General features: G+C 34.4%; 55 protein-coding genes and 1 pseudogene (1 of these 56 running past the window's edge). 30 read left to right on the forward strand and 26 right to left on the reverse strand.

What is annotated here, in order from left to right; translation table 11 throughout:
• The 11 genes from rpsC to H0V01_04850 form a co-directional block, all read right to left on the reverse strand.
• Nucleotides 1–535 (reverse strand): 30S ribosomal protein S3 (gene rpsC / locus H0V01_04800; protein MBA2582691.1); only part of this gene is annotated, 535 nt, incomplete at its 3' end.
• Nucleotides 535–954 (reverse strand): 50S ribosomal protein L22, encoded by a 420-nt coding sequence (gene rplV / locus H0V01_04805; protein ID MBA2582692.1) that lies wholly within the window; start codon nucleotides 952–954, stop codon nucleotides 535–537. The genes rplV and rpsC, both read right to left, overlap by 1 nt.
• 9 nt (nucleotides 955–963) lie before the next feature.
• A complete protein-coding gene (gene rpsS, locus H0V01_04810; protein ID MBA2582693.1) occupies nucleotides 964–1,242 on the reverse strand; it encodes a 30S ribosomal protein S19 in 279 nt (92 codons plus the stop codon).
• A 6-nt stretch (nucleotides 1,243–1,248) separates the two neighbouring features.
• Entirely contained in the window at nucleotides 1,249–2,073 is an 825-nt protein-coding gene (gene rplB / locus H0V01_04815; GenBank protein ID MBA2582694.1) for a 50S ribosomal protein L2, read from the reverse strand.
• A gap of 9 nt (nucleotides 2,074–2,082) precedes the next feature.
• Nucleotides 2,083–2,373 (reverse strand): 50S ribosomal protein L23, encoded by a 291-nt coding sequence (gene rplW / locus H0V01_04820; GenBank protein ID MBA2582695.1) that lies wholly within the window; start codon nucleotides 2,371–2,373, stop codon nucleotides 2,083–2,085.
• A 4-nt stretch (nucleotides 2,374–2,377) separates the two neighbouring features.
• The gene (rplD, locus tag H0V01_04825) at nucleotides 2,378–3,007 is read right to left on the reverse strand and encodes a 50S ribosomal protein L4 (GenBank protein MBA2582696.1); all 630 of its coding nucleotides are present in this window, start codon (nucleotides 3,005–3,007) and stop codon (nucleotides 2,378–2,380) included.
• Nucleotide 3,008: 1 nt separating this feature from the next.
• Entirely contained in the window at nucleotides 3,009–3,626 is a 618-nt protein-coding gene (gene rplC, locus H0V01_04830; GenBank protein MBA2582697.1) for a 50S ribosomal protein L3, read from the reverse strand.
• A gap of 75 nt (nucleotides 3,627–3,701) precedes the next feature.
• A complete protein-coding gene (gene rpsJ, locus H0V01_04835; GenBank protein ID MBA2582698.1) occupies nucleotides 3,702–4,007 on the reverse strand; it encodes a 30S ribosomal protein S10 in 306 nt (101 codons plus the stop codon).
• Between the two features lie 29 nt (nucleotides 4,008–4,036).
• Nucleotides 4,037–6,142, reverse strand: a complete 2,106-nt coding sequence (gene fusA / locus H0V01_04840; GenBank protein ID MBA2582699.1) for an elongation factor G — start codon at nucleotides 6,140–6,142, stop codon at nucleotides 4,037–4,039.
• 31 nt (nucleotides 6,143–6,173) lie between these two features.
• Nucleotides 6,174–6,641 (reverse strand): 30S ribosomal protein S7, encoded by a 468-nt coding sequence (gene rpsG / locus H0V01_04845; GenBank protein MBA2582700.1) that lies wholly within the window; start codon nucleotides 6,639–6,641, stop codon nucleotides 6,174–6,176.
• 42 nt (nucleotides 6,642–6,683) lie between these two features.
• Nucleotides 6,684–7,091: a 30S ribosomal protein S12 gene (locus H0V01_04850; GenBank protein MBA2582701.1), complete on the reverse strand. Its 408-nt coding sequence runs from the start codon at nucleotides 7,089–7,091 to the stop codon at nucleotides 6,684–6,686.
• A gap of 526 nt (nucleotides 7,092–7,617) precedes the next feature.
• On the opposite strand from H0V01_04850, the gene H0V01_04855 reads away from it, so the two are divergent.
• From H0V01_04855 to H0V01_04895, 9 genes are all read left to right on the forward strand, one after another.
• A complete protein-coding gene (locus tag H0V01_04855; GenBank protein ID MBA2582702.1) occupies nucleotides 7,618–9,909 on the forward strand; it encodes a UvrD-helicase domain-containing protein in 2,292 nt (763 codons plus the stop codon).
• A gap of 94 nt (nucleotides 9,910–10,003) precedes the next feature.
• The gene (locus H0V01_04860) at nucleotides 10,004–10,657 is read left to right on the forward strand and encodes a DUF4290 domain-containing protein (protein MBA2582703.1); all 654 of its coding nucleotides are present in this window, start codon (nucleotides 10,004–10,006) and stop codon (nucleotides 10,655–10,657) included.
• Between the two features lie 20 nt (nucleotides 10,658–10,677).
• On the forward strand, nucleotides 10,678–11,985 hold the full coding sequence (murA, locus tag H0V01_04865; GenBank protein ID MBA2582704.1) for a UDP-N-acetylglucosamine 1-carboxyvinyltransferase: 1,308 nt from the start codon (nucleotides 10,678–10,680) through the stop codon (nucleotides 11,983–11,985).
• 72 nt (nucleotides 11,986–12,057) lie between these two features.
• The gene (locus tag H0V01_04870; protein ID MBA2582705.1) at nucleotides 12,058–12,588 is read left to right on the forward strand and encodes a TlpA family protein disulfide reductase; all 531 of its coding nucleotides are present in this window, start codon (nucleotides 12,058–12,060) and stop codon (nucleotides 12,586–12,588) included.
• A 166-nt stretch (nucleotides 12,589–12,754) separates the two neighbouring features.
• The gene (grpE, locus tag H0V01_04875; protein ID MBA2582706.1) at nucleotides 12,755–13,327 is read left to right on the forward strand and encodes a nucleotide exchange factor GrpE; all 573 of its coding nucleotides are present in this window, start codon (nucleotides 12,755–12,757) and stop codon (nucleotides 13,325–13,327) included.
• A gap of 21 nt (nucleotides 13,328–13,348) precedes the next feature.
• Nucleotides 13,349–14,500: a molecular chaperone DnaJ gene (gene dnaJ / locus H0V01_04880; protein ID MBA2582707.1), complete on the forward strand. Its 1,152-nt coding sequence runs from the start codon at nucleotides 13,349–13,351 to the stop codon at nucleotides 14,498–14,500.
• Nucleotides 14,501–14,598: 98 nt separating this feature from the next.
• Entirely contained in the window at nucleotides 14,599–15,561 is a 963-nt protein-coding gene (locus H0V01_04885; protein ID MBA2582708.1) for an ABC transporter ATP-binding protein, read from the forward strand.
• A 13-nt stretch (nucleotides 15,562–15,574) separates the two neighbouring features.
• The gene (locus H0V01_04890) at nucleotides 15,575–16,900 is read left to right on the forward strand and encodes an ABC transporter permease (protein ID MBA2582709.1); all 1,326 of its coding nucleotides are present in this window, start codon (nucleotides 15,575–15,577) and stop codon (nucleotides 16,898–16,900) included.
• A gap of 190 nt (nucleotides 16,901–17,090) precedes the next feature.
• Nucleotides 17,091–18,032, forward strand: coding sequence for a Ppx/GppA family phosphatase (locus H0V01_04895; protein MBA2582710.1), 942 nt, complete (start codon nucleotides 17,091–17,093; stop codon nucleotides 18,030–18,032).
• A 30-nt stretch (nucleotides 18,033–18,062) separates the two neighbouring features.
• On the opposite strand, the gene H0V01_04900 is transcribed toward H0V01_04895, so the two are convergent.
• From H0V01_04900 to H0V01_04915, 4 genes are all read right to left on the reverse strand, one after another.
• Entirely contained in the window at nucleotides 18,063–18,389 is a 327-nt protein-coding gene (locus H0V01_04900; GenBank protein MBA2582711.1) for a DUF4258 domain-containing protein, read from the reverse strand.
• Between the two features lie 139 nt (nucleotides 18,390–18,528).
• Complete coding sequence (locus H0V01_04905; protein MBA2582712.1) at nucleotides 18,529–19,746, reverse strand: alanine dehydrogenase; 1,218 nt, start codon at nucleotides 19,744–19,746, stop codon at nucleotides 18,529–18,531.
• A gap of 3 nt (nucleotides 19,747–19,749) precedes the next feature.
• On the reverse strand, nucleotides 19,750–20,184 hold the full coding sequence (gene tsaE / locus H0V01_04910) for a tRNA (adenosine(37)-N6)-threonylcarbamoyltransferase complex ATPase subunit type 1 TsaE (protein ID MBA2582713.1): 435 nt from the start codon (nucleotides 20,182–20,184) through the stop codon (nucleotides 19,750–19,752).
• 164 nt (nucleotides 20,185–20,348) lie between these two features.
• Nucleotides 20,349–21,899 (reverse strand): bifunctional response regulator/alkaline phosphatase family protein, encoded by a 1,551-nt coding sequence (locus tag H0V01_04915; GenBank protein MBA2582714.1) that lies wholly within the window; start codon nucleotides 21,897–21,899, stop codon nucleotides 20,349–20,351.
• 71 nt (nucleotides 21,900–21,970) lie between these two features.
• Here H0V01_04915 and H0V01_04920 point away from each other — a divergent pair, with 71 nt between their 5' ends.
• From H0V01_04920 to H0V01_04960, 9 genes and pseudogenes are all read left to right on the forward strand, one after another.
• The gene (locus tag H0V01_04920) at nucleotides 21,971–23,200 is read left to right on the forward strand and encodes an HD domain-containing protein (GenBank protein MBA2582715.1); all 1,230 of its coding nucleotides are present in this window, start codon (nucleotides 21,971–21,973) and stop codon (nucleotides 23,198–23,200) included.
• Nucleotides 23,201–23,253: 53 nt separating this feature from the next.
• Nucleotides 23,254–24,309, forward strand: a complete 1,056-nt coding sequence (gene lpxD, locus H0V01_04925) for a UDP-3-O-(3-hydroxymyristoyl)glucosamine N-acyltransferase (protein MBA2582716.1) — start codon at nucleotides 23,254–23,256, stop codon at nucleotides 24,307–24,309.
• Nucleotides 24,306–25,697 carry a bifunctional UDP-3-O-[3-hydroxymyristoyl] N-acetylglucosamine deacetylase/3-hydroxyacyl-ACP dehydratase gene (locus H0V01_04930; GenBank protein MBA2582717.1) on the forward strand — a complete coding sequence of 464 codons (1,392 nt, stop codon included), beginning with the start codon at nucleotides 24,306–24,308 and terminating at the stop codon, nucleotides 25,695–25,697. The genes lpxD and H0V01_04930 overlap by 4 nt, the downstream gene beginning before the upstream one ends.
• Before the next feature lie 9 nt (nucleotides 25,698–25,706).
• Nucleotides 25,707–26,489 (forward strand): acyl-ACP--UDP-N-acetylglucosamine O-acyltransferase, encoded by a 783-nt coding sequence (gene lpxA / locus H0V01_04935; GenBank protein ID MBA2582718.1) that lies wholly within the window; start codon nucleotides 25,707–25,709, stop codon nucleotides 26,487–26,489.
• Between the two features lie 125 nt (nucleotides 26,490–26,614).
• On the forward strand, nucleotides 26,615–27,106 hold the full coding sequence (locus H0V01_04940; protein ID MBA2582719.1) for a MarR family transcriptional regulator: 492 nt from the start codon (nucleotides 26,615–26,617) through the stop codon (nucleotides 27,104–27,106).
• A complete protein-coding gene (locus tag H0V01_04945; protein MBA2582720.1) occupies nucleotides 27,106–28,182 on the forward strand; it encodes an efflux RND transporter periplasmic adaptor subunit in 1,077 nt (358 codons plus the stop codon). The genes H0V01_04940 and H0V01_04945 overlap by 1 nt, the downstream gene beginning before the upstream one ends.
• Nucleotides 28,183–28,210: 28 nt before the next feature.
• Nucleotides 28,211–31,062: pseudogene (locus H0V01_04950) on the forward strand (efflux RND transporter permease subunit).
• Complete coding sequence (locus H0V01_04955) at nucleotides 31,055–32,365, forward strand: TolC family protein (GenBank protein MBA2582721.1); 1,311 nt, start codon at nucleotides 31,055–31,057, stop codon at nucleotides 32,363–32,365. Before H0V01_04950 ends, H0V01_04955 begins: the two are co-directional and overlap by 8 nt.
• A gap of 21 nt (nucleotides 32,366–32,386) precedes the next feature.
• A complete protein-coding gene (locus tag H0V01_04960) occupies nucleotides 32,387–32,626 on the forward strand; it encodes a hypothetical protein (GenBank protein MBA2582722.1) in 240 nt (79 codons plus the stop codon).
• 140 nt (nucleotides 32,627–32,766) lie between these two features.
• On the opposite strand, the gene H0V01_04965 is transcribed toward H0V01_04960, so the two are convergent.
• Nucleotides 32,767–32,997 carry a DUF1456 family protein gene (locus H0V01_04965; protein ID MBA2582723.1) on the reverse strand — a complete coding sequence of 77 codons (231 nt, stop codon included), beginning with the start codon at nucleotides 32,995–32,997 and terminating at the stop codon, nucleotides 32,767–32,769.
• Nucleotides 32,998–33,039: 42 nt separating this feature from the next.
• Nucleotides 33,040–34,344 (reverse strand): DEAD/DEAH box helicase, encoded by a 1,305-nt coding sequence (locus H0V01_04970; GenBank protein ID MBA2582724.1) that lies wholly within the window; start codon nucleotides 34,342–34,344, stop codon nucleotides 33,040–33,042.
• A gap of 181 nt (nucleotides 34,345–34,525) precedes the next feature.
• Between H0V01_04970 and H0V01_04975 the strand changes: the two genes are divergently transcribed.
• From H0V01_04975 to H0V01_04990, 4 genes are all read left to right on the forward strand, one after another.
• Nucleotides 34,526–35,158: an ATP-binding cassette domain-containing protein gene (locus tag H0V01_04975; GenBank protein MBA2582725.1), complete on the forward strand. Its 633-nt coding sequence runs from the start codon at nucleotides 34,526–34,528 to the stop codon at nucleotides 35,156–35,158.
• Nucleotides 35,159–35,253: 95 nt separating this feature from the next.
• The gene (gene efp / locus H0V01_04980; protein MBA2582726.1) at nucleotides 35,254–35,817 is read left to right on the forward strand and encodes an elongation factor P; all 564 of its coding nucleotides are present in this window, start codon (nucleotides 35,254–35,256) and stop codon (nucleotides 35,815–35,817) included.
• A 74-nt stretch (nucleotides 35,818–35,891) separates the two neighbouring features.
• Entirely contained in the window at nucleotides 35,892–36,827 is a 936-nt protein-coding gene (locus H0V01_04985) for a UDP-3-O-(3-hydroxymyristoyl)glucosamine N-acyltransferase (protein MBA2582727.1), read from the forward strand.
• A gap of 8 nt (nucleotides 36,828–36,835) precedes the next feature.
• The gene (locus tag H0V01_04990; GenBank protein MBA2582728.1) at nucleotides 36,836–38,059 is read left to right on the forward strand and encodes a PP2C family protein-serine/threonine phosphatase; all 1,224 of its coding nucleotides are present in this window, start codon (nucleotides 36,836–36,838) and stop codon (nucleotides 38,057–38,059) included.
• Here the strand turns inward: H0V01_04990 and H0V01_04995 are convergent, their stop codons facing one another.
• The 4 genes from H0V01_04995 to H0V01_05010 all read right to left on the reverse strand — a co-directional run bounded on the left by H0V01_04995 (nucleotide 38,060) and on the right by H0V01_05010 (nucleotide 43,009).
• Nucleotides 38,060–39,502 carry an O-antigen ligase family protein gene (locus tag H0V01_04995; GenBank protein MBA2582729.1) on the reverse strand — a complete coding sequence of 481 codons (1,443 nt, stop codon included), beginning with the start codon at nucleotides 39,500–39,502 and terminating at the stop codon, nucleotides 38,060–38,062.
• The gene (locus H0V01_05000) at nucleotides 39,468–40,469 is read right to left on the reverse strand and encodes a hypothetical protein (GenBank protein ID MBA2582730.1); all 1,002 of its coding nucleotides are present in this window, start codon (nucleotides 40,467–40,469) and stop codon (nucleotides 39,468–39,470) included. Before H0V01_05000 ends, H0V01_04995 begins: the two co-directional genes overlap by 35 nt.
• Nucleotides 40,466–41,491 (reverse strand): hypothetical protein, encoded by a 1,026-nt coding sequence (locus tag H0V01_05005; GenBank protein MBA2582731.1) that lies wholly within the window; start codon nucleotides 41,489–41,491, stop codon nucleotides 40,466–40,468. Before H0V01_05005 ends, H0V01_05000 begins: the two co-directional genes overlap by 4 nt.
• Nucleotides 41,492–41,569: 78 nt before the next feature.
• Complete coding sequence (locus H0V01_05010; GenBank protein MBA2582732.1) at nucleotides 41,570–43,009, reverse strand: oligosaccharide flippase family protein; 1,440 nt, start codon at nucleotides 43,007–43,009, stop codon at nucleotides 41,570–41,572.
• Between the two features lie 89 nt (nucleotides 43,010–43,098).
• Between H0V01_05010 and H0V01_05015 the strand changes: the two genes are divergently transcribed.
• The 5 genes from H0V01_05015 (at nucleotide 43,099) to H0V01_05035 (ending at nucleotide 50,799) form a co-directional block, all read left to right on the forward strand.
• On the forward strand, nucleotides 43,099–44,223 hold the full coding sequence (locus H0V01_05015) for a glycosyltransferase family 4 protein (GenBank protein ID MBA2582733.1): 1,125 nt from the start codon (nucleotides 43,099–43,101) through the stop codon (nucleotides 44,221–44,223).
• 87 nt (nucleotides 44,224–44,310) lie between these two features.
• Entirely contained in the window at nucleotides 44,311–44,919 is a 609-nt protein-coding gene (locus H0V01_05020; protein MBA2582734.1) for a ribonuclease HII, read from the forward strand.
• A gap of 82 nt (nucleotides 44,920–45,001) precedes the next feature.
• Nucleotides 45,002–47,719, forward strand: a complete 2,718-nt coding sequence (locus tag H0V01_05025) for a DUF3352 domain-containing protein (protein MBA2582735.1) — start codon at nucleotides 45,002–45,004, stop codon at nucleotides 47,717–47,719.
• A gap of 83 nt (nucleotides 47,720–47,802) precedes the next feature.
• Nucleotides 47,803–49,443, forward strand: a complete 1,641-nt coding sequence (locus tag H0V01_05030; protein MBA2582736.1) for a hypothetical protein — start codon at nucleotides 47,803–47,805, stop codon at nucleotides 49,441–49,443.
• A 99-nt stretch (nucleotides 49,444–49,542) separates the two neighbouring features.
• Entirely contained in the window at nucleotides 49,543–50,799 is a 1,257-nt protein-coding gene (locus H0V01_05035; GenBank protein ID MBA2582737.1) for a hypothetical protein, read from the forward strand.
• Here H0V01_05035 and H0V01_05040 read toward each other — a convergent pair.
• Nucleotides 50,796–51,059, reverse strand: coding sequence for a hypothetical protein (locus tag H0V01_05040; protein ID MBA2582738.1), 264 nt, complete (start codon nucleotides 51,057–51,059; stop codon nucleotides 50,796–50,798). The genes H0V01_05035 and H0V01_05040 overlap by 4 nt on opposite strands.
• A 57-nt stretch (nucleotides 51,060–51,116) precedes the next feature.
• On the opposite strand from H0V01_05040, the gene H0V01_05045 reads away from it, so the two are divergent.
• Nucleotides 51,117–51,791 carry a tetratricopeptide repeat protein gene (locus tag H0V01_05045; GenBank protein MBA2582739.1) on the forward strand — a complete coding sequence of 225 codons (675 nt, stop codon included), beginning with the start codon at nucleotides 51,117–51,119 and terminating at the stop codon, nucleotides 51,789–51,791.
• A gap of 33 nt (nucleotides 51,792–51,824) precedes the next feature.
• On the opposite strand, the gene H0V01_05050 is transcribed toward H0V01_05045, so the two are convergent.
• From H0V01_05050 to H0V01_05065, 4 genes are all read right to left on the reverse strand, one after another.
• A complete protein-coding gene (locus H0V01_05050; GenBank protein ID MBA2582740.1) occupies nucleotides 51,825–53,942 on the reverse strand; it encodes a helix-hairpin-helix domain-containing protein in 2,118 nt (705 codons plus the stop codon).
• A 1-nt stretch (nucleotide 53,943) separates the two neighbouring features.
• Nucleotides 53,944–54,753 (reverse strand): hypothetical protein, encoded by an 810-nt coding sequence (locus tag H0V01_05055; GenBank protein MBA2582741.1) that lies wholly within the window; start codon nucleotides 54,751–54,753, stop codon nucleotides 53,944–53,946.
• 170 nt (nucleotides 54,754–54,923) lie between these two features.
• Nucleotides 54,924–55,412 (reverse strand): 5-(carboxyamino)imidazole ribonucleotide mutase, encoded by a 489-nt coding sequence (gene purE, locus H0V01_05060; GenBank protein MBA2582742.1) that lies wholly within the window; start codon nucleotides 55,410–55,412, stop codon nucleotides 54,924–54,926.
• Between the two features lie 39 nt (nucleotides 55,413–55,451).
• Nucleotides 55,452–56,597: a 5-(carboxyamino)imidazole ribonucleotide synthase gene (locus tag H0V01_05065; GenBank protein MBA2582743.1), complete on the reverse strand. Its 1,146-nt coding sequence runs from the start codon at nucleotides 56,595–56,597 to the stop codon at nucleotides 55,452–55,454.
• A 111-nt stretch (nucleotides 56,598–56,708) separates the two neighbouring features.
• Here H0V01_05065 and H0V01_05070 point away from each other — a divergent pair, with 111 nt between their 5' ends.
• The gene (locus tag H0V01_05070) at nucleotides 56,709–57,248 is read left to right on the forward strand and encodes a hypoxanthine phosphoribosyltransferase (GenBank protein MBA2582744.1); all 540 of its coding nucleotides are present in this window, start codon (nucleotides 56,709–56,711) and stop codon (nucleotides 57,246–57,248) included.
• An 80-nt stretch (nucleotides 57,249–57,328) separates the two neighbouring features.
• Nucleotides 57,329–57,671, forward strand: partial view of an adenylate kinase gene (locus H0V01_05075; GenBank protein MBA2582745.1) — the 5' portion only. The gene runs 272 nt beyond the window's last position; 343 of the gene's 615 nt are visible here — the first part of the coding sequence; the start codon lies at nucleotides 57,329–57,331; the stop codon falls past the right edge of the window.

Genomic DNA, 57,671 nt, shown 5'->3' on the forward strand with positions numbered 1-57,671 from the left:
CTCTTAATGTATGAAGAGGAGTTCTTCCTTCTTTATAACCTTCTGATCTTGCCATCTCTGCTCCACCTAATCTACCAGAAACAAGAACCTTAATTCCTTCTGCTCCCATTCTCATTGAAGAAGCTACAGACATTTTCGCAGCTCTTCTAAATGAAATCCTTCCTTCTATCTGACGTGCGATACCATCTGCTACTAATTTAGCATCAAGCTCTGGTCTTTTAATTTCAAAGATATTTATTTGAACTTCTTTTTTAGTGATTTTCTTAAGCTCTTCTTTCAACTTATCAACTTCTTGTCCGCCTTTTCCAATAATAATTCCCGGACGAGCCGTATTAATGGTAACAGTAATAAGTTTTAAAGTTCTTTCAATGATAATTTTGGAGATACTTGCCTTTGGAAGACGAGCATACAAATAAGTTCTTATTTTTTCATCCTCAACTAGCTTGTCAGCATAATTTTTACCACCGTACCAATTAGAATCCCATCCTTTGATGACACCTAATCTGAATCCTATTGGATGTACCTTTTGTCCCATTAATTCGAATTATTTACTTCGTTAACAACTTCTTTATTATCTAAAATCACTGTAACATGATTTGAACGTTTTCTGATTCTGTGCCCACGACCTTGAGGAGCTGGACGCAATCTTTTCAGTTGGCGACCACTGTCTACAAAAATCTCTTTAACAAATAAGTTACTATCACCAGCTCTTTGACCAGATTTAGTTTCAAAGTTTGCAATTGCAGAGGTTATCAATTTTTCAATTCTGACAGCAGCTTGCTTTGAGGTAAACTGTAATAAGCTTAATGCCTTATAAACATCTAATCCTCTAACCATATCAGCAACCAAACGCATCTTTCTTGGAGATGTAGGGCAGTCGTTCAACTTAGCGATGTAAGTTGATTTTCTAGCTTCCTTCCTGGCGTCTGCCGTTATTTTTTTTCTAGTTCCCATGATTACTTATTACTTTTTGCCTTTATCTTTTTTTCCAGCGTGACCTCTGAAAGTTCTTGTTGGAGAAAATTCTCCGAATTTATGGCCAACCATATTCTCTGTTACATATACAGGAATAAATTTATTCCCATTGTGTACAGCTATTGTCTGCCCAACAAAGTCGGGAGAAATCATTGATCTACGAGACCATGTTTTGATAACTGTTTTCTTTCCTGCAGTGACCATATCCATGATTTTTTTCTCAAGTTTATAGTCAATAAAAGGTCCTTTTTTTAATGAACGCGCCATAGTTTATTATTTCTTTCTTTTTTCAAGAATATATTTATTTGACATTTTTTTAGGATACCTGGTTTTAAATCCTTTAGCTTTAATACCATTCCTAGATCTTGGATGACCACCTGATGATCTTCCTTCACCACCACCCATTGGGTGATCGACAGGATTCATCGCTACTGGCCTTGTTCTTGGACGTCTTCCTAACCATCTGCTTCTACCCGCTTTTCCTGAAACCTCAAGACTGTGATCAGAATTAGAAACCGTTCCAATAGTAGCCATACAAGTAACCAAAATCATTCTAGTTTCGCCAGAAGGCATTTTAATTACAGCATATTTACCATCTCTTGCAGATAACTGGGCATATGTACCAGCACTTCTTGCAATGTTTGCTCCTTGGCCAGGGCGCAATTCAATATTATGAATTACAGTACCCAATGGAACTTCACTTAAAAACAATGCGTTTCCGATTTCAGGTGAAGCGCCTTTTCCTGATACAATAGTTTGGCCTGCTTTTAAACCAGTAGGTGCAATAATATATCTTTTTTCACCATCTGCATAATTAACAAGGGCTATTCTAGCAGTCCTGTTAGGATCATATTCAATTGATTTTACAACACCAGGGATTCCCTGTTTATCTCTTTTAAAATCAATAATCCTGTACATTTTTTTATGACCACCACCAATGTAGCGCATAGTCATTTTTCCTCTATCGTTCCTTCCGCCCGATCTTTTAATAGGAACAAGTAATGATTTCTCAGGCGAATCAGTAGTTAACTCGCTAAAAGTACTTGCAACTTTAAATCTTGTACCGGGGGTTACCGGATTGAATTTTTTAACAGCCATTTTGTATTATTATATATTGCTATAAAAATCTATTGTATCACCATCTTTCAATGAAACAACCGCTTTTTTGAAAGCTTTTGTTCTTCCTGTTACCAGGCCTGCTTTAGTATTTCTGCTTTTTGCTTTACCTGCATAGCGCATTGTATTAACATCAGTAACAGTAACACTATATAGCTTTTCAATAGCGTCTTTAATTTGTAATTTATTTGCATCATATTTAACAACAAAACCATAACGGTTTAATTTGTCTGTGATACCTGTCATTTTTTCGGTAACTACCGGCTTTAAAATAATTTCCATCTCCTTAATTACTTAAAATGTTGTCAATTTTCTCAATTGAACCCTCTGTCAAAACTAAAATACTAGCGTTTAATATATCGTAAGTATTTAAATCCGAAGCAGTTACAACTTTCGCCCTCTGTAAATTTCGGGAGGACAAATATATACTTTTATTTGAATCGGAAAGCACTAAGAGTGTTTTTTTATCCGAAAGTTTTAAATTATTTAAAATTTCGATAAAATTCTTAGTCTTAGGAGCATCAAAAGAAAGATCTTCAAGAACAAAAAGGCTATCAGATTTCATTTTATGTGCAAGTGCAGACATACGAGCCAATCTTTTAAGCTTCTTGTTTAACTTAAAGTCATAATCTCTTGGCTGTGGTCCAAAAACTCTACCACCTCCACGGAACAAAGGATTCTTAATACTTCCTTTTCTTGCTCCACCGGTACCCTTTTGCTTATGCAGCTTTCTGGTAGAACCGGAAATTTCATTTCTTTGTTTTGCCTTATGCGTACCTTGTCTTTGATTGGCAAGATATTGTTTTACATCCAGGTATATTGCATGGTCATTCGGTTCGATACCATATATGGCATCATTTAAAACAACTTTTTTTGTTGTTGCTTTACCGCTTTTATTTAATACTGCTACTTCCATCTTATTTCTCAACTATTACGTATGAACCTTTAGCTCCTGGTATGGAACCTTTAACAATCAAAAGATTCTTTTCAGGTATAACTTTAAATACTTCAAGATTTTGAATCTTCACTCTGTCTCCCCCTGTTCTTCCGGCCATTCTCATTCCTTTAAATACTCTTGAAGGATATGAAGAAGCTCCAAGTGAACCTGGTGCTCTTAGTCTGTTGTGCTGACCGTGAGTTTGCATACCAACACCACTAAATCCGTGTCTTTTTACAACACCTTGAAAACCTTTTCCTTTCGAAGTACCAATAACATCAATCCATTCGCCTTCTGCAAAAAGATCAACAGTTACTAAATCTCCAACAGTCTTCTCATCTTCAAAGTATTTAAACTCCAAAACTTTTCTTTTGGGAGTTGTTCCTGCTTTAGCAAAATGGCCTTTCATTGCACCAGAAGTATTCTTTTCCTTTTTTTCATCATAGGAAAGCTGAACTGCTGCATATCCATCACTGTCTAAGGTTTTTACTTGTGTTACCACACAAGGACCGGCTTCTATAATTGTACATGGGATACTTTTCCCAGCGGCACTGAAAAGACTGGTCATTCCAATTTTTTTACCTATTATTCCAGACATTTTTATTTAATTCTAATTTATAATTACAAGCATTATTTATTTTGTTTTCGATGCATGCTGTGATGCATTTTAAAACTAAACTTTGATTTCAACTTCAACTCCACTAGGAAGTTCAAGTTTCATAAGCGCATCCACAGTTTTGGATGTAGAACTGTAAATATCCAGCAATCTTTTATACGAACAAAGCTGAAATTGCTCTCTTGCTTTTTTATTAACGTGCGGAGACCTTAAAACTGTAAATATCCTTTTATTTGTAGGAAGTGGAATAGGTCCGCTTACTATGGCACCTGTTAATTTAACAGTTTTCACGATTTTTTCAGCTGATTTATCAACCAGGTTAAAATCGTATGATTTTAGTTTAATTCTTATTTTTTGGCTCATTTTGAGTATTTAAAAGAACGATTAAATTATTAAGCTTTTACTGATTTACCTTTTATTTTGGTTATTACCTCTTCGGCAACATTTTTAGGCGCTTCCTGATAGTGTGAAAACTCCATTGTAGAAGATGCTCTTCCAGAAGAAATAGTTCTTAAAGAAGTAACATAACCAAACATTTCAGAAAGTGGAACTTTAGCTCTTACAACTTGCGCGCCTGCTTTTGAATCCATCCCCTCAATCATACCTCTTCTTTTGTTTAGGTCACCAACCACATCACCCATATAAGCATCAGGCGTAACAACTTCAACTTTCATTATTGGCTCTAAAAGAACAGGATTTGCTTTTTTACAAGCCTCTTTAAAGGCAAGTCTTGCACAAATTTCAAATGATAAGGCATCAGAATCCACCGCATGGAATGAACCATCAGATAATTTCACTTGTAAACTATCCATTTGGTATCCGGCAAGAACTCCATTAACCATCGCAGATTTGAATCCTTTTTCAACAGATGGAATAAATTCTCTTGGAATATTACCACCAACTACTTCATTAATAAAAGTAAGGCCAGTCTTTTCTGGTTCGGCAGGCCCAATTGTAACAACAATATCAGCAAATTTACCACGACCACCAGATTGTTTCTTATATACTTCACGATGTGTAACGGTTCCTGTAATAGTTTCTTTGTAAGAAACCTGAGGCGCGCCTTGATTACACTCTACTTTGAATTCTCTTCTTAAACGGTCTACTATGATTTCAAGATGAAGCTCACCCATACCACTAATAACTGTTTGACCAGTTTCATCGTCAGTATGAACTTTAAAAGTAGGATCTTCTTCAGCAAGTTTTGAAAGCGCCATACCTAACTTGTCAATATCAGCCTGTGTTTTAGGCTCAATTGCAAGACCAATAACTGGTTCAGGGAAAGTCATGGACTCAAGAACGATAGGGAACTTTTCATCACATAAAGTATCTCCAGTACGGATATCTTTAAAACCAACAGCAGCACCAATATCTCCAGCTTCAATACGTGGAATTGGATTTTGTTTATTGGCATGCATTTGAAAAATTCTTGAAATACGTTCTTTATTTTGAGTTCTGGTATTTAATACATAAGATCCTGCATCAAGTGCACCTGAATAAACTCTAAAGAAAGCAAGCCTACCAACAAAAGGATCTGTAGCAATTTTAAATGCAAGAGCTGCAAAATGATCTTTTGGATCTGGTTTTCTAATTTCTTCCTTGTCTGTTTTAGGATTAATTCCTGAAACTGATTCAACATCCATCGGGCTAGGAAGAAATTCCATTACCGCATCAAGCATGGTTTGAACACCTTTATTCTTAAAGGCAGAACCACACATCATAGGAATTATTGACATATCAAGGGTAGCTTTTCTAATAGCAGCTTTTAATTCTGCTTCAGTAATAGAATCTGGATTGTCAAAGAATTTCTCCATTAAATGATCGTCATATTCTGCAACTGCTTCAACTAATTTCTCTCTCCATTCTGCAGCAGAAGCAACAAGGTCGGCAGGCATTGGAATTTCTGTAAAAGTCATTCCTTGCGTAGCGTCATCCCATTCAATGGCTCTGTTGGAAATAAGATCCACAACACCAGAGAATTTTTCTTCATTACCAATTGGGATTTGAAGAGGAACAGGTCTTGCTCCTAATTTTTCTTTAACCTGTGCAATAACACTAAAGAAATCTGCACCGGCACGATCCATTTTATTAACGAATCCTAAACGAGGCACTTTATATTTATTTGCTTGTCTCCAAACGGTCTCAGATTGAGGCTCAACACCACCAACTGCGCAAAAAAGAGCAACAGCACCATCAAGTACACGTAAAGAACGTTCAACTTCAACAGTAAAATCAACGTGACCAGGAGTATCAATAATATTCATTTTATACTGCATACCATTGTAAGTCCAATGAGTAGTTGTGGCAGCGGAAGTAATTGTTATACCTCTTTCTTGCTCCTGAACCATCCAGTCCATTGTAGCAGCACCATCATGCACCTCGCCAATTTTGTGGCTAAGGCCTGTATAATAAAGAATACGCTCGGTAGTTGTGGTTTTACCGGCATCAATATGGGCCATAATGCCTATATTTCTTGTATATTTTAAATCTATGCTCATTATATATTTTAAAAACTATCTGACTTAACTACTAAAATCTAAAATGCGAGTATGCTTTGTTTGCTTCAGCCATTCTATGAGTATCTTCTTTCTTTTTGAAAGTAGCGCCTTCTTCTTTAGCTGCAGCCATAATTTCGCCTGCAAGCTTTAGAGCCATGGTTTTTTCATTTCTTCTACGGGTGTACATAATCATCCATTTCATTGCTAGAGAGAGTTTTCTTTCTGTTCTAACTTCCTGTGGAATTTGAAAAGTAGCCCCGCCCACTCTACGGCTTCTTACTTCAACTTGAGGAGTAACATTTGTTATGGCTTTTTTCCAAAGCTCTAAACTGTTTTCCTTAGTTCTTTCTTCAACAACTTCCAATGCATTATAAAAAATCTCATAAGCAAGATTCTTTTTCCCATCATACATTAGATTGTTAATAAACTTTGTTACCAGTTCATCATTAAATCTAGGATCTGGAGCGACTGGTCTTTTTTTGGATTTTAATTTTCTCATTTTGTATACTAGCTCTTGATGAACTTTAAAAATTAAATATTATTATTTCTTACCTTTAGCTTTTACTGGAACAGCACCAGCCTTAGGCTTTTTGGTTCCGTATTTTGATCTTCTTTGATTTCTTCCATCAACTCCTGAAGTATCTAAAGCGCCTCTTACAATATGGTATCTAACACCAGGCAAATCCTTTACCCTACCACCTCTAATCAAAACAATAGAGTGCTCTTGCAAATTATGCCCTTCTCCGGGAATATAAGCAATTACCTCTGCTCCATTAGTGATTCTTACTTTCGCAACTTTCCTCAAGGCAGAATTCGGCTTTTTTGGGGTTGTTGTATATACTTTAACGCATACTCCCCTTTTTTGAGGACAGGAATTCAGTGCAGCAGATTTGCTTTTGTTTTCTAGCTTTACACGGCCTTTACGCACCAATTGTTGTATTGTAGGCATATCTTTTGTTAATTTTTACTGTTTTTTTTTATTAAAAAATGTTCTTTATGAACGACATTATTTCTTTATTATTCCACTTCGCACTGTTTTTTGAGGAGGGCAAAGGTACAATTAAATTTAATATTAACAATATACCTGTGAAAAATATTTTAATATTTTAGGATTAATAATGAGCGTGTTAGAAGAAATAATTCAAAACCAAGGACAATTTCATCCTAATTATTTGTTTTTAAAAGCGAAAACTAATGAATAAAATTGTGTTAAATTCAGTTTATTTTATCGTTTAATAAAAAAATTAAAAACACTTAAATTATATAAATATTATTAATGGATCTTTTTCCATAAAACTGGAATTTGATCTACTATTTTCATTAAAAATTCGTTTATCTTTGATAAGAGCCGGAGCACTTAAATTAGGACATCGAAAATAAAAATATAATTTCTTACATAATTAGAATTAACGGGCTAGGATAAAAAAACATTAACAAACTCTTTTTGGCCGGAAATTTTAGAGTAATTTTGAAAAATGAATTATTTAGAAGAACTTAATGAAGTACAGTTACAGGCTGTAACCTGTATAAAAGGGCCACTAATGGTAATTGCTGGAGCTGGTTCTGGAAAAACAAAAGTACTTACATATAGAATTGCTCATTTACTAGAACAAGGCGTAGATGCTTTCAATATTTTGTCGCTGACCTTTACAAACAAGGCTGCAAAGGAAATGAAAGAAAGGATTGCTCGTATTTTAGGTGGAAGCGAGGCAAAAAACCTTTGGATGGGCACTTTTCACTCAGTATTTGCCAAAATATTACGAATAGAGGCAGAAAAACTTGGTTATCCAACAAATTTCACTATTTATGATACGGATGATTCCAAAAGCCTAATTAAAACTATAATAAAGGAAATGAACCTGGATGACAAGATTTACAAACCTAATATGGTTTTAGGTCGAATTTCCTCTGCCAAAAACAATTTGATTTCTCCTGCATCCTACCTTACAAATACTGATATACAAAGTGAAGACAGACAATCAGGCCGGCCAAAGATTGGAGAGATTTATGGTAATTATCACAAACGGTGTTTTAAGGCTGGGGCCATGGATTTTGATGACCTATTGTATCAAATGAATGTGCTTCTTCGCGATTTTCCTGAAGTATTACATAAATACCAGCACAAATTCAAGTACATACTTGTTGACGAGTACCAGGATACTAATTATTCTCAATATTTGATTGTAAAGAAACTCGCTGCGTTAAATGAAAACATTTGTGTTGTAGGTGATGATGCTCAAAGTATTTATTCCTTCAGAGGAGCAAATATTCAAAATATTCTGAATTTCAAAAAAGATTATCCTGATCTTAAAACATTTAAACTGGAACAAAACTATCGTTCAACGCAAAACATAGTAAATGCAGCAAACAGTATTATTGCTAAAAACAAAGACCAATTAAAAAAAGAGGTTTGGACCCAAAATGAATCCGGAGATAAAATAGAAATATTCAAAGCGCTTACCGACAATGAAGAGGGCTTGCAAGTAGCCCGGTCTATTTTTGAACTACGAATGAATGAACAATGCAAAGAAAGTGATTTTGCTATATTATACAGGACAAATGCTCAATCAAGAGCAATGGAAGAGGCCCTGCGAAAATTAAATATATCCTACAGAATCTATGGGGGATTATCATTTTATAAGCGTAAGGAAATAAAAGACCTGCTGGCCTATTTCAGATTGGCAGTGAATAATAACGATGAGGAAGCTCTAAAAAGAATTCTTAATTATCCTATACGAGGTATTGGGCAATCAACCGAGGATAAAATTATTGCTGCCTCCAATGATTATGATAGGGGACTTTGGTTCATACTTGAAAATATAAGCGAGTTAAAAATTGGTATTAATGGTGGTATTACAGGCAAAATTGAAGAGTTTGTAACGATGATCAAAAGTTTCACCAGTGGAATACAAACTGAAACGGCATACGAATTAGGTTATCGCATTGCCGTATCATCTGGGATTTTAAAAGACCTTTTCACAGACAGGACACCCGAAGGAGTAAGCAGGCATGAAAATATTCAAGAATTATTAAATGGATTAAAGGATTTCTCAGAAGTTCAAAACCAGGATAAAACCCGAACCCTCGATGAATTTATTCAGGACATAGCATTGCTTACAGATTCTGACGAAGATGAAGCAGATAAAAACCAGCCAAAAGTTTCCTTAATGACCATTCATGCAGCCAAAGGTCTTGAATTCCCCTATGTATATGTAGTAGGATTGGAGGAAAACCTTTTTCCATCTCAACTTTCATTAAATTCAAGAGAAAATCTTGAAGAAGAACGCAGGTTGTTTTATGTTGCATTGACAAGAGCATGTAAAAAAGCATTTATTACCTATTCTATAACAAGGTATCGTTGGGGAAATTTGATTAATTGTGAGCCAAGCAGGTTTATTGAGGAAATTGATCCTGCTTTAATTGAAATGCCTGCGGCAAGGGCCTATTTAGGAGATAAAGGTGCTTCAGAAAGGCCTGGAAGAATTTTTAACAGAAGCAGTCAGTTAGAAAAACCAGCTCCTAAACCTAATAATTTTTCAGGGAAAACGTTAGTAAAGGTAAGTGATTCTAAAAGCAATAGCGATTTTATAGCTGACGATACTTCAAACCTAAAGGAGGGAATGGAAGTAGAGCATCAAAGATTTGGCACTGGGAAAGTTTTGAACATCGAAGGGTCTTTTCCAAATCAAAAGGCCACAGTTTATTTCGATACTGCCGGGCAAAAAGATTTACTTTTAAAATTCGCCAGACTTAAAATTCTTAATTAAAACCAATTGAGTTTTGGGTACTTCGGCCATTTTGTTAATTTTGGCAAATAATTTTATTACCTTAAAAATTTAAATTTACATTTTATATATATTTATGTTACCAGATATTCCCCATTTAGAATACAATACCGAAAGACCTCATTTGAATATTTCAGAATACGGTCGAAATATTCAAAAAATGATAGATTATGCTATTTCTGTTGAGGACAGAGAGTTAAGAAATACCATAGCCAAATCCATAATAACTGTAATGGGTCAGTTAAATCCACATTTAAGAGATGTAACAGATTTTACCCATAAATTATGGGATCATCTTTTTGTAATTTCTGATTTTAAATTGGATGTTGATTCTCCATATCCAAAGCCAGCACGAGAAATTCTAAATAAAAAGCCGGAAAAAATTTCATACCCTTCAAAGGATATAAAGTTTATGCATTACGGAAAAAATGTAGAATTGCTAATTCAAAAAGCGATTGCAATGGAGGAAGGACCTGAAAAGTCTGCTTTTACTGAAGCAATTGCAAATCTTATGAAGCGATTTTATGTAACCTTTAACCAGGATTCAGTGAATGATGAAGTAATTTTCAAACATCTTGAGAGATTATCTCAGGGGAAATTAAAGCAAGGGAATATTCGACTTGCTGCTGTTTCCGATATTGCTACCCGTCCAAGTTCAAATGTTGGGATCCTTAAAAAGAAGAAAAAGTCGATGAAGCCAGGAATGCAACACAAAAAGAAAAAATATTAATAAAAACCCAATAAACCGTAATGGGAGCATTTGAAATCAGGGGTGGAAAACCTTTAAAGGGTGAGCTAACTCCCCAGGGAGCAAAAAACGAAGCATTACAAATTCTTTGTGCAGTTTTATTAACACCTGAAAAAATAGAAATTGACAATATACCTGACATTGTTGATGTAAATAAGTTAATTGACCTATTAAAGGATCTTGGAGTAAAAGTTCAAAAGAACGGTCCTAACAAATATACTTTCCAGGCAGACAATATTGATATTAACTACCTTAATTCAGATCTTTTTAAAAAGAAAGGATCTTCTTTAAGAGGTTCGATAATGATTATTGGTCCTTTACTTGCCCGGTTCGGAATAGGTTATATTCCTCGCCCGGGAGGAGATAAAATAGGAAGAAGAAGGCTTGACACTCATTTCATCGGATTTGAAAAACTTGGTGCGAAATTTATTTACGACCCCAAAGAGAGTTTCTATAAGGTGGAGGCCAAAAATTTAAAAGGCTGTTATATGTTATTAGACGAGGCCTCGGTAACCGGCACCGCAAATATAGTTATGGCAGCAGTTTTAGCACAAGGTACCACAACAATTTACAATGCCGCATGTGAGCCTTATCTTCAGCAATTGTGCAAAATGCTAAATAGCATGGGCGCGGATATTTCAGGTGTTGGCTCAAACTTATTAAGCATAAATGGAGTTGAATCATTAAAGGGATGTTCTCACAGAATTCTTCCGGACATGATAGAAATAGGTAGCTTTATAGGACTAGCTGCAATGACAGGATCGGAAATTACTATAAAGGATGTATCTTTTGATAATTTAGGAGTAATTCCGGATGTATTTAAAAAACTTGGCATAAAACTTGAAAGAAGGGGTGATGATATTTTCATACCTGCACAAAGCAATTATGAGATTGAAACTTTTATTGATGGTTCAATTATGACAATAGCAGATGCTCCATGGCCAGGTTTTACACCTGATTTATTAAGTATTGTTCTTGTTGTGGCAACACAAGCAAGGGGAAGCGTATTGATTCATCAAAAGATGTTTGAGAGCCGTTTGTTTTTTGTTGATAAATTAATTGACATGGGTGCGCAAATCATTTTGTGTGATCCTCACAGGGCAACTGTAATAGGCTTAAATAAACAAAATAAATTAAAAGGAATATCAATGACATCTCCTGATATAAGGGCTGGTGTTTCTCTTCTAATAGCGGCTTTATCCGCAGAGGGAAAAAGCACTATCCATAATATTGAGCAAATTGACAGGGGTTATGAAAACATTGATAAAAGATTGCAAGCTCTTGGGGCTGATATTGTAAGAATTCCATAGTGAAAAAAAAAATTAGCAATTAGAATACTTTTATTTGAACATTAATAGAACAAACCCACTAATTTAAATTATATGAAAAATATTAATTTATATTTTGCGATCACTGCCATTTCGATTTTGGCCTACAGTTTTGTTTACAAACCCTCAACTCAAAACGCTTTAAAAATCGGAGACAAGGCACCTGAATTGAATTATAAAAATCCTGAGGGAAAGGAAATTTCCTTATCATCCTTAAAAGGTAATTTAGTATTAATTGACTTCTGGGCATCCTGGTGTGGACCATGTAGGAAGGAAAACCCAAGTGTGGTAATGGCTTATGAAAAATTCAAAGATTCAAAATTTAAAAATGCCAAGGGATTTAAAATTTACAATGTTTCACTGGATACTCAAAAAAATGCCTGGGTGAACGCAATTGAAAAAGATAATTTATCCTGGCCTTATCACGTTAGTGATTTAGGAGGGTGGAATTCTGAAGCAGCTACCAAATATGGCATAATATCTATTCCAACGAATTATTTGATAGATGAAAAAGGTATTGTTTTAGCCAAGAATTTAAGAGGAGCAAATTTAATAGTTGAATTGGAAAAACACCTGAAAGAATAGCATCTATTTTCATTGATTTAAAAAGAAACAGACAAGTACTCCTTGCCTGTTTCTTTTTTTTAATTGAAACGACTACGTTCTTATGACAATTTGACGCAAAAGGTGTATTGGCAAAGTTTTTGGAATTTAGAACAATCCGAATTTTTATTAAAAATTAACATTATTTATGAAATCGCACGAAAAAACATCAAAAGAAGATGACTTGAATCAAACTGATTCTCATACAGAACAAGAAAGCAATACGAATACAGAAGAAAATGAGGGGAATGGTAATGTAAACGATCCACAAGCGAAAATAAAAGAATTAGAAGAAAAGCTTGTTGAACAAAACGATAAATTCCTTAGGCTATATTCAGAATTTGATAATTACAGAAAACGAACAAGTAAAGAGAGAATAGAAGTAATAAATACAGCTGGAATTGAGATTATTTCAACTCTGCTTCCTGTAGTTGATGATTTTGAAAGAGCGATTAAATCCATGGACCAGGCCTCAGACATTGAATCAATTAAAGAAGGGATAATATTAATTTACAATAAACTTTTACATTCTCTTACACGCAAGGGATTAGAGCCAATGAAAACCATAGGAGAACCTTTTGATGCAGAACTTCATGAAGCTATTACTAATATTCCAGCACCTTCTAAAGATATGGTAGAAAAAGTAGTAGATGAAGTTGAAAAGGGCTACTTACTAAATGGTAAAGTTATACGTTATGCTAAGGTTGTAGTTGGAAATTAAATTAAAAAGTAAGAAGATACAATGTCAAAAAGAGATTACTATGAAGTGTTGGGTGTTTCAAAAGACGCATCAGCAGATGAAATAAAAAAAGCATACCGTAAACTTGCCTTAAAATTCCATCCGGATAAGAACCCGGACGATAAGGGGGCAGAAGAAAAATTTAAAGAGGCAGCTCAAGCATATGAAGTATTAAGTCATGCTGAGAAAAAAAGTAAATATGATCGTTTTGGCCATGCCGGAGTTGGAGGAAGTAGTGGCGGTGGCGCAGGTTATGGAGGAATGAATATGGAGGATATATTCAGTCAGTTTGGTGATATCTTTGGTGGGTTTGGTGGAGGTGGAGGATTTAGTCAAAGTTCAAGAGGAGGCGGCAGAAGGGTGAACAGGGGTTCAAACATCCGAATAAAAGTAAAGTTAACACTTGAGGAAATTGTTAACGGTGTAGAAAAAAAGGTGAAAGTAAACAAACTTATTGCCTGTAATACTTGTAGCGGAACCGGGGCAAAAAACTCTTCTTCCTATTCTACCTGTTCAACATGCGGAGGCTCAGGGCATGTTACCCGGATTACGAATACAATTCTTGGACAAATGCAGACTTCTGCAACCTGCCCAACTTGTGAGGGAGAAGGCAGGATTATTGCTGAAAAATGCAATTCCTGTCATGGAGAAGGAGTGGTAAGGGGTGAAGAAGTAATAAAAATCAATATTCCTGCCGGAGTTGGTGAAGGAATGCAATTGTCAATGAGTGGAAAAGGAAATGCCGCCAAACGCGGTGGAATTCCAGGAGATTTAATAATTGCAATTGAAGAAATTGAGGATGAAAATCTGAAAAGAGATGGCAACAATTTATTTTATGATCTTTATATAGGATTTGCTGATGCAGCCTTGGGAACTAGTGTTGAAATACCAACAGTAGAAGGAAAAGCCAAGGTTAAAATAGATCCTGGAACACAAGCAGGCAAAATGCTAAGGCTTAAAGCAAAAGGATTGCCTGGGGTAAATAGTTATGGCAGAGGAGATTTAATAGTAAACATTAATATATGGGTACCCAAAACCCTAAGTAAAGAAGAGCAGAAAATACTTGAGCAATTAAGAACTGCTGAAAACTTTAAACCACAACCAGACAAAAGGGAAAAAAGCCTTTTTAGCCGAATGAGAGAATATTTTGATTAAAATAATCGTTTGAATTTGGTTGCCTGGTTTCAGGCATTAATTTAATTTTTATATTAAACCACAAAAGGTTTAAAAACTTCTTTTTCAGCTAATCCTTTATGGAAATTCTACGAGCAGATAATATTGTTAAAAAATATGCTGGACACACCGCTTTGGATAATGTGAGCCTGCAAATTCCTAAACAAAGTATATTTGGCCTACTTGGGCCCAATGGGGCAGGTAAAACTTCCTTAATTCGAATTATTAATCAAATAACTGCTCCTGATAGTGGCGAGATTTATTTTGACGGGGAAAAACTCAAGCCCCATCATATTGCACAAATAGGTTATTTGCCAGAAGAAAGGGGTTTGTATAAAAAAATGGAGGTTGGCGAACAGGTATTATACCTGGCGCAATTAAAGGGCCTTAGCAAAAGCGAGGCTACAAAAAAGTTAAAATACTGGTTCAAAAAATTCGAGATTACCCCTTGGTGGAATAAAAAGGTTGAGGAATTGTCGAAGGGAATGGCCCAGAAAGTTCAATTTATAGTGACTGTATTGCATGAACCCAAATTACTGATACTTGATGAGCCATTTAGTGGGTTTGATCCCATTAATGCTAATTTAATAAGGGATGAAATAAACGAATTAAAAGAACAAGGAACTACGGTTATCTTTTCCACCCATAATATGGGATCAGTTGAAGAATTATGTGATTATATTGCCTTAATTCATCATTCAAAAAAAATACTTGACGGTTCCGTGAAAGACATTCGAAATGCTTTCAAATCCAATACATATGAAATAGAGTTTTCAGGCAACCTATTAGGCTTTACCAATGCTTTATGGACAGGATTTGAATTAACGGATGTAAAAACAGAGGGAGAAATGCATAAGGCGAAGGTGAAACTTTTGGGAGGGCGTAAACTAAATGACTTAATACATGCGGTTTTACCTGTAGTGCAGATTCATTCTGTACATGAATTAATCCCTAACATGAATGATATTTTTATTTCTAAGGTGCAAAACAAAATAGGAGTTCCCTTATCAAATACTGAAAAAGCAAATTCATTTACAGAATAAAAGAAAAAAATTAATGGGAAAGACGGCACTAATTATCAAGCGGGAATATTTTAGCAGGGTTAAAAAGAAATCATTTATTATAATGACAATTGTTGGCCCTCTGCTAATGGCTGCTATGTTTATGGGCGCTGTTTGGCTTAGTCTGTCGCAGGATGAAAAACAAAAAGTACTAATAGTAGATGAATTGCAACTATTCAGTTCTCTGGCAAGTTCTTCCAACGTTAGCTTTGAACATACAATCCTGGATTTAGATAGTGTTAAATCCACTTTTCATAAATCTGATTATTCAGCCATTTTATATTTGCCAGAAAATATATTACACAGCAATTCTGCCATATTGTTTTTTAAGAAACAACCTGGGTTTATAGCACAAAAGTATATTGAAAGTAAAGTAGAGGGAAAAATAGAGGATCTTAAACTTATAGGAAGTAAAATTGACAAAGAGGCTTACGGGAAAATAAAAACACATATTCATTTAAGTAATATAAGTTTTAAGGAAATTGGTAAGGAAGAACACAGCAGTCAGGAATCCGGTTTTATTGGGCTAATTTTCGCCATTATGATCTATATGTTTATCTTTTTATATGGTGTTCAGGTAATGCGAGGAGTAATAGAGGAAAAAACAAGCAGGATTATTGAGGTAATTATTTCTTCTGTTAAGCCCTTTCAATTAATGTTAGGAAAAATAATAGGAGTTGCCTTTGTTGGTCTTACTCAGTTTCTGCTTTGGGTTATTTTAACCGCATCCATTGTTTCTGTGGCCCAGGCTTTTCTATTAAAAGATCATCAAGGGGCGGAAAATATGGTTCATCCAGCTCAAATGACAAGCCAATTATTAAAAGATAATCAAAATCAACCAAAAGCGCAATTAGATTCCAATGAAGTTTTGGCCCTTATTGAGAGGATTAACTTTCCTTATATGCTTGGGATGTTCCTGTTTTTCTTTTTGGGTGGGTATTTATTATATAGTGCAATGTTTGCTGCCATAGGCGCTGCTGTTGACAGTGAATCGGATACACAGCAGTTTATGATGCCAGTAACCATACCATTAATTTTTGGATTTATCGTAGCCCAACTTTCCTTACAAAATCCTGAGGGCCCTGCTGCTGTTTGGTTTTCTATTATTCCCTTTACCTCTCCTGTAGTAATGATGGTAAGGGTGGCAATAGTCCCTTTTGAGGCCCTTTCATGGCAATTACTTCTATCCATGGTTCTATTAATATTAGGATTTCTTGCAACCACCTGGATTGCTGCAAAGATTTACAGGATTGGTATATTAATGTATGGCAAAAAAACAAGCTACAAGGAACTTTGGAAATGGATTACCTACAAGGGTTAAAATGGTAAGTGCTGATAAAGAGGAGCGTTAAAATCAAATTGGGAATGTTTTTCCCAATTTGATTTTAATAGGCATATTATCCTAAACTCGTTCTTAAATAAATTACTCATAACAAACAGTAGTCTAAAGGAGTATTACCCAATTGGCAAGGTATTTGGCATTCATTCCCGGGAAGTTATAATATAAGCTTATGAAAATTGCTGTAATAGACTTAGGAACCAATACATTTAACCTGCTTATAGGGGAGGTAAATAATTTAAATCATTATCGAATCCTTTATAATACAAAAGCCGCTGTACAACTAGGCAAGGGAGGCATAACCAAACGTATAATTACACCTGAGGCAATTAACCGAGGAGTAATTACAATTGGATCTTATTTACAGATAATCTCCACTTACAATGTTGATAAAGTTTATGCTTATGCCACATCAGCTGTAAGAGGAGCTATTAATGGAAAAGATTTTACAGATCGGATAAAAACAGAATTTAATCTTGATATTAATGTAATTTCGGGAGAAAAGGAAGCAGAGTTAATTTATTATGGTGTTAAGCTTGGGGTAAATTTAACGGATGAAACTTCTGTTATAATGGATATTGGAGGGGGAAGCACTGAATTTATAATATGCAACGCCTACCAGATTTTCTGGAAAAAAAGTTTTGATGTAGGAGCAGCCAGGATACTTGAAGCTTTTCAACCTTCAAATCCAATTAAAGTAGAGGAAATAAAAAAAATAGAAGATTATTTTAATGAAGAGCTTGAGGAGCTATTTGCAGCAATTGAGTTTCACCAGGCAAAAACTCTAATAGGATCAAGTGGCTCTTTTGATACTTTTGCTGAAATCATTGCCCACAAATTTTATGAGCCCTCAATCGTAGAAAATATAACAGAATACACCTTTAACATTGGAGATTATCATATTATCCATGAACAGTTAATCAGATCAACCCGAGAGGAGAGATATAAAACAAAAGGGCTAATACCCATGCGTGTTGACATGATAGTAATTGCATCGGTTTTTACAAGTTTCATGTTAAAAAAGAATCAGATTTCCAATATGCGCTTATCTGCCTATTCTCTTAAAGAAGGTGTTCTAAATGAAGCAATTAACGGTGTGCTGGTGGAAGGTTAAACCAAAATGTTTGGAAAAAAGCTTAAAAAATCAGGAACATTCACATTTTTGCCCTACAACTTTAATATTAATAAGTGTTGCTGACTTTTCACATTTTTGGATTTCTAAAATTGCACTTTTCTTGTTTAAACCTGATTCTAAAACATAGGATGGACAAGGCTTTATTCTTACCTTGCTTTGGCCAAAATCAACCTTCGCATTTTTAACTAAAGCCAATAAATCATTGTGAGAAATATCAAGACATTTTAATTGACACGCTGCGTCCTTGCTAATTATTAATTCATGATCTTGAATTTCCTGAACCACCCTTTCTGCTGGAAGCCAACCTTTTAAATTGCGATCCCTATCTTTTATCAAAAGAAAATAAACAAGGACACTCCCAATTAAAAATCCGATAAAAAATTTAAAAAAACGATTGATTAAATCCAAAATAAGTTGTGGTTTAAAAATTAAGGCAAGCTAATGACAAATGAAAACAATTTCTTAGTTGCAAGAATCAATAAGCAGCCATCATTAAATCAATGTCTTTATACGGTAGGTTGAAAGTTTCTCCAAGATATTTGTTGGTTAATATTCCATTGTAAATATAAACCCCGTGTCTAACACCCTTGTCGCGCCTTAAAACATTGTTCACTCCTCCCTCCTCTCCAATATTCAAAAGAATTGGAGCAAAAACATTACTAAGCGCATAAGAGGCTGTACGTGAAACTCTTGATGCAATATTAGGCACGCAATAATGAATTACTCCATATTTTCTAAAAACCGGATTAGTATGGTTGGTAACCCTTGATGTTTCAAAACATCCTCCCTGATCAATACTAACATCAATAATAACAGATCCAAATTTCATTTCGCCTACCATTTCTTCAGAAACAACTAAAGGAGTTCTTCCTTCAGCAGCTCTAATAGAACCAATGACCACATCGGCTGTTTTCATTGATTTCATTAATACTTTAGGCTGAAGAACTGAGGTAAAAATCCTTAAACCTAAATTATTTTGTAATCTTCTTAATTTAAATATCGAATTGTCAAATACCTTTACTGATGCTCCAAGGCCAAGGGCTGCTCGCGCAGCATACTCACCCACTGTACCGGCACCCAGAATTACAACTTCTGTTGGAGAAACACCAGAAATGCCTCCCAGCATTGATCCTTGCCCATTATTTACGTTGCTTAAATATTCGGCAGCAATGAGAATGGAGGTGTTTCCTGCAATTTCGCTCATGGAACGAACAATAGGAAAAATTCCTTCTTCATCTTTTATGAAATCATAAGCAATTGCAGTTACCTTTTTATCCATCAATTTTTTTACAAAATTTTCGGGTTGGATTGTAAGTTGCAAGGCTGAAATTAAAGTTTGCTTGTGCTGCATCATTTCAATTTCTTCAAGTGAAGGTGGTTCCACTTTCAAAATCATGTCTGCTTTGTAAACCTCATCTGTGCTGTAGGCAATTTTAGCCCCTGCATCACTATAATCCTTATCGTGGAAATTGGCTGCTTTACCTGCATTGGTTTCCACAACTATATCATGGCCATTGTTAATAAGTAGCGCAATGGCATCGGGAACAAGAGGGACACGGTTTTCCTGGAATGAGGTTTCCTTTGGAATACCTATATACAATGAACTTTTTCTTTTTGAAACTTCAAGCATTTCTTCCTGAGGCATAAGCCCGGCAGATTTTGCGAAAGAAAACATAGCATCCTTTGGTGACATAACTTATTTTTGAAAAGTAATCAATCTGTATCCCCGATCATCTTCGGTTATTTCTATGCATACATATTTTTCAGGCAATAAACCTGCTATTTTTTCAGGCCATTCAATAAAACAAAGATTTCCGCTATAAATGTAATCCTCAAATCCAATATCGAAAGCTTCCAACTCATTTTTTATTCGATAGAAATCAAAATGGTAAATAACACTATTTCCTGATCCTAAATATTCATTTACAATTGAAAAAGTTGGACTGGTTACATTACTTTCAACACCCAATTTCCTGCAAATTGCCTTAATAAAACTTGTTTTTCCTGAGCCCATAGCACCAAAAAAGGCAAAAATTTTATTATCCTCTTTAAAATCAAGCAATAAATCGGCAGCAATTGTGAGTTCCTGCAGGCTTTTTACACATATGTTTTCTTTAGTCTTTGTTTTCATCCAAAATTAAGGAAATATTTTAAACCTGTAATAAAAAACATATCAGAAATAGGATATTCTCCATTGGTTACCTGCTTTAACAACAAAAATTCAAAACTAGGAAAATTATATCTCAAATAAATAATTATTATAGTAGCGAATTGAATCAAAAGATCCATCCACCCTTATTTTGGGTTCATAACAACAAAAGGGATAAGCATTTCTTCCAAAGATATGCCACCGTGCTGAAAAGTGTTTTTATAAAAATTCACATAATAATTGTAGTTATTTGGATAGGCAAAAAATTTATCTCCTTTTACAAACACAAATGTAGAACTTACGTGAATTTTAGGAAGGTATGCATCATTTGGATTTTTCACCTCAAAAACATCTTTTTTAATATAATCCAAACTTTTACCCTGCTTATACCGCAAATTGGTATTTGTATTTCTATCACCCACAACTTTCGATGGCTCTGTTACCCGAATTGTACCATGATCAGTAGTTAAAATTATCTTGCCTTTTTTTTCAGCAATTTGTTTAATCATTTCCAATAAAGGTGAATGCTCAAACCAAGATAAAGTTAATGATCTGTAGGCTGCTTCATCATCGGCTAATTCTCTAATCATTTCCATTTCAGTTCTGGCATGTGAGAGCATATCCACAAAATTATAAACTATAACATTGAAATGGTTATTAAACAGGTTTGAAATATTTTCAACAACCTTTTTTCCAAATGCGTAATTGGTAATTTTGGTATAAGAATGTTTGAAATTTTTACCGAGCCTTTTTAACTGGTCAGCCAAAAAATCCATTTCATTCATGTTTTTTCCACCTTCTTCTTCATCATTTAGCCACATTTTAGGAAATCTCTTCTCTATTTCAGATGGCAGTAAACCTGCAAACATAGCATTTCTAGCATATTGAGTGGCAGTGGGCAGAATACTACAATAAAGCTCCTCTTTCTCAATACGGAAATATTCTTCAAAAATTGGCTGTAATACTTTCCACTGGTCAAATCTAAGGTTATCAATTAAAATTAAGAAAACAGGCTGAGTACCATCGGTTTCAGGGATAATTTTATTCTTAAAAATTGTATGAGACTGAACTGGGGGATCATTTTTTCCGTTAAGCCAGTCGATATAGTTTTTTTCGATAAATCTTGAGAATAAAGCATTGGCTTCTTGCTTTTGCATTTTTAAAATTTCAGCCATGCTGCTATCCCTTGTTTTTTCAAGTTCAAGTTCCCAATACACTAATTTACGGTATACTTCAACCCATTCCTGATAGGAAAGATTATCACTCAAAGTCATGCCGATGTTTCTAAAATCCTGTTGGTAATTAGAAGCTGTTTTTTCACTAATCAACCTTTTATTTTCCAGATTTTTTTTAATTGAAAGTAAAATTTGATTTGGGTTTACAGGTTTAATAAGGTAATCAGAAATTTTAGATCCTATGGCATCCTCCATAATGGTTTCTTCCTCGCTTTTGGTAATCATAACCACGGGTAAACCACTGTTTTTGCTTTTGATAATATTAAGGGTTTCAATACCTGAAATTCCAGGCATATTTTCATCCAAAAGCACTAAATCAAAGTGTTTTTTTTCTATAAGATCAAGGGCATCCTGACCATTGTTTACAGTGTCTACATTGTATCCCTTTGCTTCAAGGAATAATATATGAGGTTTAAGCAGATCAATTTCATCATCTGCCCATAAAATATTTATTTTGTCCATAAAAAAACTTTATCTTGAGCGTGTTTTTAATTTATATAAAAGTAATCATTTTTTAAAATCTGGTGAAAAACATCTATTCCAACAAACTTAAGATATTTAACGACCCAGTTTACGGTTTTGTACATATTCCCTTTGAATTAATTTACGATTTAATTGAACACCCTTACTTCCAACGTTTAAGGAGAATCAAACAATTAGGCATGACGCACCTGGTTTATCCGGGAGCACTCCATACAAGATTTCACCATGCTATGGGAGCAATGTATTTAATGGGCCAGGCTATAGAAACAATTCGAAACAAGGGGCATGAAATTACTGAGGAGGAAGCTGAAGCTGTAACTGTAGCTGTTTTACTTCATGACATAGGACATGGTCCATTTTCACATGCTCTGGAACACAGCTTAGTTCATAATATTACCCATGAGGATATTTCTGCCTTATTCATGGATAAGCTAAACAAAGATTTAAAAGGCAAACTCAGCCTTGCTATTCAAATTTTCCGAAATGAATACAAAAAGAAATTCCTGCATCAGCTCATTTCAAGTCAATTGGATGTAGACAGGCTTGATTACCTTAAACGTGATAGTTTCTTTACAGGAGTTTCAGAAGGTGTAATTAGTTCAGACAGAATCATAAAAATGTTTAATGTATTTGATGATCATTTGGTTGTTGAAGCCAAAGGAATTTATTCGATTGAAAAATTCATTATTGCAAGAAGATTAATGTATTGGCAGGTTTACCTTCACAAAACAGTACTTGCAGCAGAACATCTTTTGATAAATATTTTAAAACGGGCAAAAGAACTTGCAGAAAACAACGTTGAACTTTTTTGCACTCCTGTTTTTAAAGCATTTCTTTACAACAAATACGATAAAGCATCCTTTGAACACGATCCAAAAGTATTGGAAACATTTTCTAAACTGGATGATTATGATATTTTCACTTCAATTAAAACCTGGACAATGCATGAGGATAAAATACTTTCCAGGTTGTGCAAAAACATGGAAAACCGTAATCTTTACAAAATAGAGATACAAAAAGAGCCTTTTAAAAAGTCATATATTAATAAAAAAAAGGCCCAAGTGATTGCTAAATATGGCTTTTCAAAGAAAGATGCAGGATATTTTGTGTTTACATCAAGCATTACAAATAACGCTTATAACACTAAAAATGACAGGATTAATATCCTTTTTAAAGATAAAACTATTTTAGATATTGCAAAAGCCGCTGATCAGTTGAATATTTCGGCATTATCAAAAACAGTGAAAAAATACTTTATTTGTTATCCAAAGGATTGTTAATAATTTGCAAAGAGGTTGTTATCACTATGGAATATTATTTTTAATTTTGGCAAATGGAATTTACGGCAAGTCAGGTAGCAGAAATCCTTAACGGTAGTATTGAGGGCAATGCTGAAATTAAAGTAAGCAAGCTTTCGAAAATTGAAGAAGGAGAAACTGGGTCTATTACTTTTCTTGCAAACCCTCAGTATACTCAATATATTTATAACACACAGGCCTCTGTTGTTATCGTTAATAGAAATTTTGTGCCAGCATCCCCCATAAAAGAAACCTGTACTTTAATACGTGTTGATGATCCCTACAAAGCTTTTTCCAAACTCCTTGGAGCTTATAGTCAGTTGAAACGAAATAAAAAGGGTATAGAAGCAGGATCTTATATTGCAGCCTCTGCCTTAATTGGCAAAGACGTATATGTAGGAGCTACTGCTTACATAGGCGAGAATGCAATAATTGGTGATAATGTAAAAATATATCCACAGGTTTATGTTGGAGATAATGTAATAATTAAAGCGGGAACAACTCTTTTTCCAGGAGTAAAAATTTATTCGGATTGTCATATTGGTTCTGAATGTGAAATTCATTCAGGTGTAATAATTGGGGCGGATGGTTTTGGATTTACACCAAATGCAGAAAACAATTATGAGAAGGTGCCCCAAATAGGCAATGTGATTATAGAAGATCATGTGGAAATTGGTGCAAATACTTGTATAGACAGGGCTACACTGGGATCGACCATTATAAGAAAAGGAGTAAAACTGGATAATTTAATTCAGATTGCACACAATGTGGAAATTGGAGAGAACACGGTAATAGCAGCACAAGCCGGAATTGCAGGATCAGTAAAAATTGGCAAAAACTGTATGCTTGGTGGCCAAACCGGATATAAGGGGCATATAACACTATCGGATAATGTTAAGGTAGGGGCTCAAGCTGGTGTTGGAGTTGATTTGAAGGAGGGTGAAATAGTAATGGGTTCTCCCTCGTTTCCAATTGGAGATTTTAGACGTTCCCATGTTTTATTCAGGACTTTGCCGAAACTTAATGATAAGATCAAAAACTTAACACAAGAGATAGAAGCACTTAAAAAAGAATTACACAACAAAATATGAGTGATAAACAACGAACTATTCAGAATGCAGTTTCAATTTCTGGAATTGGCTTGCATACGGGAGAAAAAGTTTCCCTGACTTTTCATCCTGCACCTGATAATCATGGCTATGCATTTAAGCGAATGGATTTGGAAAACACTCCTATTATTCGAGCGGATGTAGATAATGTTGTAGATACTTCAAGGGGGACAACACTTATGCAAAATGGGGCCAAGGTGCATACAACAGAGCATGTTCTTGCCGCCCTTGTAGGTATGCAGATTGACAATGCACTAATTGAACTTGACGGGCCGGAAATTCCAATAATGGATGGGAGTTCATTTCATTTTATGAATATCCTTGAAAAGGCAGGTTTTGTTGAACAGGAAGCAGAAAGGGATTATTTTATTGTTACAGATAATCTTACTTATGAGGATAAGGAAAGGAATATTGAAATGCTCCTTGTTCCACAGGATGAATTCAGAATAACTGTAATGGTAGATTATAATTCTAAAATTCTTGGTACTCAACATGCTTCTATGTATAGCATAAAAGAATTTAAGGAAGATATTGCTCCATGCAGAACTTTTGTTTTTTTACATGAACTGGAAGCTCTTTTATCACGTAACCTTATAAAGGGTGGAGATCTTAACAACGCTATTGTGCTTGTGGCAAAGGAAATAAATCAAGAAGAGCTGGATAAACTTGCTGATTTGTTTAATAAGCCGAAAATGGAAGTAAAAGGAATAGGAGTTTTAAATAATACTCAATTAAATTTCCAGAACGAACCTGCAAGGCATAAACTTCTTGATATTGTGGGAGATCTTGCCCTTGTGGGCAAGCCAATAAAAGGACATATATTAGCAGCTCGTTCTGGCCATTGTGGAAATGTTGCATTTGCAAAAAAAATAAAAGAAATGATCAAAGAACAGAAACAAAAAAAAGCTCCAAAATATGATCCTAACAAGGAGCCTTTGTTCAATATTAATGATATTTCCAGAATGTTGCCCCACAGGCACCCATTTTTGCTAATTGATAAGATTATTGATATGTATGACAATGGCATTGTAGGGGTGAAGAATGTTACCATGAATGAGGATTTTTTTCGTGGCCATTTTCCAGGAAACCCTGTAATGCCGGGGGTTCTTTTGGTTGAAGCCATGGCCCAAACGGGTGGGATATTTGTATTAAACACAGTGCCTGATCCTGAGAATTACCTCACATATTTTATGAAAATTGACAAGGTTAAATTCAAGCAAAAAGTAGTCCCTGGTGATACTGTAATTTTTAAACTTGAATTGCTTTCCCCTGTAAAACGAGGAATTTGTTTTATGAAGGGCGAGGCCTATGTAGGCGATAAAATGGTAGCAGAAGGGGAATTAGTAGCACAAATTTCAAGAATAAAATAAAACAACATTATGATAAGTCCTCTTGCATCTATTCATCCAGAAGCTAAAATTGCGCAAAATGTTATTATAGAGCCATTTGTCACAATTTATGCTGATGTAATAATTGGTGAAGGAACATGGATAGGACCAAATTCGACCATTATGGATGGGAGCCGGATTGGAAAAAATTGTAAAATTTTCCCCGGGGCTGTCATAGGTGCTGTTCCACAGGATTTGAAATATGCAGGAGAAATAACGACTGCAGAAATTGGCGATAACACTACTATCAGGGAATGTGTTACAATAAACAAGGGCACTATTGACAGACATAAGACTACAATTGGAAGTAATTGTCTTTTGATGGCCTACGTTCATATAGCCCATGATTGCCAGATCGGAGACAATGTAATTTTGGCTAATTGTGTAAACCTTGCCGGACATGTAGAAATTGCTGATTATGCAATTTTAGAAGGCCTTGTTGCTGTTCAGCAATTTGTTAAAATAGGAACTCATGCTTTTATTACCGGTGGTTCAATGGTTAGAAAAAACGTACCTCCTTTTGTAAAAGCAGCCAGAGAACCTCTTTCTTATGTGGGAATAAATGCAGTAGGTTTAAGAAGAAGGGGGTTTAACAATGAACAGATACTACAAATTGAAGACCTTTACCGGACTCTTTATGTAAGGGGTCATAACATCACAAAGGCAATTGCCATAGCAGAACTTGAATGTCCGGCTTCTCCCGACAAGGAGCAAATACTTTCCTTTATCAGAGAAAGCACCAATGGAATAATGCGTGGTTTACAGACCTTGTAAATTGTTGCATTAACTAAAAAGCCCTCTTTTTTATTAATAAAATCAACCTATCATCGTTTAAAACAATAGTTGACATTGTTAACTGTATATTTTGTTTACTATCTTTGTAAAAAATAAAACTAAAATTGAATTTCAACACTATCCCTTTAGGCCGTTACCTTCATCTTATTTCAAAAGTTTATCTTGAGGCTTTCACCCATAAGCTGAATTATTTAGATATCGATAGGCATATTTATATTTTAACCTTAATTAAGGATGATGAGGAGATTTCACAAAAAGAGTTGGCTTGCCTCCTTGATATAGACAAGGTTACCATGAGCAGAATTATTGATTACCTGGTTAAAAACAAATACATTATTAGGAAACAGCACTCCTTGGATAGAAGGGCATTTTCACTGCTGTTAACTTCAAAGGCCCGGGAAATACTTCCTAAAATAAGGACCACAATCAATGAATTAAATAAAATTTCATTTCAAGGAATATCTGAAAGTGACAAAGCCTGTTTTTTAAGTGTTTCAAGTAAAATTGCAACGAATTTAAATCGATTGCCTGTTGATGTTGTTCAGTTTAATTATAAAGTAGCTGTAAAAAAGAAAAAGACAAATAAAAAAATTTAATGAGACTACTTAAAAACCTTCCATTTATTCTTATTGTTGTTGCCATTTATGGCTGTGGGTCGGATGCAGAAACCAGTAAAAAACAACCTATGCCAAGTTCTTCACTAACAGTTGAAGGTGAAATTGCACAAAAAGTGTGGAGCAAAGAACTGGTAAGTTCCACTGGCACTACCCTTGCCAATGAAGAGATGAATATTCAAAGTGAGGTAAGTGGCAGGATTATTAAGATTAATTTTGAAGAAGGAAGTACTGTTAATAAAGGACAGATATTGGTAAAGCTGGATGACCTGGAGCTTAAATCCTTGCTTCAGAAATCTGTTTTGGAAAAAAAACTGCTTGACAACAAAGAGAAAAGGCAAAAAAAACTGCTTGAAATAGAGGCAATAAGCCAGGAGGAATACGATATTTCCCAGAATGCAGTAGATGTATTAAGCGCCCATATTGCAATGTTAAGGGCTCAAATACAAAAAACTGAGATTGTAGCTCCATTTAATGGAAGAATTGGATTAAGAAACGTGAGTGAGGGAGCCATAATATCTCCAACAACATTAATTGCTTCGCTTCAAGATTACTCTTTAATTAAACTAGATTTTTCTGTTCCTGAAAAATATGCCAGCCAAATAAATTCAAACACAAAAATTTTATTCACATTAGAGGGCTCAGAGGAAAAATATGAAGCAAAAGTACATGCCATAGAGCCTAGAATAGACCCTGTAAACAGATCACTAAAAATTCGCGCCATTTGTTCAAATAAAGATAGAAAGATACTTCCGGGGGCATTTGCAAATGTGCAAGTACAACTTGGAGAGGCAACCTTATCCATTATGATTCCAACCCAAGCAGTAATTCCAGATATAAGTGGAGCAAAGGTTTATATTTTAAAAAATGGCAAAGCCAGCCTATCACCAGTTACAACAGGGCTAAGAACTGACATTGAAATCAGTATTACCTCCGGGATTAATGAGGGCGATACGGTTATAACTTCAGGAATATTACAACTAAAACCAGGTATGCCAGTACTTGTAAACCTTTCGGCATTAAATACAGATCAAAAAAAGGTAAGAATACTAAAGTAGACACTATTACACTTTCAGAAATTAAAAGATGAATCTTCCCGATATAAGCATTCGAAGACCAGTATTGACTACCGTTTTTTCAATAGTTATAGTTTTATTTGGAATTATAGGCTATTTTTTTCTTGGGGTAAGGGAATATCCGAGTGTTGACCCTCCTATGATAACTGTTAGCACCTCTTATACCGGAGCTAATTCAGATGTTATGGAATCTCAGATAACAGAGGTTTTAGAAGAATCCATCAATGGTATTGACGGAATTAAGTCACTTACTTCAGTTAGCAGCGATGGAAGGAGCTCAATAACGGTTGAATTTGGACTTGAAACTGATCTTGAAGCAGCAGCCAATGATGTTCGGGATAAAGTTTCACGCGCTCAAAGAAATCTTCCCCCTGATGCCGACCCACCAACAGTTTCAAAATCGGATGCAAATGCTGGACCTATTCTTTCCCTTACAGTTCAAAGTGATTCACGAAGTCTGCTGGATTTAACTGCAATTGGAAATAATCTATTTAAAGAAAGGTTACAGACAATTCCAGGGGTAAGTGAAGTGAGGATATGGGGGGAAAAAAAGTATGCAATGCGCATGATTATGGATCCTTCAAAGATGGCTTCCTTAAATATAACTCCAGTGGATATTCGCAATGCATTGCAGCAGGAGAATGTAGAGCTACCAAGTGGAAGAATTGAAGGACAGGCAACGGAATTATCTATTAGAACATCCGGGAGACTTGAAACTTCTGAAGAATTCAACAATTTAATTATTCGTGAACAAAATGGTGTAATTACTCGGTTTAAAGATGTTGGAAAAGCAGTGCTTGCCCCTGAGAACGAAAGGACCTTATTAAGGGGAAATAATGCACTACCTATGATTGGCATTGCCCTTACCCCACAGCCTGGCAGTAATTACATTGCAATTGCTGATGAGTTTTACAAACGGGTAGAGGAAATTAAAAAGGATTTGCCAAAAGATTTGAAATTAGGAATGGCACTTGATGCAACAAAGGGTATACGTAAAGCTATCGTTGAAGTTCAGGATACTATTTTAATTGCTTTTATCCATGTTGTACTTGTAATATTCTTTTTTCTAAGGAATTGGCGTTCCACACTTATTCCTGTAATCGCAATCCCAATTTCACTTGTTAGCTCCTTTTTTATTATGTATGCAGCCGGATTTTCCATTAATATTCTAAGTTTGCTTGGAATAGTATTGGCAACGGGTTTGGTTGTTGATGATGCAATTGTAGTTTTGGAAAACATCTATCAAAAAATCGAAAAGGGGATGAATCCAAAGGAAGCTGCATTTAAAGGTTCGGCAGAAATATTTTTTGCGGTAATTTCAACCACCCTTACGCTTGTTGCTGTGTTTTTGCCTATAATATTTTTACAGGGTTTAACAGGAAGGTTATTCCGGGAATTTGGTATTGTGGTTGCGGGTTCTGTTATTGTTTCAACTTTTATTTCCCTTACATTAACTCCAATGATGTGTTCAAGGCTCCTCAGAGCTCATTCAAACAAGAACAGGTTTTATGCAGTTACAGAAAAATTTTTTAATAATCTCACCGACAGTTATTCAGGTTTTCTTGGATCATTTATGAAAAAAAGATGGCTTGCCATTGTTCTAATTTTGGCGCTTCATCTGCTGCTAATACTGGATTTGTAAGGGTTACTTTAATTGATGCACAAAATAGGGAAAGAACACAAATGGAAATTGCTGACCTTCTCACAGAGCAAATGAAACAATTTACAGGAGCAAGAACTATTGTTACTCAGGAACAAACAATAGGAGGAAGTAGAAGAGGTGGACTTCCTGTACAGTTTGTAATCCAATCGCAAAATTTTGAAAAATTGAAGGCCATTATCCCTGAATTTCTTGAAAAGGCGCGCGAGAACCCAGCTTTTCAGGTTGTAGATATTGATCTTAAATTTAATAAACCGGAAATGCGTATAGATATTGACAGGAACAGGGCCCGTATGCTTGGGGTTTCTGTGCTGGATGTTGCGCAAACTTTGCAACTATATTTCTCAGATCAAAGAATGGGGTACTTTATAATGGAAGGCAAACAGTATCAGGTAATAGGCCAGGCTATTTTGGATAGTAGAAATGAACCCACAGATCTTAAATCAGTTTTTGTTAAAAACACAAATGGTGAAATGATACAGATAGATAATTTAATTCAAATTACTGAACAAAGTAACCCCCCAATGCGTTACCGGTACAATAGATATGTTTCTGCTACCATTTCTGCAGGAGTTGTACCAGGAACAACCATAGGACAAGGAATAGAAGCAATGCAGGAAGTTGCATCAACTGTTTTGGATGAAACATTTACAACTGAGCTTGTGGGAACATCCAAAGAATTTGCTGAAAGCTCCTCTACCCTATTATTTGCTTTTATTCTGGCCCTGGTTTTAGTGTTTTTGGTTTTGGCTGCGCAGTTTGAAAGTTTTTCCGATCCCCTGATAATAATGTTTACAGTTCCGCTTGCTCTTGCAGGTGCTTTGCTTTCATTGTGGATGAGCGGTTCTACTTTAAATATTTTCAGCCAAATTGGCATTATTGTTCTTGTGGGAATAGTTACTAAGAATGGAATTTTAATTGTGGAGTTTGCAAATCAGAAAAAAGAGGAAGGCTTAAATACTTTAGATGCCGTAATGCAAGCCTCTGCCTCTCGCTTAAGGCCTATTTTGATGACAAGTTTCGCTACTATTCTTGGAGCTTTGCCTATTGCCCTTGCATTGGGAGCTTCATCAACAAGTAGAGTTTCAATGGGAATAGCAATTATTGGCGGATTATTATTCTCTCTAATCCTCACCCTGATTGTTATTCCGGCACTTTATACCTATTTATCAGGACATCCAAAGACTTCCCCAGATGCATAAAATTAAGCTATTTATAATCCTTTTTCTGGCAGTTAGTACTTTTAATGCAGATGCACAAGAGGTTATGGACATTCAACAGGCCATTGACATTGCTTTAAAGAACAATTATTCCATTGTAATTGCGCGAAATGAAGCACTTATAGCAGAAACAAACAACACTCCTGGAAATGCAGGATTTCTACCTCAAGTGGGAGCAAATTTTTTTAGAGGAGAAAACCTCAACTATACCAGGCAGGAATTTTTTAATGGTGAGGTGAGGGAAGGTTCAAATGTTAAAACCAGCAATATGAATGCAAACATTCAATTGAACTGGACACTATTTGATGGTTTTAACATGTTTGCAACCAGAAAGATGCTGCAGGAATTTGAAGATATTGGAATCTTGAACACAAAAATAAAAGTGGATCTTACCATTTCACAGGTTATTGCTACTTATTATGCAATTGTACAAAAGCAAAAGCAAATTAAAACCATTAAGAATGCAATTGAAATTTCCCAGGAAAGAAAAAGAATTGCAAAAGAACGGCTGAATATAGGCGCTGGGTCAGGTTTGGAAATGTTACAGGCAAGCGTTGACATAAACTCCGACAGTTCTGCTCTTTTACGCCAGGAATTTGATTTAATAAGAACTAAAGCAGCTTTGAATGAGCTGTTGATAAGGGATCCTGAGTTCGATTTTATTGTACCTGATCAGATTTTAATGAGAGAAGTACTTAAGTATGAAGAACTCGCTCAAAAAGTATCTCAACAAAATCCTGAACTTTTAATTGCTCAAAGAAACAGCAGGATTGCCGATTTGAATTTAAAGCAATCGCAGTCTAGCATATACCCTACTATTTCAGTGAACTCAGGTTATGTGTACAGTAATTTTGAATCACAGCTTGGATTACTCCAATCCAACTTAAACCGGGGTGTAAATTATGGATTAACGGCAAGTTGGGGTTTATTTAATGGTTTCACACAGAAAACCAGAAGAAAAGTTGCTCAAATTGAGATTATGAATCAGGATAACCTGCGTCAGCAAACTGAGCTTAGAGTAAAGAATGAGCTGTATCAAATTTACACCTCTTATATAACATCCAAATTACTTGTAGATATTGAAAAGAAAAACCTTGAAGTAGCTCAGCAAAACCTGAATGTGAGCACAGAGAAAATGAAGATTGGAACAATCACAGCAATTGAACTTCGTGAAGCTCAACGCAACCTGATTGATGCAGAATTTCGCCTTATTATGACTGAATATGAAGCCAAGCTTTCTGAAACAGAATTGTTGAGATTAAGCGGACAACTAATTACAAAATAGTGGAACATTTCCATTTACCCTATGAAAATAGATCCTGATAAAAACCCGGAAATTCCTGAATTAATTTCTGTTCTTACCTGTCCTAACTGTAATTTCAGAAAAGAAGAAATTATGCCCACTGATTCCTGTCAGTTTTTTTATGCTTGTGAAGACTGTAAGCAAGTAATTAAACCAAAAAAAGGCGATTGTTGTGTGAATTGTAGTTATGGTTCTGTAAAATGCCCTCCTATTCAACTTGGTTCTGGGTGTTGTGGTTCTTAAAACTTTGTATGCTGTTAATAATTCGCTTACTTATAGGAGAATTGTGTAAACTCTGGCATTTGCATACCAGAGTTTACAATTAAGAACTTTCATTTATTATTGAACTACAATTTTTGTAAAAAAGGGTAAAATTTTAAACTTTACTTTCTTTCTGGCCTTGGACCTCTTTTGTAGGTAATTAATCCATTTAGGAAATTGCGAAGCAATTGATCTCCACATTCCTTATAATTGGGATGGTCTTCTTTGCGAAAAAGAGCACTCAGTTCGCTTTTTGTAATTTCAAAATCATTTAATTTCAGGATGTGGATAATATCTTCGTCCTTTAATTGAAGGGCTACACGCAATTTTTTCAGTATATCGTTATTTGTCATTATTTGAAAAACAATTAAGCGGTTAAATTATAAAATCAAAACTTATTTGGCAACTTCGATTTTCACTGTCTTTCTTTTTATTTTTTCGTCTTTAATGACTTGTACCAATTTATTTATTTTTGCTCTCTTAATTGCAACGAATGAAGAATAATCCAATACTTCAATAAGGCCAATGTCTTCTTTTTGCAAATTTCCTTTATGATGCAGAACACCCACAATATCCATTTTGTTAATTTTATCTTTTTTCCCTGCTGAAATATACAGAGTAGCCCATTGGGACCTTTCTGGCAAAACATTTTTTTCAGGCAAATCCACAAACTCTGGTGCTTTTTTTATGTAAGAAGGCACATGTTCATCTTGGCCCAAAATAATGTAAGCAGTACCCTCGGCTTTCATCCGTGCAGTTCGCCCATTCCTATGGGTAAAAACATTTTCGGTTGGAGCCAGTTGATAGTGAATTATATTTTCAATTTCAGGAATATCAAGTCCTCTGGATGCCAAATCTGTAGTAACCAACAAATGGCAAGATGCGTTTCGGAATTTTATCAACGCTTTTTCACGTTCATCCTGTTCCATGCCTCCATGAAAAATATCGTGATCCAACTTTTTATCATTGAGTAAGTCACTAATACGTTCTACTGCATCCCTGTGGTTGCAAAAAATCAATGTTGCTTTATTTCCGATCATACAAACCAGGGAAAACAGAGCGTCAATTTTATCCTTTCCAACAGATTTAACAGCTTTAAGCTTTAACCCCTGAGGCGTAGAGGCTGAAAGATAATTTAAAATCACAGGAGATTTTACACCAGCAAAATCAGGTATTTTTTGCATTTCTGTTGCAGAAGTAAGAAATCGTCTTTTCAAATTCTTGAGTTGACTAATAATATAGGCCATATCTTCCTGAAAACCGAATTCAAGTGCCTTATCAAATTCATCAAGTATTAGGGTATGAATGGTGGAGGTATCAACATTTCTTCGATCGATATGGTATGACATTCTACCAGGTGTAGCAATTAGAACTGCAGGAGGATATTCAAGATTGTTTTTTTCAATTTTGGTGGAATGTCCTCCGTAACAAACATTAACCTTAAAGCCGGTCCCCATCATTTTAAATACCTGTTCTATTTGTATTGCGAGTTCTCTGGAAGGAACTAACACAAGAGCTTGTACACCTTGCTTTTCTGGTTTTAATTTATTTAAAAGTGGCAGAAAAAAACCTAGTGTTTTTCCTGAGCCTGTAGGTGAAAGAAGCAATAAATCATTGTCTTTTTCTGTTGCATTAAGGGCAGCCAACTGCATTTCATTTAATGAGGATATTTTAAGATTCTCAAGTGCTTTTTCTATCATAGGGGTAAAGATAAGGGAATTAATTAGTATCATCAGGAATGGGAAAAGAAATGGGAATTCGAATAAAAACAGGGTATAGATGTAAATTTTAATGAAAACAAGAATTAACGGGGATTACAGCAGCAAAAGGCAACTAAACTCTTATCTTTGTAGAAAATAATAGATACGATATAAAAGAAAAATGGAAATACTACTCAAGGATATTGGGAAACGCTACAACAACGAATGGATTTTTAAAGGGATAACACATAACTTTACAAAAGGGAATAATTATGTTATACTTGGGTCAAACGGAACTGGTAAATCAACCCTTCTCCAATTAATTGCAGGAAATTTTATTCCTTCGGAAGGAAACATTTCTTATACCTTGGAAAACAAAGCCCTTGACCAGGAAAAAATTTTTACTCATATTAGCATAGCCACTCCTTATCTTGATTTAATAGAGGAATATACCTTAACGGAACTAATTGATTTTCATTCCAAGTTTAAACCTATGCTGTTTGACACTGAAAAAACAATTGAAATACTTGATCTTAATTCTTCCAAAAACAAGGTTTTAAAATATTTTTCTTCGGGAATGAAACAAAGGGTAAAGTTAGCATTGGCTATTTTAAACAAAAATCCTTTACTCTTACTTGATGAGCCAAGTTCCAATCTTGACCGTAACAGCATAAACTGGTATATGGAAATGATAAAAAAATATTGTAGTGAAAAATTAATTGTAGTTTGTTCCAATAATCAAAAGGAAGAATACTTCTTTTGCAATAAGGAAATACAAATAGAACTTTATAAAACTGCAAAAATTCAAGCTTAATAAAATAGCCACAATAAAATTAAGTCCAATGCTTTTTACTAATTCATGGTTTTGATTAAATTTACAAAGTTTTACAAATAAAAAAATATATTCGAATGGCTACCACTCAAGACATAGGTGTAGGATCTATAATCAAGTTTAATGGAGAACTTTGTCAGATTGTTGAATATCAACACCGCACACCCGGTAATTTAAGGGCTTTTTATCAGGCAAAAATGCGTAATTTAATGACCGGAAAATCTGTTGAATATCGATTTCGAGCAGGTGAATCTGTGGAATTGGTAAGAATTGAACACCGTACACTCCAATATATTTATTCAGAGGGTGAGAGTATAGTTTGCATGGACAATGAAACCTATGAACAGCTATATATTCCATCCAGACTTGTGGGTGATAGTTTTAAATTTATGAAAGAAGGCATGGAAGTAAAAGTTGCATTGGAGGATGAAACTCCAATAATGGCAGAAGCTCCAACTTTTGTAGAACTTGAAGTAACATATACAGAGCCTGGAATGAAAGGGGATACAGCCACAAACACTTTAAAACAGGCCACACTTGAAACAGGTGCAATTGTTAACGTACCTTTATTTATTAATCAGGGTGAAAAAATCAAAGTTGACACGCGTACTTCTGCTTATGTAGAAAGGGTAAAAAACTAGTATTCTGTAAAAAGGAAGTATCTATTTAAAGCGGATAACTAAGTAGTTTAATTATCCTTTATTTTAAAGACTCAATGAAGTTAAATTCTCCAATATCCTTAAAATCCATTTCGGCTTTAATAAGCGCTGAATTTGCCGGCAAACCTGATTTTTCAATTACCGGCATCAATGAAATTCACAAAGTAGAGCATGGAGATCTAACCTTTGTTGATCATCCAAAATACTATGATAAGGCATTAAATTCAGCTGCAACTACAATTATTATAAATAAGAAAGTTGAATGCCCTGAAGGGAAATCACTTCTATTTTCTGATGATCCATTTAGAGATTACAATATACTTACCAGGCATTTTATGCCATTTAAGTCTAGTTCAGTGAGCATAAGTCCAACCTCAACAATTGGTACTGGTACTGTTATTATGCCGGGGGTTTTTATTGGAAACAATTGTACTATCGGCAACAATTGCACTATTCATCCAAACGTTGTTATTTATGATGAAACGATAATTGGGAACCATGTAATTATTCATGCCAATTCAGTTATTGGTGCTGATGCATTCTATTTTAAACGCAGGGAGGATAGCTATGATAAAATGCATTCCTGTGGCAGGGTGATTATTCATGACAGGGCAGAGATAGGGGCATGCTGTACAATTGACAAAGGGGTTTCGGGAGATACCATAATCGGGCAGGGAACGAAACTCGACAATCAGGTTCATGTAGGTCATGATACTGTAATTGGTAAGAATTGTTTATTTGCTGCACAAGTGGGAATTGCAGGTGTAGTAACAATTGAAGACAATGTAATACTTTGGGGACAGGTGGGAGTTCAAAAGGATTTGACTATTGGTAGAGGTGCTATTGTTTTAGGTCAGTCAGGGGTTCCCAAATCACTTGAAGGAGGAAAAGTATACTTTGGTTCTCCAACCAGAGATGCTAAAGAAAAAATGAAAGAAATAGCTATGCTTAAAGATTTGCAGAATATACTGCTAAAACAAAACAAACAATAGAAAACGCAATGTCATCAACGGTAAATAATAAAACATCGCTGATCAATAGCCAAAAATTGGATGTCTTGTTAAATGTCACCAAGGCAATCAATTTTAATCAGTCGACCGAGGAGTTATTAAATACCTACGAAAAATTTCTGCGCGAAAATTTGCGTATTGAAAAATTAATATTGTACAGCAATCAAAATAATGAATGGACGCATTTGATTAGTTATGGGATAAGCCCAAAAACTAAAAATATCAATATTGAAAAATCCTTACTTCCTTTAAAAGAAATAACTTCTTTAATTTCAACAAGCAATCCTGAACTTAAATCATTTGATATTGCTATACCCGTATATCATAAATCACAACCACTAGCCTATTTATTAATAGGTGACATTTATGATAAAGAAACTGAGATAAGTCCTACTATTAAGCACTTGCCTTTTATTCAAACATTAACCAATATCATTTTGGTTGCAATTGAAAACAAACGGTTTGCCAAGGAGAGAATACGGCAAGAGGGGATGAAAAAAGAACTTGAACTTGCTTCACAAATGCAATCACTTCTTTTTCCTGCAAACCTTCCCAACGATGATAAAATTGAGGCAGCCGCTCTTTACCAGCCCCATCAGGAGGTAGGAGGAGATTATTATGATTTTATCCGGCTTAATGAAAATGAGGTTGTATTTTGCATGGCTGATGTTTCGGGCAAGGGTATTTCAGCAGCTCTTTTGATGTCAAATTTCCAGGCAAATTTACGCGCCTTATTAAATGCAAAAATATCGCTTACAGATTTGATCAAGGACCTTAATTTAAAGGTTATGAGCAATACCAAGGGAGAAAAATTTATCACCTTGTTCGTTGCAAAATACAACCAGGTTACAAGAGTAATGCAATTTATAAATGCAGGTCATAACCCTCCTGTATTAATATCAGGCGATCAAATCGTATTGCTTCAAACAGGAAGTGCTGGATTAGGGATGGTAGATGAATTACCAAAAGTAAAGGAGGGAATAATAAATATTGCTCCCAATACCTGTTTATTTTGTTATACTGATGGAGTTGTTGAACTTGAAAATGAAGTTGGAGATGACTTCGGGATAGAAAGGCTAAAAGACCTTTTAAAAGATGTATCCAATAAAAGCATGGAACAAGTTAACTTATCCATTATTAAAAAATTGGATGAATTTAAAGCTAGTATGCATTATTGTGATGATGTTGCTTTATTGAGCTGCAGGTTTTACTAGTTATCCCATTTGCTGATCATCAGGCAAAGCATTTTCTTTACTGTGAAAAATATCCATTGCAGTTAAAATTGCCAGAAAACTCCAAAAAGGAACAGCTGCCTTATCTGTATCAAGGAAATTATTAAGAAAACCATGTATAACATATGTTGTAAAACCCAATAGCACAACAAGTACCAAGGTTTTTTTCCTGCTATCTTTTAGCCTTATATACAATAACGTGCTTCTATAATAAACACAAATAATAATGATAATAAAAGACAACATTCCAATTACACCTTGTTCAACAAGAGGGCCAATATATTCGCTATGCGCATTGCCCCCATCACCGGCATTGGTACTAATAATTGTCTTTTCATCGGAGTTTTGAAAAGGAGCATATTGAAAAGCATAAGTTCCTGGTCCCCAACCAAAAACAGGTTTTTCAATAAACATTCTCAATGCAGACTGCCATCTGTTGATACGTTCAAGATTCGATGCATCAGAAGTCACATTTGACATGGATTGTACATGTTCAGTAAGGTTGTTGGAGGAATCCTGCCTGTTTTTTTCAATCATCATTAATAAATCTGCCTGGAAGGCGAAAAACAATCCTAAAACAATTGTAGTAGTTAATATGAGTGTCAGGAATCTGACTTTGAGCAGGTATATAATTCCTAAAATTCCAGCAAATCCAAGACTTAGCCATGCAGCCCGGGTATATGAAAATACAATTCCAACAATAAAAACAAGCATAAAAAAAACGGCCAAGGATTTTACCACTTTAGAATAGTCATCTTTCAAAAAAAGAAAAAAGACAGGAAAAAACATTGCAAGAACAGCTCCATAGGAAGTATGGTCATTGTAAAAAGGTGACATTACCCAATGGGCGGGTTTATGCTCAAAATCATAACCAGCATGGTTAATTATGGTATAAATAACTACTATGCTTATTGGAATAATGGAAAGCCATAAGAATTTATTGATGTTTTTATACTTATGGAACAATTGAGTTCCGATAAAATAAAAAGGAATAATAAACCATAAACGTGAAAGAAGAAATTTAAAAGAAACCAAGGGCATAACACTGGTAACGGATGTAACAAAAGTCCAAAGAAGACTGACAATAATGGCAATTGTAACAGGGTGTTTTAATACTCTATTGTCGAAGTTGTTTTTGTGAATCAGCTTAAAAATGAACAAAATCATAGCCCCAAACATCAATGGTTCACTTGGCAGAGACAATCCAATATTAAAATCACTGTTTTCAATAACAACAGAAAGTGGAGTTAAAAAAACAATGAGCAACAAAAATTTGTCAAGGGAAAACAAGGAAAGAAGAACAATTGCTATTGCAAGGGGTAAAAGCAATATCCAATAAATTTCATGGTAAATAAAAAGGGCATTCAGTAATATAAATGAAATACTGATGCTATAAATCCATTTTAATTTCAGGGTCTGTAACAAGTCTAACCAGTTTTTCTTTTGAATTATTTACTTTTTCTTCACCATCAATAACAGCAAATACAATAACAGCCATTAAAAGTGTGGCTAGAGTTGTGGATAGCACTATTAACCATCTAATAGGATATGATTTCTTATCCGGCAATCTTGAATTGGATACCACATCAGAATAAGTAAGCTCCTTTGTAACATCCATTAAAAAGACACTGTACTTCTCCGTTAAATCTGAGTTAATTCCTCTTAAAACATCTGCTTTGGCCGTCATTTCAAAAAACTCTCCACCTTTTTCCTGGAGTGAAATCAATAATCCTTTGGCTTCTTTTTCAACAGCATTATTTTTAACTCCCCCAGAAAAATATCCTCGTGTAGCTTCTTGAACCTGGATATTATAATCTAGAATACCATATTTAAGCCTGAAATCTTGAATTACTTGATCAATCGAATCCAATTCCTTTTGATTTTGTTTAAGGTGGTTGGCATATACAAGAACTACTTCGTTTGATTTCTTTCTTTGCAGTTTTTGAGCCTTTTTATTATACAACACTATTAAATGATCTGTAATGGCCTTTGAAGTTGCAGGGTCTGTATCTGAAACCTGTACTTCAACTGATTCGTACCTGGTACTCTTAAAAGTAATATTTGAATTGTAGTTACTAATTACTTTTGAGTAATAACCCATTGAAGTAGTATCAATATCATAATGGAAAGCCAGGTTGAAAGTGTTTATAACCTCATCTCTAATATCACTACCATCCAGGATTTGAAGAGCTTGTTCAACAGGAGTTTCCGATCCATAAGGCAAAATATTTACAGGGTAAAAAACAACTGATGCCTTATATTTTGGATGGATAAAATATGGGCTTGAAAACACAGAGGATAAAACAACAGCAATAATACCAATGATTGCAAAATGCTTGATTCTTCTAAGCAAAATTAAAATTACCGGATTGACTTTATTTCCAACTTTCATTTTTTTGTTATTCTTGAAGTTTGAATATTTTCAAATAATAAAATTATTAAAACAGATCCTAATAATGCAGAGAGCGTTGAAACTACCACTATAAGCCATCTTACAGGATATGATTTTTTTTCAGCCGGAAAGGCGTGGTTTACAATAAATGCATGGGTAATATTTTGTTCCGCATCTACTTTGGCCTCCTCGTATTTTGTTTTTAATTGCCTGAGTTGCTTTCTGTCATGTTCAAGATTTTCGGAAATTGACACATATGCCCCTCCAAAATTTGCCAGTATTCTTAATTTTTCCTCTAACGCTTTAATTCCTTCTCTGTTGCCTTTAGAAAGGGCAATTGCGTATTCAGAGCCATAAACCTCAGATTGAGAAACATAATCAATTACACCAAAGTTTCTTAACACATTTAATGAATCCTCTTTAATTTTAATTTCACTTAAAATATTTTTGTATTCATTGGCCACAATATTAAATCCCTGGATTGCCCTGGTTTTTTGCATCCTGTTTTTTACAGTATCAAGCAATGCAGCAATATCATTGGCAATGTTAGCGGCAATTTGTGGATTTTCATCTAACACCTCTATTTTAACTGACATAAATTCAGTTCTCTTAAAAGAAATGTTATCATGGTATTCGTTAATTAGTTCTGTTTGCTTAAACTCACTTTTTTCATCGATCCTGTAATGACGAATAAGGTCATACTTTTCCATGATGTAGTTACGAATTTCATCCGAATTTAAAACCTGCAGGAGTTGTTCGGCATCGTCTTCCTCACCAAACTGCATAATATCATTCTTGCTACTTAATTGGTTTTCAGACAAAAGTGATTTAGAAATAGAACTTGTGGCAGAGGGAAATAATATAACTGTTGATTTATATTTAGGGTGAATCAAAAATGAAACAACAGAAGAGACTATAATGGCTGAAAGCGCTACAATTACTAGAATTTTACGTCTTTTATAAAGAAAACCTATCAGACCTGTGGAATCAAAATCTGTTATATAATCCTTTTCTTCTGGCATGTTATTTATTTTAAAAAAATGTAAAAGTAGATAATTTTTTGGGAATAATTATTTTTTTTGCCTATCCTTTAAATGCATTTATCCATACTTTATTATATGGTACATGGATTTAATATTTAAGACACCAGTTATAAATGCCCATAAAACACTTGTTAAAACCATTATAAGAAAATTTGTTATCCAGCCAAAAGGCAATATTTTAGAAAAGAATGCAAGGGCAACAACCCCGATTGAAAAGAAAACTATTTTAGCTATTAACTTAAAATTTATTTCGAATTTAAAAATAAGAGCAGTAAGAACAACCTGAATTAAAGCTATCAAAGAATTGGTAATTAAACCAGAAATTGCGGCTCCTAGGGACAAAAACCGTGGAATAAGGTAAAAGTTGAGGGCTATATTTACAACCACTCCAATAGCAGCAAGCCAGTTAAGTTGTTTTAAATTACCATTTGCAGTTAATAAAGTCCCGAAAATATAAGTAAAAGACATTGCAATGAAGGAAAACATTAAAACACCAAACACCTGAGATGATTCATAAATGTACTCATGGTAGAGCAAATCCATAATTTCAAACCTGAAGAAAAAAGAACCTGTGGCAGAAATGACCGCCAAAGCAAGAATTAAGGAAAGGGAAAGATTAACTAATTCATTTATTCTCTCATTTAACTTAATCATCCTGGCAAAAAGGGGAAGCAACAGGCCTGCAAATAAAAATCCAATCATATTTGCAGAATCCAGTAATCTGTATGCCTGGGCAAAAATACCTGTTTGTTCAGCACCCGAAGGCAGTATTCTTTCCATAATAATGGTATCTGATTTTGTATAAATCATCATTAACAAAATCAAAAGAGCAAAAGGATAGCTTTGTTTTAAGATAGAAATAAAAAAAGGTTTGCTCCAGGTAAGTTTAAACACACCTGCTTTATTAAATACCACTAAAAAAGCTATAATTGCAGTAATGGCATAACCAGCAGTTTGGGTGTATATAAACCATTCTATTTTATATTCGCTTTCAAAAATGTTTCCCCATAATAGTACTACACTAATTGCTATCATTATTAACCTATCTAAAACAGAAATCAGGCTATCAGTTTTGAATAAATGCAATCCGGAAATATTCGAACGTAAATAAAGGACAAAAGAAATAAGGAATTGATTGAATACAAGCAACAACAGCATTTTAATTTCCTCCCCTTTATATCCAACAACAACAGCAAAAACAAGGGTTACAATGGCATAAAACAAGGCCAGTATAAATTTTAATCCAACAATATTTGAAAAATGCTTGGTTAACAGGTGGGTGTTTTGGGCTATGTTTTTGTTGTTAAAATTGGTAATTCCAATATCCAGCAAAGCATTCAATAAAAAAGAAAAATTAAAAAGCGCATAGTATAAACCGAAACTTTGGGCTCCAACAACATTTTGCACTTCCCTATCTATACCCAATATCCAGAATGGCTTAATAAGCAGGTTCAGAAATAACAGAAGGGCGAGGTTTGTAATAAATTTTCTTTGCATAACAATGGATGCAAAAGTAATAAAGGATTCGCTTAATTCTTATACTAACTTCTTTTTCTTACTTTTGCAGGCATAATTTCTCTTACCAATTGATAATAGCTGTTAATACAAGGTTACTGATCAAAAACAAACTGGAAGGTATTGGCAGGTTTGCATATGAAACCCTAAGTCGTATTACTGTTCAACATCCTGAACACACCTTTGTTTTTATTTTTGATAGAAATTATGAAAAGGAATTTATTTTTTCCTCCAATGTAATTCCAGTTATCATTGGACCTCAGGCCAGGCATCCAATTTTGTTTTTTTTGTGGTTTGAGTTTAGTGTAAAAAAAATACTTGCAAAATATAAAGCGGATATTTTTGTTTCACCTGATGGTTATTTGTCACTTTCAACAAATGTAAAATCCTTGGCTGTTATACACGATTTAAATTTTGAACATTATCCTGATGACTTGCCTTGCCTGATTGGCAAATACTACAGGTATTTCTTTCCCAGGTTTGCAAAAAAAGCCAGCAGGATTGCAACGGTTTCAAAATTTTCAAAACAGGACATTATACACAGATACGGTATTTCTGAAGATAAAATTGATGTGGTTTACAATGGGCCCTCAGATATATTTAAGCCTGCCATTGCTGTTGATATTGAAAGCACAAGGAGCAAATATGCAAATGGCAAACCCTATTTTTTATATGTTGGATCGCTTCATCCACGAAAAAACATTGGCAACTTATTTAAAGCGTTTGATTTATTCAGAAAAAAAACAAAAGCAGATATTAAACTTCTTATTACTGGGGAAAAATATTATTGGACAGATGAAATGCAAAAAGTATATGAGAGCCTGGAGTTTAAACAAGATATTATTTTCACAGGAAGAATAAACGATTTGGAATTGGCAAAGGTTATGCCTGCAGCACTTGCCCTGACTTATGTTTCATATTTTGAAGGCTTTGGAATACCTGTTGTTGAAGCCATGCAATGTGATGTTCCTGTAATTACATCCAATCAAACTTCTTTACCTGAAATTGCAGGCAATGCCGCTTTATTAACCGATCCATTTTCTGTTGAATCTATAGCCCATGCAATGTCAGGAATATACAACTATCCCGCTTTAAGAAAAGAGTTAATTGAAAAAGGTCGTATTCGAAGAGAAAAGTATAGTTGGCAAAAAACCTCAGAATTATTATTTGATAGCATTTGCAAAGCAGTTAAGTAATTTTTTTTGTGAAGTTAATGACGAAAAAAAACAATCGTGAATATAATTTTAATCTGATTAAATAAAACAACCTTAAGCCACAATAAAATGTTACTAAATTATTATACAGAAAACATTATTGAGGCTGGTTGCGATGAGGCAGGCCGTGGGTGCCTTGCAGGACCAGTATATGCAGCTGCTGTTATTCTTCCTGCAAATTTCTCCAATGAAACGCTAAATGATTCAAAACAATTAACCGAAATTCAAAGGTATAAGCTTCGGGAAATTATTCAGGAACAGTCCGTATGCTGGGCTGTTGGAATAGTATCAAATTTAGAAATTGATAAAATAAATATTTTAAATGCCTCTTTCCTTGCAATGCACCGGGCTATTGCCAAACTAAAAATAAAACCTCAGGAATTGATTATTGATGGAAACAGGTTCAATCCATACAAAAAAATTCCTCACCATTGTATTATAGAAGGTGATGGCAAATATTTATCAATTGCAGCAGCATCAGTTTTAGCAAAAACTTACCGTGATGATTTCATGAAGAAAATTCACAAAAAGCACAAAAAATATAACTGGGATAAAAATAAGGGTTATGCTACAGCCTGGCATAGAAATGCAATTGAACAGCATGGCATCACAGATTATCACAGAAAAAGTTTTCGTTTATTTGAACCAGCCCAAATTGAAATCGATTTCGATGAATAGGTTTGTATTTTTTTCGTACTTTACAATGGAATCATGCTGCATTTTCCTTATTTTTGAATCATATTAGCCAAATCAATTATTAATGACCAGAAAAATCATTATTGCTATTCTTACCTGTTTATTTTTGGCAATTCTTACCTACTCCTATTTTAACTTCAGACAAATAAAATCTCCTGTTACCAATGCTCTTCATGCTATTCCAGAAAATGCAGCACTAATAATTAAAATCAATAATGCACAAACATTAATTAATAAAATAAATGATGGAAATATAATTTGGGCAGAATTAATTAATACAGAATTCTTTTCTGAAAGAGACAAAGAACTTCTTTTTATTGATTCCATAATAAAAAACAATCCCACCATAAGGGAAATAATGGAAACCCAAAGTTCTTATTTATCCATGCATAAATCAGGGGCCCAGAAAGTAGATTTTTTGTTTTCTGTAACTATGCCTCCATATACTGATCAAAAAGATATACATAAAATCATTTTTAATAATGCTGCAGGGTGGAATGTTACCTCAAGATCATTTAACGGAATTCCTGTTGTTAATATTCAAAAGCAATCATCATCCATTAATTACAGTATTGTTAAAGGAATACTAATTTTCAGTCCTTCTGCTATTCTTATTGAAGAATCTATTAATCAAATAAATTCAGGGAAATCAATTGATGATAATTTAGCATTTCAATCTATTCAGGCCACAGCAGGCACTAAAGTAAGCGCGAATTTTTTTATTAATTACACTAATCTTAGCCAGGCATTATCCACTTTTCTATCTGAAAATCATCCAGCAACCCTAAATCCACTTTCGGGGTTTGCAAATTGGGCAGCATGGGATTTAAATATAAAACCAAATGCAATTCTGCTTAATGGTTTTTCAAGCAGCCAGGACAGCTCAAACAATTATCTAAATTTGTTTGGAAAGCAAAAGCCTCAAGGTATAGAATTAACAAGGATTCTTCCTTCAAACACTGCAAATTTCATGTTTTATGGATTCAGTAATTTCTCTTCTTTTCATAGGGATTATAAAGAATACAGAAAAAAAGAATATCCACTAAACGAACAATTAATCCACGAATTCATTACTAAAAACGGACCAGATTCAGAATCGGATATAGTTTCATGGATAAGCAATGAAATTGCAGTAGGTATGCTGGAAACAGCAAACAAGAACATACAAAGTCATGCATTTGCAGTTATCAGCGCATCAAATCTTGAAAACGCACACAAGCAACTTGGGAAATTCACTCAGAACAATGGAAATTCCATAGAAACTTATAAGGATTTTGAAATCTTTGAACTACCCATTGGCAATGCCTTTGAATTGATTCTTGGCAGCGCTTTTTCAAACCTTACAACACCCTATTATACAAACATTGGAAGATATATTGTTTTGGGAAATAGCCCTGTTGTTTTAAAGGTTTTCATCAATGAATTTTTGGCAGATAGAACTTTAAAAAAAGATAATCAATACATCACCTTCGCTGAAAACATATCTACAGATGCCAACATATATGCCTATTTTAATGTTGCCCGCTCCATTGAGCCCTATCAAGACCATTTGAAAGAAGATTATTCCAATGTAATTACCAAGCATAAGGAATTGTTTAGAAAATTTGAAGCTGTGGGTTTCCAGGTAAATAGTGATGGCAAGTTTTTTTACAATAATTTTTACCTTAAATATAACCCGGTCTATAAACAACAATCCGTTTCTCTTTGGGAAACCCAACTTGACTCTACGGTAAGTTCAAAGCCTGAATTATTAACCAATCACCTTAATAATTCCAAAGAGATATTTGTACAGGATGATGGAAACACAATTTATTTGATCAGCAATACCGGTAAAATTCTCTGGAAAAAACAATTGGAAGAAAAAATAATAAGTTCTGTTCATCAAATTGATTTATTTAAAAACGAAAAACTCCAACTGCTTTTCAATACCTCATCTAAACTCTATTTATTGGATAGAAATGGGAATGACATTGAGAAGTATCCGGTACAATTTAAACACAAGGCCACTTCGGCCCTTACCTTACTTGATTATGAAAACAGCAATGATTACCGGATTTTTATAACCCAAAGTGATAACAGCATTTACAATTATTCCGGTAGTGGGGAATTGGTGCGAGGCTTTGTTCCTGTAAACACTGAAATGCCCGTTTACGCACCTATACAACACACCATAGTGAATGGAAAGGATTATTTAATTGCTGTGGATAAGACCGGAAAAGTTTATATTTTTGACCGTAAAGGGGAAACCAAGATAAAACTTAAAGAAAAATTAATAATCTCAGACATACATAATAATTTGTTTCTTGAAAAAGGCAAGGATCTTTCAAAAACATATCTTGTTTCAACTGATTCCAGCGGAACAATAATTAAACTTAATCTTAGTGATGAGCTGGAAAAAATAAATATTGGTGAATTTTCGTATCCGCATTTTTTTGATTATAAAAACATAACCGGAGATAATATGAAAGAATATATTTTTATCAATGGCAATAAGCTTCATGTTTTTAACCAGAACAAGGAAAATCTTTTCAAACATGAATTTAACAATCCTCTAAATTTACAATCTCAATATTTTTATTTTCCAGATGGCAATGGCAAAACAGGTGTTACAGATGTATTAGCTCAAGAAATTTATTTATTTGATGAAGCAGGAAATTTGTTTGATAATTTCCCTCTTAAAGGCAGCACTTTATTTAGTATTGAAGATATCAACCAGGATAACAATCTAAATATTGTGGTAGGATCAGGAAGAAACATATACCTGTATCAAATAATCCCATAAATCATCTTGATTCCCTGAAAGAACGGGCCTTTAATTTTTCTATAAAATTGAAAAGGTTATATTTGCTTAATAAATACATTTTTATGAGAAAGATTTTAAACTCCATTGGGATTATTTGTTTTCTAAACTCCATCGTACTTTTGCAAGGCTGCATTAAAGATAAATTGAGTCTTGACAATCTTAAGGATGAATGGAACCCAACCTTTGCAATACCACTTGTAAATGCTTCATTGGGAGTTTATGAGATTCTTGCTAACACAGATAGTAGTGATATAGTTGTAATAGATCCAGTAACAGGATTTATAGCTTTAGTTTACTCCGGAGAGGTGGTTTCTTTTGATGCCAGGGATATAGTTGGACTCCAGGATCAAATAGGACAGGATGATATAACCCTCTCCCCTTCCGAATTCAGCACACTTACTACAACTGGTTCAGTATCCAAAACCCAAAACTCTACACATGTATACCTTCCTACATCTGTTATTCAAATTGATAGTTTAAGATTAAAATCTGGTACAATTCAATTGAATGTTAATAATAGCCTGAATCATAGCGGAACTCTTAAAATACGGATTCCGGGAATGGTTAAAAATGGTATTTCATTTGAACAAACAATACCCATAAGCTCGAGCCTTCCCAATAACCTACAAACCATTAACCTTCAAGGATACAGTGTAAAAATGGCAAGCGGCCCGGGAAATTACAATGAAATTCCTATTGAATATATATTAGATTTAAATTACTCAATAGGTCAATCGGGAAATGGAAACATTTCCGTGGAAAGAAGGTTCATTGGATGGGAATTTGACAGAATATTTGGTTATTTTGGCCAACAAATAGTAAGTTCGGCCCAGGATTCCATACAATTAAAAATATTCAACAATTCCACCGATGGTTATTTTGAATTAACAAACCCAAGCATAAAATTCAATATCATTAATTCATTCGGTTTTCCAATAGATTTAAATATAAATGTACTTAAATCCAAAAATATTGAAACAGGAGTAGAAACAAATATTGCATTAAATAATTTTCCGAATCCATTTGCAATTAACTATCCTTCTGTTTCACAAATAGGAGGTTCCGCAAGCACTCCCAAAAAACTTGACAAATCCAATAGTAACCTTGCCACATTAGTAACCCCTACTCCCAAATTTTTTATTTTCGGCATTACCGGCCAATCAAATCCAAATGGTTTACCTGCTCAAAATGAACGTAATTTCATGACCGATGAAAGCAAATTTGTGATAGAAACGGAAATTGAATTGCCACTTGAGGGATTTGCTTTTGGTTTTTCAGTAATTGACACCTTGGATTTTAGCTTTTCTGAAAACAAAGAAGAAATTGAATCCTTGTTAATCAGGATAAATGTAGACAATGGATTCCCGGTTGATTTGCGTATGCAGCTTGTTCTCCTGGATCAAAACTATAAGCCATTAGATTCTTTATTAAATCCATTAGAGAATTTAGTTCTATCAGGAGTTGTTGGCCCAGCGGGAAAAGTAACCCAGTCTTCTCAAAAAATTACTGATGTAAGCTATGATCAATCTAAAGTTTACAATCTGTTAAATGCTAAATATATCATTGTTAGAGGAACATCAAATAGTTTCGGAGCTTCTGCTTCAAATGCATCAAATACGATTTCTAAAATTTATGATGATTATAAAATTAACGTACGTGTTGGGCTAAAAGCCAGTGTTCGTCCTGGAGGAATATTAAATTAAATAATTGTAATTATGTTTAAAAAGATATTTTTTTCTGTTTTTTTCGTGATCTGTTTTGCTGTAAATGTCTTTTCCCAGCAAGATTTAACCCTTTATCATATGAATCGAATACCGCAGGTAATATATACCAATCCATCCTTTATTCCTGATTCCAGGATTAATGTTGGATTACCCTTTATTTCTTCAAATTATTTCAGCATAAGTAATAGCGGATTCACTTATAATAATTTGTTCAATGTTGATAATCTTATAAAAAACATGGGCAAAAGAAATTATTTTACCACGAATCTTCACATTGATTTCTTAAGTGTAGGAGTAGCTTTAAAAGATAATTATTTTAGTATAAATATTACCGAAAAGGTTTCTTCCCGGTTCACGTATCCTAAAGCATTGTTCCAATTGGTATGGGAAGGCAATGGACAGGAGTTACTAGGTACAAGGGCAAACATGGATGGCCTGGGTTATGATTTCATGCACCATAGAGAATATGCTTTTGGCTTTGCGAGGAAATTCAACGATAATTTAACTTTTGGAGCAAGAGCAAAATACCTTACAGGATTTCAAAATATTTATACAAAAACCAGCAGGATAGGTTTAACAACCGATGAAGTAACTTTTGACCTGGTTGCTGATGGAGAAATGCAAATTAACACCTCGGGTGTAAAGAGTATTTATGAAGCGGATGGTTCTTACAATGGAATTTCCGCTTTCAAAGCATCCGGAAACAATGGTGTTTCACTTGATTTGGGAGGATCTTTTAAATATTCAGATAAAATAGGATTTTCTATTGCTGTGCTGGATTTAGGTTTTATAAACTGGAAAAATGATATTAAGAATTATAAACAAGATGAATTTGAATTTGTTTTTCGAGGAGTTAGCCTTAATGAACTTATAAGCAAAGGGGATTCAACAGGAGAAACGGTAATAGAAGCATTAATTGATTCACTAGAAAACACTTTTGTACTTGATGAATCGGAAGAATCGTATACAACCTGGTTAAATACAAGAATATTACTTGGAGGAACTTATAAATTAACTGAAAATCATACTGCTGGTGCTCTTGTTTACACCGAATTTATAAAAGGCAGAATGCGATCATCGCTCACCTTATCCATGAACACAAAAATCAAAAAATGGTTGAGTGCTTCTGCCAGTTATTCAATGTATAACCGAAGCTGGACTAATATTGGCTTAGGTTTTTCTGTAAATGCGGGGCCTGTACAATTTTACGCTGTAACAGATAATGTACTTGCTCCAATAATACCCCAAGCGGTTAAAAATGCGCATATTCGTTTTGGATTAGTAGCAACAATAGGAAGAAAAACAAAGAAAGCAGCTGCAACTAGCATTGATTAAAAATCAATCTTTGCTAAATTTTCAAGGCAATATTTAAGTTGTTTATCGTATTGTATCTTTGTTACTTTCACTCCAATTTCCCCATAAGTAAGATCATAAATAAAATTACGATCCGGTAAAATTTTGGCCTGGTAAGTAATTACTGAATAATATTTTCCACTAACCTTAAGTTCCTCAAATTCATTTACTGAATTAATTTTAAACCAGGATTTATTATCTGAATATTTAATGTAAACAGGAAAATTTATTTTATCGTCCATAATGAAAACACTTTGTATAATTAAACGTTTAATTATATACCATTTAAAAGTAAAGAAATGACAGGTAAAGATCACTATATAAAAGCAGAAGAAAAACTAAAGGCAAAAGATTTTCAATCAGCTATCACCTGTTTTTCACAGGCTTTGAAAGAAAATTACATGTCCTCGGAGATGCTTTTTAAAAGAGGATGGGCTAAAATGAAAATCGAGTTGTATAATGAGGCGATAACTGATTTTGACAAAGCCATTGAGCTTGACCCTGGAAATGCTTCCTATTATAGCGAAAGGGGGATTTGCTGGCATTTAATGGAGAAAAACAATCTTAGTGTAATGGATATGAATACAGCCATTGAGCTTGAACCAGATTATGGGTACAGGTACTCCAGCAGGGCATATATTAGGGATAAAATGGGCGATACTGCAGGTGGGGTTGATGATTATTTAAAAGCTATAGAACTTGATCCTGAAGATTCCATATCAATGAATAACCTTGGTATGCTTCAGGAAAAGCTGGGGTATATGAATAAGGCAAAATCAAATTATGAAAAAGCAGATATTCTCGCTGCTCAGAACACACCGATAAAAGCAGCAATTGAGACTGTAAATGCCCAACAAAAGCAAGCAGTTGAAATATCTTTGTTCACAAAATACATTGTATTGATTTCATCCGTTTTTGTAAAAAAAGGTGTTTTGAAGGAGTATCTTGATTTTATTAAAAAAATGCTGAAATAACAAACCTGTTGGATTAACAGAATTAATTCAATTCTAAAACCTGTATCTAAGCTGAACTTTCAATTCTGAACGTGTATTTCCCTGAATTTCTTCAAGTCCACTTCCTATTACATTTTTATTGTAATAGTATGTTTGGGCATACCTGATCCAAATATCCATATTACGCTTAAAAGTATACTGCAAAATAGCATATGCCCTACTCCCACGATTTGAAAATCCGGGAATAGAAAATGCATACAGAACATCTGATTCATAGGTATAAATTCGTGAATTATAGGAATCGGTATCAAATAAAGCATAGCGAAGATTTAATGAAAAAGGGTATTTCATTGGCTTGTAAATTAAATCCTGGAAAATCAGGTAACCATTTTCTTTGGGGCGATCCCCAATTCTGAATTGTATAAAGTCGACCCTGTTTCTTAATTTTATAGAGGGTGTTAAACTATAACTGACATGGTACCTGTAGTTTATTTGGTTAGTTCCTACAACAGGGTCTATTTCATCAATATCTTCTGGAGAGTTTTTGAATTTGTCTCTTTGTCTTACTCTAACATACATATCAACTTTCCTTGATGGAGTATAATTTATTTGAACCAAGTAATCAGTTCCGTATGAAGGGGCATCAACCAAATACCTCATCCAGGGAAAAACAAAACGATCATAGTAGGCTGTAATGGTAACCTTTTGGGAAGGATTAAAAACAATTCCGGTATAAATACCTTGTTCGTTGGAATTTTTGCTTCCTTCCCCCACTCCCATACTGTGCATAGCCTGATAATCCTTGCCGTATTTACGGTGTAAAATTATTAAAGACAAACGGGGATCAATGCTCATAAGTACTCCATTTACCATTGCAAACCCACCATTAGCACTTCTTGCCACTTCCCCGAAAAAATTCATATTGTAGTAAATCCAATTGTAATCAATACCTAAATTAAGGTTTTGAGAAGAATTAAAATCAAATTGATTGTAAAGTGATAAATTTCTTTGAAGCAGTCCTCCATATTCAGTTCTTACAGCTGTAGTTCCAATTTTCAAATTTCTTTTTTTATATGCAAGGTGACCACCAAAAATGGTTTCACTGATTGAATTTTTTCTGGAAATTTCTGTGGGAGTGCGGTGGAATCCACTTAATTGAAAAGATGTGATAATAGTTTCTTCCTGAATAAAAGCATCATTATCAATGAATGTTGTGTCTGAATTTACTTGAAAATTGGCATCAATATTTTTATGAGAACCAAAGGCTGTAAATTCAAAATTTTTATGGCCTAAGGTAACTCCCGCTCCTCTTAGGAAAAGATTTTCATCAACCGAGCCGAAAGGTCTTAATCCCTGCCCCTGACGTTTGAGATTAAGTGCGAAAGATGATTTTCCCATGGCAAGCCCAGACCAAAAAGTGAGTCCTTGACCAAACTGGGCCTGGTAATCCCCAACAGTTGCAGCCTTAACAAAACCCATATCCCGTATAAAAAGATGAGCTGTAAAAAAATCAAATCCTTTTTTTTGTGTGCCTTTAAAAAACTCTTCTCCAGGATCTTTTTCTGCTGTGAAGCCCCAACTTATCTTACTGCCGTAATTAAATCTATAACGCGTGTAAAGCTTGTCTTTGCTCCCCAGGTATCTTGAATTAGGATTTGCGGCTAAAGTGGAATCGTCAATGAGGGTATAACCCTTTTGATCCTCAAGCACAATATGATGCCTTGCAATTAATTGATGCTTACCATTGTTCATCATCTCCTTAAAGGTAAGCCTTGGCCTGTCTAAATCAGAAGTAACAGTAACAAAGGGCATAATATTTCGAATAGTTTGCAGATCAAAATCCTTTACTGCCTGTAATTCAATAATTGAAATTAACTTTCCATTTTTTTCAATATGCTCAAGCAAGTTATTAATCTGGAAATCCGTAAGCATTTGCAATCCATTTAATGCTTCTTTATTTGTTTTATTTAAATTGATTGGGTTTTCAATATAATACAGAAGTTCATCAAATAACAAGGTATAATCAACCTCGGTATCTTCAGCATTCTCGGCAATTGTTTCAATTTTTTGTTCTATCGCACTTTCCTTAATTATAACCTGCTTTTCCTGTGCTATTATAAAAAAAGGCAGCAAAAATAAAACAAGAAAAATTTGGATTGAAATAAGTTTCATTTTAAAAAGCGTAACTTAAAGAAACCATTGGTGAGTAGCCCAAAACAGAATGAATTGAAGTTGCAAAATCAATTTTAAATTGGTTCAATTTTAATCCAAAACCAAAAGTATTTATGCCTGGATTTGTTGAAATCCCTCCTCTTAAGTAAAATTGTTCAATTACATTATATTCAAGGCCTGCTCTAAATACAGGTTTATGCTGTGTGTCTTTTAGCGTTTCAACACAAAAAAGCACTTTTTTTGAAACTTCATAACTTAAACCAAGGCGCATAATAGTTGGAATACGTTCATTGTTGTGGGAGGCAAGTTTAACTCTGAAAGGATTAAAAACATGAGCTCCAAGGGTGAGTCCGGGCACAAGTTCTGCCTGCACTCCTACCTCTCCTGTTAGCATCCCCTTGTTTCCATATCCTTCAGCAATAAATGTATTTAAATAATCCAACTGAACTCCTGCAGAAACTTTTTCCCCTAATTTCTGAGCGAAAGCCAAACCAACTTTACTTTCACTGTATAAGGCAAATCCAAAATGGGAAACACTTAATCCAAAAACACCGTTTTTAATTGGCATTGCAAGAGCTATTGCTTTTACACTTAATTCAGGAACAAGGAACCTGTTTTCATAATAAATGCCTGCTTCTATTTTGTCAAGTCGGGCTAAACCAGCTTGATTGTGATGAACTGACCATAAGTCAGAAACACCAACAGAGGCGTTTCCCATGGCAGCTGATCGAGCACCTAACTGATGGTTATTCTGAGAAAAAGATGGCAGGGAAAGAATGCCTAAAAACACTGCAAGTAAAGGTATTTTCATTCATCAAGGATTATGAAACGCAATTTACGACAAAATAACTTCTCTGCAATGGTAAAACCTACCTTTAATTGTTAAGCAAAAGTTTTGTTTTTAATAGGAGTAAAGGATCGATCTATAATAATAATTGAGGCCCTTAAATTAAATTATTCGTTTTTCAGAAAAAACAGCAATTACAATTTCTCTACTTCCTCAGCCGAATCCAGAACTTTCTTTTTAAGATTATCTTTAAAATAGGTTATTTTCTTTAATAATAAAGGGTCATTAACGGCAAGAATCTGGGCTGCTAAAATCCCGGCATTTTGTGCTGCATTTAATGCAACTGTAGCCACGGGAACACCATTTGGCATTTGAAGAATAGACAATATTGAATCCCATCCATCAATGGAATTGCTGGATTTAATTGGAACACCAATAACTGGCAGCGGAGTAATAGAGGCTACCATTCCCGGCAAATGAGCCGCACCACCTGCTCCGGCAATAATAACTTTTAAACCACGAGTAGCAGCTGTTTTTGCATATTCAAACATTCTTTCAGGAGTTCGATGAGCCGAAACAACAGTTATTTCGAAAGGAATTTTAAATTCTTCCAAAATTAAGGCAGCTTCTTTCATAATTGTAAGATCTGATTTACTACCCATGATTATTCCTACTTGCGCCATTTTTTTAAGTGTTTTTGATTTACCTTTAAATTCTTGTAATTATTCTGAAATTATTTTCAAAGTCTCTTTTACCCACTTTGCTTTTTCCTTTGCCTTAATTAAATCAGCATCTAAAATAGTTACATGACCCATTTTGCGAAAAGGCCTGGTGCTTTTCTTGCCATACAAATGAATGCTTACGCCTTCTGTTGCAAGCACTTCATTCATTCCCTGATAAACTGCATCGCCTGAAAAGCCCTTTTCACCAAGTAAATTTACCATTACTGCAGTTGATAAACTTTTTGTTGATCCTAAAGGCAAATCAAAAATAGCACGAAGATGTTGCTCATATTGGGAAGTGTAATTTGCTTCAATGGTATGATGACCGCTATTGTGAGGTCTGGGGGCTATCTCATTTACAAGAACCTTTTGATCCTTTGTAACAAACATTTCAACAGCAAGAATTCCAACAAAATCAAGAGCAACGGCAATTTTCTCGGCTATTTTGTATGCTTCCTTTTCAAGGGAAGAAGAAACATCAGCTGGAGCAAATAAATATTCAACCAAATTAAATTCAGGATTAAATTCCAATTCAGTAATTGGAAAACATTTAGTTTCACCTGTTTTATTGCGTGCTATTATAACTGAAATTTCTTTTTCGAAATCAATTAGTTTTTCAAGTACACTAGGTTCATCGAAAGCATTTTCCAGTTCATGAAAATGGGTTAAACGAGTTACCCCTCTTCCATCATAACCTCCTTTGCGCAATTTTTGCATGAAGGGAAACTCTAGTGCAAAATCTTTAATCTGATTTTTATTCTCAATTAAAAAGAATGCTGCACTGGGGATATTATTGTTTTTGTAAAATTCTTTTTGAAGGCCCTTATCTTGCACTATTTCTAACACCTTTGGAGGAGGATATACAATTAATCCCTCATCTTCCAGCTTTTTTAAGGCATCCACATTTACATGCTCAATTTCAATAGTGAGTAAATCAACTTTTTTTCCAAAATCGTAAACAGTTTGAAAATCCTGTAAATCACCCTTTACAAAATCTGATGCTAAATTCCTGCAAGGGGCATGCTCATCAGGGTCCAATACAACTACCTGTACATTAAAATTAATGGCCTCCTGTATCAACATTCGCCCGAGTTGCCCACCGCCTAAAACACCAAGGCGGAAATTATTATAAAATGACTTTTTCATATAAGGGCTCAAAGATAATTTAAATGTATATAACAATAAAGGGTAATATCTGCTAATTTAAAGGCTAAAGCTTTTAAAAAATGCTTAATTTAGCCGTTTTTAATTAAACCAATGCAAAAAGTTAAAGTAAAAGATAAAGATTTTGAACTGTTTATCTCTGAGAATCAGATTCAGAAGGCCATTGATGATGTTGTAGAAAAAATGCAGACGGATTTAAAGGATAAGAACCCTTTATTCATAGCTATTTTAAACGGTGCATTTATGTTTGCATCTGATCTTTTTAAAAAATATTCTGGAGATTGTCAAATTTCCTTTGTTAAATATGCATCTTATTCAGGAACACAAACAACAGGACAGGTAATAACCCTTATTGGTTCCAATGAACAAGTTACAGGAAGAACAGTTGTAATACTTGAGGACATTGTAGATTCAGGCATAACCATGGAACAGGTAGTAAAAGACATAAAAGTATTTAATCCCTTGGATGTTAAAATTGCAACCTTACTGTTTAAGCCCGATGCATTCATTAAAAATTACTCCATTGATTATGTAGGAATTTCAATCCCAAATGATTTCATAGTAGGTTATGGGCTTGATTACGATGGATACGGAAGAAACTTAAAGGATATTTATAAAATTGTTTCAAGTTAATATTACTGGGTTTCTAATATTAAGCCAAAATAAAAGCTAAAATAATCATCAAAAATAAAAACCGAAAAACACATAAAATAATGTTAAACATTGTATTATTTGGCCCTCCCGGGGCTGGAAAAGGCACACAATCTGAAAAACTAATTGAGAAATACAAGCTTATTCATCTTTCAACAGGAGATATTTTAAGAAGTGAAATTGCAGCAGGAACTGCATTGGGACTTGAAGCAAAAAAAATAATGGATCAGGGGATCCTGGTTCCAGATGAGGTTGTAATTGGAATGATAAGTTCAAAACTTGACCAAAATAAAAACGCAAAGGGTTTTATTTTTGATGGATTTCCTCGTACTGTTGCCCAGGCAAAAGCTCTGGACAGGCTTCTTGACGAAAAAGGAACTCAAATCTCTATGATGCTTGCCCTTG

This window comes from Bacteroidota bacterium, assembly GCA_013696965.1.
Classification (GTDB): Bacteria; Bacteroidota; Bacteroidia; order JACCXN01; family JACCXN01; genus JACCXN01.

What these genes read in the sequence shown, in the direction of transcription:
- H0V01_04975 (MBA2582725.1), top strand. Translation starts at nt 34,526, where the DNA reads ATGGAAATACTACTCAAGGATATTGGGAAACGCTACAACAACGAATGG.
- H0V01_04895 (MBA2582710.1), top strand. Translation starts at nt 17,091, where the DNA reads ATGAAAATTGCTGTAATAGACTTAGGAACCAATACATTTAACCTGCTT.
- H0V01_05020 (MBA2582734.1), top strand. Translation starts at nt 44,311, where the DNA reads ATGTTACTAAATTATTATACAGAAAACATTATTGAGGCTGGTTGCGAT.
- H0V01_04955 (MBA2582721.1), top strand. Translation starts at nt 31,055, where the DNA reads ATGCATAAAATTAAGCTATTTATAATCCTTTTTCTGGCAGTTAGTACT.
- H0V01_04860 (MBA2582703.1), top strand. Translation starts at nt 10,004, where the DNA reads ATGTTACCAGATATTCCCCATTTAGAATACAATACCGAAAGACCTCAT.
- H0V01_04850 (MBA2582701.1), bottom strand. Translation starts at nt 7,091, where the DNA reads ATGCCTACAATACAACAATTGGTGCGTAAAGGCCGTGTAAAGCTAGAA.
- rpsJ (MBA2582698.1), bottom strand. Translation starts at nt 4,007, where the DNA reads ATGAGCCAAAAAATAAGAATTAAACTAAAATCATACGATTTTAACCTG.
- H0V01_05000 (MBA2582730.1), bottom strand. Translation starts at nt 40,469, where the DNA reads ATGAAAGTTGGAAATAAAGTCAATCCGGTAATTTTAATTTTGCTTAGA.
- H0V01_04960 (MBA2582722.1), top strand. Translation starts at nt 32,387, where the DNA reads ATGAAAATAGATCCTGATAAAAACCCGGAAATTCCTGAATTAATTTCT.
- rplC (MBA2582697.1), bottom strand. Translation starts at nt 3,626, where the DNA reads ATGTCTGGAATAATAGGTAAAAAAATTGGAATGACCAGTCTTTTCAGT.
- murA (MBA2582704.1), top strand. Translation starts at nt 10,678, where the DNA reads ATGGGAGCATTTGAAATCAGGGGTGGAAAACCTTTAAAGGGTGAGCTA.
- H0V01_04890 (MBA2582709.1), top strand. Translation starts at nt 15,575, where the DNA reads ATGGGAAAGACGGCACTAATTATCAAGCGGGAATATTTTAGCAGGGTT.
- H0V01_05070 (MBA2582744.1), top strand. Translation starts at nt 56,709, where the DNA reads ATGCAAAAAGTTAAAGTAAAAGATAAAGATTTTGAACTGTTTATCTCT.
- fusA (MBA2582699.1), bottom strand. Translation starts at nt 6,142, where the DNA reads ATGAGCATAGATTTAAAATATACAAGAAATATAGGCATTATGGCCCAT.
- H0V01_04930 (MBA2582717.1), top strand. Translation starts at nt 24,306, where the DNA reads ATGAGTGATAAACAACGAACTATTCAGAATGCAGTTTCAATTTCTGGA.
- H0V01_04855 (MBA2582702.1), top strand. Translation starts at nt 7,618, where the DNA reads ATGAATTATTTAGAAGAACTTAATGAAGTACAGTTACAGGCTGTAACC.
- H0V01_04870 (MBA2582705.1), top strand. Translation starts at nt 12,058, where the DNA reads ATGAAAAATATTAATTTATATTTTGCGATCACTGCCATTTCGATTTTG.
- rpsG (MBA2582700.1), bottom strand. Translation starts at nt 6,641, where the DNA reads ATGAGAAAATTAAAATCCAAAAAAAGACCAGTCGCTCCAGATCCTAGA.
- H0V01_05045 (MBA2582739.1), top strand. Translation starts at nt 51,117, where the DNA reads ATGACAGGTAAAGATCACTATATAAAAGCAGAAGAAAAACTAAAGGCA.
- rpsS (MBA2582693.1), bottom strand. Translation starts at nt 1,242, where the DNA reads ATGGCGCGTTCATTAAAAAAAGGACCTTTTATTGACTATAAACTTGAG.
- lpxD (MBA2582716.1), top strand. Translation starts at nt 23,254, where the DNA reads ATGGAATTTACGGCAAGTCAGGTAGCAGAAATCCTTAACGGTAGTATT.
- purE (MBA2582742.1), bottom strand. Translation starts at nt 55,412, where the DNA reads ATGGCGCAAGTAGGAATAATCATGGGTAGTAAATCAGATCTTACAATT.
- H0V01_04905 (MBA2582712.1), bottom strand. Translation starts at nt 19,746, where the DNA reads ATGTCACCAAAGGATGCTATGTTTTCTTTCGCAAAATCTGCCGGGCTT.
- H0V01_04915 (MBA2582714.1), bottom strand. Translation starts at nt 21,899, where the DNA reads ATGGACAAAATAAATATTTTATGGGCAGATGATGAAATTGATCTGCTT.
- H0V01_05030 (MBA2582736.1), top strand. Translation starts at nt 47,803, where the DNA reads ATGAGAAAGATTTTAAACTCCATTGGGATTATTTGTTTTCTAAACTCC.
- H0V01_04885 (MBA2582708.1), top strand. Translation starts at nt 14,599, where the DNA reads ATGGAAATTCTACGAGCAGATAATATTGTTAAAAAATATGCTGGACAC.
- H0V01_05010 (MBA2582732.1), bottom strand. Translation starts at nt 43,009, where the DNA reads ATGCAAAGAAAATTTATTACAAACCTCGCCCTTCTGTTATTTCTGAAC.
- H0V01_04990 (MBA2582728.1), top strand. Translation starts at nt 36,836, where the DNA reads ATGTCATCAACGGTAAATAATAAAACATCGCTGATCAATAGCCAAAAA.
- rplV (MBA2582692.1), bottom strand. Translation starts at nt 954, where the DNA reads ATGGGAACTAGAAAAAAAATAACGGCAGACGCCAGGAAGGAAGCTAGA.
- grpE (MBA2582706.1), top strand. Translation starts at nt 12,755, where the DNA reads ATGAAATCGCACGAAAAAACATCAAAAGAAGATGACTTGAATCAAACT.
- H0V01_04985 (MBA2582727.1), top strand. Translation starts at nt 35,892, where the DNA reads ATGAAGTTAAATTCTCCAATATCCTTAAAATCCATTTCGGCTTTAATA.
- H0V01_05040 (MBA2582738.1), bottom strand. Translation starts at nt 51,059, where the DNA reads ATGGACGATAAAATAAATTTTCCTGTTTACATTAAATATTCAGATAAT.
- tsaE (MBA2582713.1), bottom strand. Translation starts at nt 20,184, where the DNA reads ATGAAAACAAAGACTAAAGAAAACATATGTGTAAAAAGCCTGCAGGAA.
- H0V01_05025 (MBA2582735.1), top strand. Translation starts at nt 45,002, where the DNA reads ATGACCAGAAAAATCATTATTGCTATTCTTACCTGTTTATTTTTGGCA.
- H0V01_04945 (MBA2582720.1), top strand. Translation starts at nt 27,106, where the DNA reads ATGAGACTACTTAAAAACCTTCCATTTATTCTTATTGTTGTTGCCATT.
- H0V01_04970 (MBA2582724.1), bottom strand. Translation starts at nt 34,344, where the DNA reads ATGATAGAAAAAGCACTTGAGAATCTTAAAATATCCTCATTAAATGAA.
- lpxA (MBA2582718.1), top strand. Translation starts at nt 25,707, where the DNA reads ATGATAAGTCCTCTTGCATCTATTCATCCAGAAGCTAAAATTGCGCAA.
- rplB (MBA2582694.1), bottom strand. Translation starts at nt 2,073, where the DNA reads ATGGCTGTTAAAAAATTCAATCCGGTAACCCCCGGTACAAGATTTAAA.
- rplD (MBA2582696.1), bottom strand. Translation starts at nt 3,007, where the DNA reads ATGGAAGTAGCAGTATTAAATAAAAGCGGTAAAGCAACAACAAAAAAA.
- dnaJ (MBA2582707.1), top strand. Translation starts at nt 13,349, where the DNA reads ATGTCAAAAAGAGATTACTATGAAGTGTTGGGTGTTTCAAAAGACGCA.
- H0V01_05005 (MBA2582731.1), bottom strand. Translation starts at nt 41,491, where the DNA reads ATGCCAGAAGAAAAGGATTATATAACAGATTTTGATTCCACAGGTCTG.
- rplW (MBA2582695.1), bottom strand. Translation starts at nt 2,373, where the DNA reads ATGGAAATTATTTTAAAGCCGGTAGTTACCGAAAAAATGACAGGTATC.
- efp (MBA2582726.1), top strand. Translation starts at nt 35,254, where the DNA reads ATGGCTACCACTCAAGACATAGGTGTAGGATCTATAATCAAGTTTAAT.
- H0V01_05065 (MBA2582743.1), bottom strand. Translation starts at nt 56,597, where the DNA reads ATGAAAAAGTCATTTTATAATAATTTCCGCCTTGGTGTTTTAGGCGGT.
- H0V01_05035 (MBA2582737.1), top strand. Translation starts at nt 49,543, where the DNA reads ATGAATCGAATACCGCAGGTAATATATACCAATCCATCCTTTATTCCT.
- H0V01_05050 (MBA2582740.1), bottom strand. Translation starts at nt 53,942, where the DNA reads ATGAAACTTATTTCAATCCAAATTTTTCTTGTTTTATTTTTGCTGCCT.
- H0V01_04965 (MBA2582723.1), bottom strand. Translation starts at nt 32,997, where the DNA reads ATGACAAATAACGATATACTGAAAAAATTGCGTGTAGCCCTTCAATTA.
- H0V01_05055 (MBA2582741.1), bottom strand. Translation starts at nt 54,753, where the DNA reads ATGAAAATACCTTTACTTGCAGTGTTTTTAGGCATTCTTTCCCTGCCA.